The organism is Achromobacter kerstersii (genome assembly GCF_902859595.1).
In the GTDB taxonomy this organism is placed as follows: domain Bacteria; phylum Pseudomonadota; class Gammaproteobacteria; order Burkholderiales; family Burkholderiaceae_B; genus Achromobacter; species Achromobacter kerstersii.
Window position 1 is genome coordinate 449,200 of sequence record NZ_CADIJQ010000003.1, and the last position, 57,671, is coordinate 506,870.

The following is a 57,671-nucleotide window of genomic DNA, read 5'->3' on the forward strand; positions in this document are numbered from 1 at the left end:
AGCGTACAGGTTGGTCCGCTTGGACAGATCATACGTGTAGCCCAGGCTGTAGATGTCCATGGCGTACAGGTTCTTGTTCGGATCAGCACGCTGCCACGACGCGAAGACGTTGCTGGCGGCGCCGATGGGGGCGCTTACGCCGACCATGTATGAGTTGATGCGCAGGCCGTCCCACGTGAAGCGGCCATTCGTGAAGCCCTGGCCGTTGGCCGGGCCGCCTGCTTGCTGGCGGCCGCCCATCAACGAGAAATCCTGGCCGGCGAAAACGCCGTCTTCGGAACGGCCATAAGCCAGCGACAGCTTGACCACTTCGAAGTCGTAGGCGGCGCCGATAATGAACTGCTGCGGTTGCGGCTGGTTCGGCTTGCGGTATTGCACGTCATAGGACAAGGCCACCTTCAGCGGGCCGTTGTCGTAACGCACGCCGGCCGTCCAGGCGCGGTTGTTTTCCTTGGTCTTGAAGCCGGTCGGGCCTTCGACGTCATCGGTCGAGAACGAATAGCCCACGCCGCCTTGGAAGCCGCTCCAGACCGGGGTCTGGTACATGACCATGTTGTCGTAGCGAACCGTGTTGGCCGCGCTGAAAGCCATACCCATGTTGGCGTTCAGGTAGTCGAGCGAGAACGGATCAATGTCGCCGAAGTACTTGGACGCGATGTTGGTTTGGCGGCCCAGTTCCAGCAGACCGAACTGCTCGCTGTTCAGGCCGACGGTGGCTTGACGGCCGAACAGGCGGTCGCCTTGCGAACGGTTGCCATTATTGGCGGTGAAGCCGCTTTCCAACGTGAAGACAGCCGACAGGCCATCGCCCAGGTCTTCCGTTCCGCGCAGGCCAAAACGGGAACCGTTCTGGATGCCGTCGTTCATGCCGATCCGGGAGGAATAGTCGCCGCCGTTCACGCCACGGTTTGCGTCCGTGGTGCCAACCTTGCCACGTTGATAGGTCAGGCCCAGATCGACAATGCCGTACAGGGTGACAGACGTTTCAGCTTGGGCCGCACCGGCCATGCCAGCCAGAATCGCGCCTACGAGCAAAGTTTTCGTTAGTTTCATATCCACATCCGGTTCTAAGGCTTGTATTGCCTGCTTTCAGCATTGCGAAAGCAGCCCTGGTGTCCACAATAGGGAACACCGCCGGAATACATGAAACTGAAAACTACATAATGGTTCGGAATATACAAATTGGGGTCGTATTCCGATGGCTTACCCCTGACTCCTTCCTTAATGGCTAAGATTCAGTTACTTGAGACACATATGAAAACCTCCGATTTATTGCGAGATAACAACAGTTCTTTAGAGAAATGAACGGGAGTTAATCGCTAATGCAGGGAGAGTCACGATTTGAAGGGCGAATTTGAGCGGGGCCTCTTTCGTACAAATTGATAAATTGTGTCTATCATTTCGTTGCGATGAAGGCCCTGAAGGGTCGTTCCGCTGCCGTGTACGCGCGTTCGCGCAACTCGGGGGGCGCTGGAGATGCCGCTACGGCAGCCCGTAACTTTCAAGAACGTAACGGTGCCGTCGCCCCTATGGCGCGCTGCGCAAGGTATTACCGGCCAGGTCTTTCCAGCCCAAGATGACCGCGCAGCGTGCGATGTTCGTACTCAGTGCGGAACAGCCCGCGCCGTTGCAGCACGGGAATCACCTGTTCCACAAAGTCGTCGATGCCGCCGGGCAGAGACGGTGGCATCAGGTTGAAGCCGTCGGCGCCTTCGTTTCTGAACCAGTGTTCCATCTTGTCCGCGATCTGTTCTGGCGTGCCGACCATGGTGCAATGGCCGCCGCCCGCCGCCAGTCGGCCAAGTAACTGGCGCACGGTGGGTTGTTCGGTTTCGATGATCCGCAGAATGGTGCCGTACCTGCCTTTGGGCCCCTTGAAATCTTCAAGGGGCGGCAGTGGCGGCACGGGCGCATCCAGTTCCCACGCGCTGCAATCCTGCAGCACAAAGGTGCCCAGTTGGCGCAGCGACGCATCGCTGGGCAGCAGTACGTCCAGCTCGCGTTGCTTGGCGCGGGCCTCGGCCTCGGTGGACCCCACATACGTGACCAGCCCCGGCATGATCGGCACAAAGGCGCTGCGGCCGGCCGCAAGCACGCGTTGTTTGATGTCGCGGTAATAGGACTGCGCGGCGGGCAGGTCGTAGGCGACCGCATAGATCGCTTCCGCGCGCCGGGCGGCCAAGTCGCGGCCCTGGTCCGATGCGCCGGCCTGGAACAGCACCGGATGGCCCTGCGGCGGGCGTGGCACCGTCAGCGGGCCGTCGACCAGAAAATGCTCGCCATGGTGATGGATGGGTTGCACGCGTTCGGGCACGCCATAGACGCCGTTGCGGTCGATGGCCAGCGCATCGTCTTGCCAGGAATCGAACAGGCGCAACGCGACGTCGACGAATTCTTCAGCGCGCGCATAGCGCCATTCATGGCCGGGCATGGCTTCATAGCCATGGTTGCGGGCCTCGGCGTCGAACATCGAGGTGACCACGTTCCAGCCCATGCGGCCGCCCGAGATGTGGTCCAGCGACGCCACCATGCGCGCCGCGTGAAAGGGCGTGAAGAAGGTGCTGGACACGGTGCTGATCAGGCCGATGTGCGTGGTGGCGCGCGCGATGGCGGCCATGGTCGTCAGCGGTTCTAGATACCAGCGTGGGCCGTCGCCGATGTTGTCCATCGACTGCCCATCCGCAAAGAAAATGGCGTCCAGCTTGCCGCGTTCGGCCGTGCGCGCCAGCGACTCGTAGTAGCTGATGTCGCCCAGCCGTTCGGCCGCCGAATCGGGATGGCGCCACGCCGCGCGGTGGTGGCCGCAGCCAAAGATGAACAGGTTCAAATGCAGCATGGCGCTTAGTTCTTCACGAGGCCGCCGTCGACGACCAGGTTCTGGCCGGTGACGCTGCGCGACCAAGGGCTGGCAAAAAACAGCACGGCGTCGGCGAACTGTTCGGGCGTGGTGACGGTGCGCAGCGGCGTGCTGGCGGCAATCAAATCGAACACCGCTTCGGGCGTTGCAGCCGACGCGTCGGTGGTGCGCAGCAGGCCGCCCGACACCATGTTGACCGTGATGCCATGGGGCCCGAGGTCATGCGACAAGGTCCGCGTGAACGACAGCAGCGCAGCCTTGGCGGCGGTGTAATCGTGATACGGCACGACCGGGTTCTGGACCAGGTTTGTGCCGATGTTGATGATGCGTCCGACCCCGGCCTCACGCATGCCGGGCAGCGCCGCCTGAGTCGTGTTCAACGCGCCCCGCACGCTGCCTTCGATCTGCTGATTCAGGTTGTCCCACGTCAACGTGTCCGCATGCGGGCGGGCGTCGCCATTGAACTGGAACGCGGGCAGCGCGTTGTTGACGACGGTGGTGACCGGCATGCCGAAGTGGCTTTGCGCCTGCGCCACCAACGCCTGCACCGCCTGCGCATCGCGCACATCGGCCTGGATAGCCAGCGCGCGGCCCGGTGCGGTGGCGGCCAGCGCCTGCGCGGCGTCAGCGCTGTTCAGGTAGTTGATGACCACGCGCGCGCCTTCACGCAGAAACGCGCGCGCGATGTGCGCGCCCAGTCCACGGGCGCCGCCCGTGACAATCACCAGTTGTTCGTTCAGGGCAGGGGCGGGGTGTGCAAGGGACATGATCGGCTCGTCGGTTTCACCGGCACGCATGCAATCGGGTGCCGCAAGCGGGCGAACTTAGCACATTCCACGCGTTGACATTGACGCGCCGCTCTCCTACTCTTGCGGTCAATTCCTGGGGGAGCCCTGTTGGGCTGAGATTCCGCTTCATTGCGGTAACCCTTTGAACCTGATCCGGGTAATGCCGGCGAAGGGAAGGACATCGCACGGTTCGTGCGCCCTCCCTAGACTTTTATTCATCAGCGGCCCCTGTTACCGGACGGGCCGCTGCGCTGCGCGTCCGGCTGTCCGCCGGACCAGGGAGGACCGACTTCATGCTGACCCAATCCACCGCCTTGATGTGGCTGCTGCTGTTCTCGGGCGGCTTCGCCGTCGCCAGCGTCCTGTACACCCGGCGCAAGCGCGGCTCGCTGGAAGACTACATCGTGGCCCGCAACAGCCAGGGCGCGTTCGGCACCATCCTGACGTTGATGGCGTCAACGCTGGGGGCATGGATTCTGTTCTCGCCCGCGCAGGCCGCAACCTGGGGCGGACTGGCCGCAGTGATCGGCTACGCGCTGGGCTCGATGTCACCGCGTCTGGTCATGATTCCGCTGGGCCGGCGCATGCGTGAACTGATTCCGCATGGGCATACGCTGACTGAATTCCTGATGGCGCGCTACGGCCGGCCGATGTACGGGCTGGCGTTGTTCATCATGCTGTTCTACCTGTTCATCGCCTTGTCGGCCGAGGTGACGGCGATTGCAAAACTGGTCACCATGCTGGCGCCCGTGCCGCTGTGGGCCACCGCCGCCATCGTGATGGGCACGACGCTGCTCTACACCACCTACGGCGGGCTGCGCTCGTCGATCTTCACCGATCAGGTGCAGATGATGGTCATCGTGCCGTTGCTGGTGATCTTGTGCGTGGTCGGCTGGCAAGCTGCGGGTGGCGCGCTGCCCACTATCGAAGCCCTGCAAGCGCGCGCGCCACAATTGCTGGACCTGACCGACCCCGTGGGCGTGAAAGCCGGCCTGACTTTCTTCGTGGCCATCTTGCTGACCGGCATCTTTCACCAGGGCAACTGGCAGCGAATTTATGCCGCAAAAGATGCCCGGTCGATGCGCAATGGTTTTCTGCTGGGCGGCATCCTGGCCGCACCGTTCATCTTCCTGATGGGCCTGTTCGGCCTGGCGTTCGTGGGCCTGGCGCCGCAGGGTGACAGTTCCATCGCACTGTTCAGCGTCATCATGCCGCACGCGCCCGCGTGGTTCGTGATTGCGTTGATCCCGCTGGGCCTGTCGTTGGTGATGAGCACGGCCGACACGGCAATCAGCGCCGTATCGAGCATCGTCGCCGTCGACATGCGCCGGCTGATGCCCAACGCCAACGGCATGGACATGAAGCGGCTGGCTCGCTGGGCGGTCTTGCTGCTGGCGATTCCGGTGATGATCGTGGCCTCGCAAGGCTACAGCGTGCTGTACCTGTTCCTGCTGGCCGACCTGCTGTGCTCCGCCGCCGCGTTCCCCGTGTTCTATGGCCTGTTCAGCCGCAAGCACGATGGCGTGACGGCAACGACGGCGACCGTCGCGGGGCTGGCGGCAGGGCTGTTCTTCTTCCCGGCCCCGGGCGACAAACCCACGTTTCTGCTGGAATCGTTCCTGCTGGCGGCGTTTGTGCCGGTGCTGGTTACCGTGCTGATGCGCCTGACGCGGCGCGGTATTCGGGAGTTTGATTTTTCGACGCTGAGCGCGGCGGTGCGGCGGTTGGATAAGGACGCGGTGTAAATCCCCGCCGCGCAGTCCGCCCGGAAAACAAAAAAGCCTTGGAACACGTTGTGGTGTCCAAGGCTTTCTTGTCTGGAATTTGGTGGAGCGGAGGAGGATCGAACTCCCGACCTTCGCATTGCGAACGCGACGCTCTCCCAGCTGAGCTACCGCCCCATTGAAGCAAGAGCAAAACTATACCTGAACTTTAAAGCGCCGTGCAATACGGCGCCAGGCAAAAATTTTCAGACGAATTCCAAGGTCGCGACGACGGGCGCGTGGTCCGACGGCTGCTCGTTGCGGCGCGGTTCCTTGTCGATCACGCAGGCGACGCAGCGCTTGACCAAGGGGGCCGACAGCAGGACGTGGTCGATCCGCAGGCCGGCGTTGCGGCGGAAGGCGAATTGGCGGTAGTCCCACCAGGAAAACGACTTTTCGGGCTGCTCGAACAGACGAAAGGAATCGGTCAGGCCCAGGTCGATCAGGCCTTGCAAGGCGGCGCGTTCCGGTTCGGACACCAGCACCTGGCCTTCCCATTTTTCGGGGTTGTGCACGTCTTCGTCGGCGGGCGCCACGTTGTAGTCGCCCAGCACGGCCAGACGCGGGTACTGCTTGATCTCGTCGGCCAGCCAATTGCGCATGGCGTCGAACCACGCCAGCTTGTAGACGTACTTGTCGGAATCCAGCGACTGCCCGTTGGGGCAATACGCGCACACGACGCGCACATCGCCTTCGGGGCTGGGGAAAGTCAAGGCCAGCACACGCTGCTGCGGGTCTTCATAGCCGGGAATGTTGCGCACCATGGACGTGCCCGGCACGCGCGAAATGATGGCGACGCCGTTATACGTCTTCTGACCGGCCCAGACGGCGTGATAGCCGGCTTCCTTGAAAGCGTCTTCGGGGAAGTTTTCGTCGGTGAGCTTCAGTTCCTGGATGCACAGCACGTCGACAGGATTGGCGGCCAGCCAGTCCAGCACTTGCGGCAGGCGCACCTTCAGAGAGTTCACGTTCCAGGTGGCTAATTTCATGTTCTGCGTAGACCGTTTGTTGATGCGGTTCTCAAAGGCGCCGCCTTCCAAAAACCCGGTCTAGCTACGTATCTGGCTACGAATCTGGCTATTCATCCGGGGCGTGACCGGCGGGCGCCGGGATAAGGGCAGATGATACCTGCTCGTGCGGCGGCAAGGGCGCCGGGGCATGCGAAGGGAAGTGGGGGCGTGATTGCGTCCTATATTGCCTTCTTGATAGGCCGCAGTTCGATGAAACTGACTAGACTGCCTGAACGTTTCAAATGGAGGAGCCTATGAAGACTTGGCCTTTGCAGGACGTTCAAACGCAGTACGCAGAATTTGTTGACGACGATGTATCAGCAGGTCCGCAACGCCTGATCGCAGGCGGCTTCAAACCGTCGGCGGTGGGCGCGGCGCCTCCAAGACTGGCACTGATGGCGCCCCGACCAACGCTTAAGTCGCTCTTGCTGACCGACTTTGCGCGCACAGAACATTTGGTGCCCGCCTGATCACCCCTCCGACCCGCTATTCAACATCCGGCTCTTCGCCTTTTCAATATGCGCGCGCATGACGTTACGCGCGCCGTCGGCGTCTTGTTCCTGAATCAGCCGATAGATATCGCGGTGTTCGTCAATGGCGGCGCGGGTGCGTTTCCAGGGTTCGCTGTGGACCAGGTGGCGCATGACGTTGACGGCGTGGCTGACGTCGTATTCCAGCGATTTCAGCACTTGCACAAAGCGCTGGTTGCCGGTGGCGGCGGCGATGGCGCGGTGGAAGCCGTAATCGTGGTGGTGCGCGATGGCGCCTGACGCGTCGGCTTCTTCGTAGCCGGTCAGCATGCGGTCCATTTCGCGCAGGTCGTCGGCGCTGCGGCGCAGGGCGGCCAGGTAGGCGCATTCCGGTTCGATCACCATGCGCAGTTCCAGGCCTTCCAGAATGTGGCCGACGCGGCGTGCCGGGTCGATGGCGGGCATGCCGCCCATCAGGTCGGGCTTGGCGCGCACATAGGTGCCAGAGCCGCGAATGGAATCCACCAATTGGTCTTCGCGCAGCCGGTCCAGCGCTTGCCGAACCACGGGGCGCGATACCTCGAACAACGCGGCCAGTTCCAGTTCCGTGGGCAGCTTGTTGCCCGGTGCGATCTTGCCGGTGGCAATCGCGTAGAACAGGCTTTCATACACGCGCTCGGCAAAGCGTTCGGCGCGCACATAGCCCAGGCCCGACGCCACTTCGGCCAGCACGTCCAGTTCGGGGCGGGGGCGGGCGGCTGCCTCCAGCAGGGATTCCAGCTGCGGGTCACGCACATTGCTCATTGGGGCGCGCTCTTCTATTAGTGAGTTGAAGCCGGTCCATCAATAGGACCGGGCTTGTCAGTCTTCCGAACAATCCCTGCGTCGTCGTAAATGGCTGAAATATCAGGGATTACCCGTATTCATATCCAAATATCCCGAAGCTTAGGACAAAAGCTGTCAATTCAATTGACAAGTTATAGGGGGCTCCCGTAACTTGCCATCAAACCACATCAGCCGCGCCTTTGACGCGCGGACGGCGTAACCGGCCTGCCGGGTACGCCGGGAGACACCACACAAATCCCCACAGCAATCCCTCTTATGGGCACCCGCACACACTTCGCTTTCCGGCACCTTGCTTCGTGCCTGGGAGGCTGCGCGCGCGTCGGCGCCTTTTCCGCAACTGGCTATTCGGCCGCTACTTTACTCCGCACATCGTGACTCAGAAGAACTTTATCGCCAACCAATGGGTGGCCTCGGCCACCGGTGAAACCATTCCCGTCCTGAACCCGTCCGATGGCAAGCCCTTCGAGTCGATCGCCCGCTCGGGCGAGGCGGATGTCGACCGCGCCGTCACGGCTGCCCGCCAGGCGTTTGAAGGCGAATGGGGCCAGATGGCGCCGGCTGCGCGCAGCCGTTTGCTGATGCGTATCGCCTTCGCGTTGCTGGACCGCCAGGAGGAATTGGCGCAACTGGAATCGGCCGATACGGGCAAGCCCATCAAGCAGGCCCGTGCGGATGCCGCCGCCGTTGCGCGCTACTTCGAGTTCTACGCCGGCGCTGTCGACAAGCTGCACGGCGAGACCATTCCCTACACCCCGGGCTTCACCGTGCTGACCGTGCGCGAAGCGCATGGCGTGACCGGCCACATCGTGCCCTGGAACTACCCGTTGCAGATCTTCGGCCGCAGCGTCGGCGCGGCGCTGGCCGCGGGCAATGCCTGCGTGGTCAAGCCCGCCGAAGACGCCTGCTTGTCGCTGTTGAAGCTGGCCGAAATTGCCGCCGAAGTGGGCCTGCCCGCGGGCGCGTTGAACATCGTGACCGGTTATGGCCACGAAGCGGGCGCGGCGCTGTCGGCGCACCCGGGCATCGACCACATCTCGTTCACCGGTTCGCCGCAGACGGGCAAGATGGTGGCCCACGCGGCGGCCGAAAACCATGTGCCGGTGACGTTGGAACTGGGCGGCAAGTCGCCCCAGGTGGTGTTTGACGATGCCGACCTGGACGCCGCCATGCCGGTGCTGCTGGCCGCCATCATCCAGAACGCCGGCCAGACGTGCTCGGCTGGCAGCCGCGTGCTGATTCAGCGTGGCGTTTACGAAACGGTGATCAAGCGCTTGTCGGAAGCCTTCGCGGCCACCGTCACGGGCCCGGCCGCGCAAGACCTGGACGTCGGTCCGCTGATCAGCGGCCGTCAACACGACCGCGTGCGCGGGTTCCTGGCGGAAGCCGAAGCCGAAGGCCTGAAGGTTGCTGCGCGCGGCCAGCTGAAGGACGGCGCGCCGGAAGCGGGCTACTACCAGCCGCCCGTGCTGTTCCGCGACGTGCCGCCCAACAGCCGTCTGGCGCAGGAAGAAGTGTTCGGCCCGGTGCTGGCCGCCATGGTGTTCGACACCGAGGAAGAGGCGCTGGAAATCGCCAACGGCACGCTGTACGGCTTGGTCGCGGGGGTCTGGACGCGCGACGGCGCCCGTCAGATGCGGTTGGCTCGCAAGTTGCGCGCCGGCCAGGTGTTCATCAATAACTACGGGGCGGGCGGCGGCGTGGAGCTGCCGTTTGGCGGTTCGCGCCAGTCGGGCTACGGCCGCGAAAAAGGCTTTGAGGCGCTGTACGGCTTTACGACCTTGAAGACCATCGCCATCCGTCATTGATGGCACGCGGGGTGGCGCTCGCCACCCGCGTCCAGCGGGGCGGCTCCTGGCAAAATATCGGTTAACGTTGATGTTTTGCTTCAGGGGCCTGCCGCCCCGTTTTCAGGAACCGTATGTTCACCGGTATTGTTCAAGGCACCGCGACGATCGCGAAGATCGCGGATCGCGAAGGCCTGCGCACCTTCACGCTGGATTTTCCCCCTGGTTTTTGCGTTGATCTGGCCATCGGCGCCAGCGTGTCGACGGACGGCGTCTGCCTGACCGTGACCGAGCTGCTGTCGGACAACCAGGCGACGTTTGATGTCATGCTGCAAAGCCTGGCCATTACCACGCTGGGCAGCTATGCCGAAGGCGATCGCGCCAACGTCGAACGCGCCGCGAAAGATGGCGCCGAGATCGGCGGCCACCCCTTGTCCGGCCATGTGGACTTCACGTCTGAAGTGGTGATGGTGAAGTCGTCTGACACCAACCGACTGATGCGCTTCAGCATCCCCGAACCCTTCCGCAAGTACGTGTTCGCCAAGGGCTATATCGCCATCAACGGCGCGAGCCTGACCGTGTCGGAAGTGAACCGGGCGGAAGGCTGGTTTGAAGTCTGGCTGATTCCCGAAACCCGCCGCATGACGGTGTTCGAGGACAAGCAGGTTGGCGACTTCGTCAACATTGAAATCGAACGCAGCACGCAGGTGGTCGTGGACACCGTGCGCGAAACGGTGCAGGAAAGCTTAGGCAAGTTGCAGCCCTTGCTGGAAGCCATCCTGAAGGAAAAAGGCCTGACCCTGGAAGACTTCGTCAGCCCCCAGGGCAAGCTGAAGTAAGACGTGATCCGGGGCCACGGCCGGCCCCGGAGTCAAAGCCCAGGGCAGGTCGCAGAGGCTATGGCCATCCCTGACAGCGCTGGAATCCACGCTTACGCCAAACCCGTCAGCCCTCGAACGGCTGACCTTGCGGACGCACGCGAATGCCCGGCTGCAAGCGCGTCCACGGCAGATCCGCCGGGTCTGCCTGCATCGGCCCCGGCGCTTTGGCCACCAGCACCTCATGCGCGATGGGCTGGAAGTCGGCGCGGAAATGCACCGAGCTTTTCACAACCAGAATCCCCATTTCCTCGGGCTGCACGCCGCCCACGCGGAACAGGTTGCGGTCCAGCATCTGCGCCTTGCTGGAGCTGACCACGACGCGCACGCCGCCAATCCGCAGGCCAGCGACCGCGCCCAGGTCTACATCCATGCCGTGCATCATCGGGCCGTCAAAGCGCAGCTTGCCGGGCGATAGCGTTTCGACGACGAAGTCGCCAGTAAAGGCGGAGTCGCCCGGCACGCCCGATTGCCCGCCCAGTTGCAGCGTGACCGTGCTGCCGATGCCAGCCGCGGTGGCGGTGCGCACGGCCTCGGGGTCGTAGAACAAGCCCAACGCGGCGTTCTGCGCATTGGCTTCGACCAGCGCGCGCAGCATGCCTGTGGTGTTGGCGTCCCCACCCGCGCCGGGGTTGTCTTGCGTGTCCGCGATCACGACAGGGCGGGATGCGCCGGCCGCCAGCGCCTGCGCGCGCCGCACGGCTTCGGCGGGTTCAAGAAAGTCGGGCGACCACTGCGGTTCCAACTCCAGCACCTGGCGGTACAGCGTTTCGGTGACCTGTTCGACCGCCGCCGCGTCGGTGCCATACGCCCACACCACGGGACCACATTCCGGAAAATCCGCCGCCGGAAAACCCGGCGCAAATGAGATGGAGGCAACCCCTGGCGTTTGCTCCAGCTGCGCCAGCGTGTCGTACACGCCTTGCGACGGTTGCAGCATCGTGCACATGCCGTTGATCGGAATCAGGAAGGGCAGGCGGCGTTCGCTGCGCGCCCATTGCTTGCCCGCGGCGATGCGGGCCAGCAGCAGCCGGGCCGCGTGTTCGCCGGTATCGGCCATGTCCACGTGCGGATAGGTGCGGAAGGCGGCCAGCGCGTCGGCCTCTTGCAGCATCTGCGCAGTGACATTCGCGTGCAGGTCCAGGCTGGCCACAACCGGTACGTCCGGCCCCACGATTTGCCGCACGCGCGCCAGCAATTCGCCTTCGCCATCGTCCAGGTGTTCGGTGACCATCGCGCCGTGCAAGTCCAGGTAGACGGCGTCGTAGCGGCCCGCCCGAGCGGCGCCCAGGATTTCGCCCGCGATGCGCTCAAAGGCGTCGCGCGTGACATGCGCCGAGGGGCTGGCGCCCGCCCAGATCACCGTGTGCACGGTATGGCCTTGCGCCTGGATGGCGTTGATGAAACCGCCCGCTGGAATATTGACCGAGCGCAGCGCCAGCATGGCTTCGCCGCGCACCATGGCAGGGAAGCCCTCGCCGCGAACAAAGTTGCCATACCCCGCCTTGGACGGCGCAAAGGTATTGGTCTCGTGCTGGAAGCCAGCCACCAGGATGTGCATGTCGTTTCCTCTCGGTCTTGAGTCCGTGGATTCAGGGGTCCGGGAATTATTGGAGACGACGCCGGGATCAGCAATAGCGGCGCGCTGTTTTGTTTGATCAGCGGACGGCCGGTTTCAGCGACGTATGGCGTTACGCTTTTGAGACATTCTTTAGGTTTAGATCAAGCAATACCAATGCTTTCCAGCGTCTTCTGGTCTAAGACCCGCATAAACACTCAAGAAAATTCTGAATTTCCCATGTGACGGGCGTTTTGGGGCGGCTTCGAATACAATGACGCCACTTTCGGAGGTTTCTATGTCGGTCATATCCGATATCAAAATACGCCCCCTGGAGCGCGGCGACCTGCACTTTGTGCACAAGATCAACAACAACGACGTCATCATGCGTTATTGGTTCGAAGAGCCTTACGAGGCCTACGACGAACTGGTCGCCCTTTATGACCGCCACTTGCACGATCAGAACGAGCGGCGCTTCATCATCGAGCACGACACCGGCCAACCCGCCGGCCTGGTGGAACTGGTGGAAATCGACTACATCCACCGCCGTGCCGAATTCCAGATCATCATCGCGCCCAGCTATCAGGGCCGGGGCTACGCCAAGGCGGCAACCCGCATCGCGGTCGGTTACGCATTCCGCGTGCTGAACATGCACAAGGTCTATCTGGTCGTAGACAAAGACAACACCGCAGCCGTGCACGTGTACGAGCGCTGCGGCTTTCAGATCGAAGGGCTGATGAAGGAAGAATTCTTCTCGAACGGCGCCTATCGTGACGCTTACCGCATGGCGCTGCTGCAACACGAGCACCTGCGCGATGTCGGCCCCGGCGCACCGGATGCGCCCGTGCTGCGCGACTGGCCGCAGGAAGAACAAACGGGCTGACTAGGCCCGTCCGTCTCATTCCTGAAAGCTTGCGTCAGTCTGCCGCGCGCAGCAGACGCAGGCCGTTGGCCACCACCAGCAGGCTGGCGCCCACGTCGGCGAACACCGCCATCCACAGCGTGGCGTTGCCGGTCATGGCAAGCGCCAGGAACACCACCTTGATGCCCAGCGCCAGCACGATGTTCTGGATCAGCACGCGGTGCGTGGCGCGCGACAAGCGCAGGAAGGTGCCAATTTTCCGCAGGTCGTCATCCATCAAGGCCACGTCGGCGGTCTCGATCGCCGTGCCGGTGCCTGCCGCGCCCATCGCAAAGCCGATGTCGGCGCGCGCCAGCGCAGGCGCGTCGTTGATGCCGTCGCCCACCATGCCGACCTTGCCCGGGGTTTTGCCTTGGGGCGCCAACTTGCTTTCGATGGCGGCCAGCTTGTCTTCGGGCAGTTGATCGCCACGCGCTTCGTCAATACCTACCTGCTTGGCAATGGCTTGCGCCGTGGGCGTGTTGTCGCCCGTCAGCATCAGCGTGCGCACGCCCAGCGCATGCAGGTCGGCGATGGCGGTGGCGCTGGTGGGCTTGACGGTGTCGGCTACGGCGGCAAGCGTCAGCACGCGCGTGCCGTCGGTCAGCGCGATGGCGCTTTTGCCTTGGCGTTCCAGCTCGTCCAGGCGGGCTTCCAGTTTGTCGGTGGACACGCCAAGTTCACGCATCAGGCGGCGGTTGCCCAATTGATAGGTCACGCCATCCAGCGTTGCACTGACGCCGCGGCCGGGCAGGGCGGTGAAGGCGCCGACTTCCAGCAAGGTCTTGCCGGCCTCGCGCGCGGCGTTGGCCACGGCGAGCGACACGGGGTGGTCGGACCGGGCCGCCAAGCTTGCCGCGATCAACGCAGCCGGCTGGCGGGGGGTGTCGGACACGTCCCAATCTTGCAGATCGGTTTGCACCGGCTTGCCGTGCGTTAGCGTGCCGGTCTTGTCCAGCGCCAGCCATTTCAGGTTGCGGCCTTCTTCCAGATACACGCCGCCCTTGACCAGAATGCCGCGCCGCGACGCTGCGGTCAGGCCGCTGACGATGCTGACAGGGGTAGAGATCACCAGCGCGCACGGGCAGGCGATGATCAGCAGCGCCAAGGCGCGGTAGATCGCGTCAAACCAGGGCTGCGCCCAAAGCAGCGGCGGCACCACGGCCACCAGCACGGCCACGCCCACTACGGCGGGCGTGTAGATGCGCGAGAAGCGGTCGATGAAGCGCTGGGTGGGGGCGCGCGCGCCCTGTGCCTGTTCCACGGCGTGGATGATGCGGGCCAGCGTGGTGTTGCCGGCCGCAGCCGTAACGCGATATTCGAACGAGCCGGCGGCGTTCACCGTGGCGGCGAAGACGGGGTCGTCCTGCGCCTTTTCCACGGGCAGGCTTTCGCCGGTGATGGGCGATTGGTCTACGGTAGAGCTGCCGCTGACGATGATGCCGTCAGCCGCGATGCGTTCGCCGGGGCGCACGCGCACCACGTCGCCCACCTGCAATTGCGCGGCGGGTACGTCCCGCCACGTGCCATCCGCCTGGCGGACGGTGGCCGTTTCGGGCGCCAGGTCCAGCAAGCCACGGATGGCGTTGCGGGCGCGGTCCAGTGAACGCGCTTCGATCAGCTCCGCCACGTTGAACAGGAACATCACCATGGCGGCTTCGGGCCACTGGCCGATCAGCACCGCGCCGGTGACGGCGATGCTCATCAGCGCGTTGATGTTCAGGTTGCCGTTGCGCACGGCGATCCAGCCCTTGCGATAGGTGCTGACGCCGCACGCCAGAATCGCGGCGACAGCCAGCGCCGCCGTCACGGCCAGCGGCCAGCTTGCAAAGTGCGAGAGCTCGGACAGGGCGGCCAACAGGCCTGAACCGCCAATCAGCCACCAGTTCACCGGCTTGGCGCCGGGCGCGGGCGTGCCGGCCGCGCCATCGGCAAGCGGCTCGGGCGTCATGTCCAGCGACTTGATGGCGGCCACGATGCGGTCCAGCGCGCCTTCGGCGTGTACCACCGTCAGCACGCGCTGCATCAGGTTGAAGTCCAGCGCATGCACGCCGTCCAGCCCGTCGAGCTTTTTGCGGATCAGGGTTTCTTCAGTGGGGCAGTCCATCTGGCCGATGCGCAGGCGCGCCAGCACCTGGCCAGGGCCGGCGCTGAGGGTGGCCGTGCCAGAGGCGGATGCCGTGAAGCCCTGCCCGCCGTGGTCATGCCCGCAGCAGGCAGCCGCGGCATGTGACTGCGCGGGGGCGTGATTGTGATTGTGGCTGTGACCGTGGCTGTGGTCATGGCCGTGAGCCGCATGGTCGTGGCCCGCATGCCCGTGGTCCGCATGGGCGTGGCCGGCATGCCCGTGGCCGGCATGCCCGTGGCCCGAGTGGCCGTGGTCGGCCTGTTCGTGGCCCGCATGGTCATGACCTGCATGCTCATGCGCGGCGTCTTGCCCCGTTTCCTTCTTCTGCCCGTGTGCATGCCCATTTCCGCCGCAGCAGGCGTCGCCCTGCGTTGCAGGGGAGGGCTGTTGGGATTTGACCGGAGGAAAAGCCATCGTTCTTCGCCTTGTTGAATCGGATGCTGGCATTGCACACCTTGGAGTTACTATAGGGTCAAGCCCAAATTTCAATCGGATGAGATCCAGGAGGCACGATGCGTATCGGCGAATTGGCCACAGCGGCCGGCACGACGGTCGAGACCGTCAGGTACTACGAAAAGGAAGGGCTGTTGCCCGCGCCCGACCGGGGCCTGAACAATTACCGCAGTTACGGGCAACCCCATCTAGAGCGTCTGCGGCTGATCCGCAACTGCCGGGCGCTGGACATGACGCAGGACGAGATCCGCGCCATTCTGTCCCTGGCCGACAACCACCAGACGGGTTGCGGCCCCATTAACGAACTGTTCGACGAACACATCTCGCACGTGGATGAGCGCATCGCCGAATTGCTGCAATTGAAGGGCCAGCTGACCGAATTGCGCCAGCGCTGCCTGTCGGCGCGGCCCGACGCGGAAGACTGCGGCATCTTGCACGGCCTGTCTGAAATGCAGGTTGAAGAACGCCAGGAACGGCACACGCACCTAGGTTGACGCCTAGGCGGAATCCGGCCCCAAAGTGGGCCGGATGTCCATGCTCGAGGCCGGGAGATACCCGACCCGGCTGCCGCCATCGATTAATATGAGAATCTATCTCTTTCACATTTGCGCCAGAATCAATGACCGCCACTTCTACTGCGACCCCGCTGCACGCCCTCACCACGCGCCGTTCCGTCAAGTTTCTGCGCGGCCCGGCGCCCAAACCCGACGAACTGGAACAGATCCTGCAAGCCGCCATGTCGGCCCCCGACCACGGCGCGTTGCGTCCGTGGCGCTTTGTCGTGATCCAGGGCGAAGCCATCGGCAAGCTGGCCGATGTGGCGCTGGAAGCGGTCAAGCGTAGCGGCGACCCGCGCATGACGCCCGAGAAAGAAAAATCGGTGCGTGAATGGATGGCTGGCGTGCCGCTGTTCGTGGCCGTGGCGCAGAAGATCGCGCACGACAACACCAAGATCCCCGAGCACGAACAATTGCTGGCCACGGGTTGCGCCGTCATGAACATCCTGAACGCCACCCACATGCTGGGCTATGGCGCCTTCTGGAGCACGGGCGTGGGCACCTACGTTGAAGACGTGCAGAACGCGCTGGGCCTGGATTCGCTGGATTACCGCTTCCTGGGCTATCTGGCGATTGGCACCCCGGCTTGCGCCGTGCCGCCCGCCAAGCGCCCCGACTTCCGCGACTTCGTCACGGAATGGACCGGCCCCGTCTAAGCCCTGCCGTTTTGCCATGACCGCATCCACGCAGCCTCCGGAGCATTCCGCCGCCGAGCTGTATGACGCCCACCATTCCTGGTTGCAGGAGTGGCTGCGGCGCCGGTTGGGGTGCCGCCATGATGCGGCAGATTTGGCGCACGACACGTTCGTGCGCCTGCTTGCTGGCAGGCACACCGACCCCATTCGCGAACCGCGCGCATTCCTGACCACGTTGGCGCAACGCACGCTGTTCAGCTTCTGGCGGCGCCGGGAATTGGAACGCGCGTATCTCGACAGCCTGGCCGGCTTGCCGCAAGCCAGCGCACCCAGCGAAGAAAGCCGCGCGCTGGTGCTCGAGGCCTTGATGCACATCGACCGCGCCTTGCAGCGCTTGCCGCTGAAGGCGCGCCAAGCCTTCCTGTACAGCCAGCTGGATGAACTCAGCTACGCCGAAATCGCCCAGCGTATCGGCACGTCGGTGATCACGGTGCGTCGCTATATGAAACAGGCCATCACGCTTTGCGTGGCGGCGCGCTTGTCTTTGCCCGTATGACGGCCCCGGCGTTGCCTGCCGATCTGGAATCGGCCGTGGACTGGATGGTGCTGCTGTCGTCTGGCAGTGTGGCCGCCGCCGACCGAACCCGGTTTGAGCAGTGGCGGCAGGCCGACCCCCGTCACGCCGCAGCGTGGGACACCGTCAACACCGCCGTCAAAGCGTCGTTTTCCATGCTGGAAAGAGGCGAGCAGCGCCAGGCGGCCGGCGCCGCCTTGCTGACCCCGCCCGCCCGGCGAAGGATGTTGCGCAATGCGCTGGCCCTGGCGCTGACGGCAGGCGGCGTCGCCGCATTGGCCGACCGCCAAACGCCCTTGCGCACGCTAAGCGCCGACCTGCGCACGGGGACCGGCGAGCGTCGCGCCTACACCTTGGAAGATGGCAGCGAACTGACGCTGAATGCGCGTTCGGCCGTAGACGTGGACTTCAGCGCTGGCGTGCGCCGTGTTCGCCTGCGGGCAGGCGCGGTGTATGCACGCGTGGCTGCCGATGCCGCTCGGCCATTCATCGTGTCCACCGCCGACGGCGAAGTGCAGGCGTTGGGCACCGTCTTCAACGTGGCGCGCGCGGATGGCGCAAGCCTGGCCAGCGTAGTCGAGCACAGCGTTGAAGTGCGTGCGGGCGGCCAGCGCCGGGTGCTGCAAGCGGGTGAGGGCGTGCGGTTTGATGCGCATGGCCTGGGCCAGCCGGACGCCGCGCTGGCCGATGCCGCCGCCTGGCACGACGGCATGCTTGTCGTGCACGACGAACCGTTGGGCGTAGTGGTGGATGCGCTGCGGCCGTATCGGCGCGGCATTATCCGCATTACGCCAGAGGCCGCAAGGCTGCGCGTGTTGGGGGCGTTTCCGCTGGACGACATCCCGCGCACGCTGGAATCGTTGCGTCAGACGTTGCCGATCAGCATCAGCGCTGTGGGCGGATGGTTTGTCAGCATCGACCTGCGTGACCCCCGCGCTGAAAAATAAATGATCACTTTTGTGCGCGTCGTTGGACATCCCTCCTGAAACACCACACTGTTGCAGGAGCCTCCATGTTTCATCGCCACCCGCTGCGGCCGTTGACCGCCGCGCTGTTCATTGCCCTGGCCGCGCCCTACGCGCAGGCGCAATCTCAAAGCCAAAGCCAAACGCCGCCGCCCGCATCCGCCCGCGCCACCCTGCATTTTGATTTGCCCGCCGCGGCCTTGGGCGACACGCTGACGCGCATCGCACGCCAGAGCGGCCGCGCGGTGTCCGTTGACCCCGCCTTGGTCGCGGGCCGTACTGCGCCCGCCATCGCGGGCGATTACACCGCCGAAGACGCCGCGCGTCGTGCGCTTGCCGGTAGCGGTCTGGAACTGGCCGTCACCGCCAACGGCACGCTCAGCGCCCGGCGCGCACCCGACAGCACCACGATGCTTGAGCCCGTCCGCGTGACGGGTTCCATCGAATCGCCCACCGGGCATGTCGACGGCTACGTGGCGCAACGCGCGTTGTCCGGCACCAAGACCGACACGCCCTTGATCGAGACGCCGCAATCGGTGTCGGTCGTAACCAGCGATCAGATCCGCGTGATCAAGGCGGGGTCGGTGGCGGATGCGCTGGGCTATACGCCCGGCGTGTCGTCGCAATCCCCCGCCTTCAGCCGCATGGTCGATGACCTGATGCTGCGCGGCTTCAACGTAGCGGCCGGCAACTCCGGGCAATTGCGCGACGGCCTGAAACTGCAATCCAGCGTTTACGACGGCGGCCAGGAACCCTATGGCCTGGAACGCGTCGAGGTGCTGCGCGGCGCGTCCTCGGTGCTGTACGGGCAGCTTAGCCCCGGCGGCGTGGTCAACAGCGTCAGCAAGCGGCCATCGGCCGACACGCTGCGCGAACTGAATCTGGACGTGGGCAGCTATGGCCGCCGCCAGGTGTCGGGCGACTTTACCGGCGCGCTGTCCGAGGACGGCGCGTGGACGTACCGCTTGACGGGTCTTGCCCGCAACGCCGACAACTGGGTGGACCACGTGCCGGACGACCGGACCTATCTGGCGCCCGCGCTGACGTGGCAGCCGTCGGCCGCGACCTCACTGACCTTGTTGGCCAGCTATCAGCGCATCCGCACACGATTCGCTGCGCCCATGCCCGCCGCCAATACCTTGAACGGCCAGATCCCGCGCGACCTCTTCATCGGCGAACCGGATTTCGACCGCTACGACACCGACACCTACACCATCGGCTATGCCTTCGAGCACGCCTTCAACGACCGCGTGAAACTGCGCCAAAGCGCCCGCTACTTCACGGCCGATGGCAACTGGGATTACTTGAGCTTCGGCGCGTTGCAGGCCAACGGCCAGACCCTGCGGCGCGGCGTGGTCAGCCGCAACGAACATTCGTATGGCGTGGCCACCGATACCTCGCTGGAGCTGAAGCTGGACGGCGGCCCCTTGCAGCACACGGTGCTGGCGGGCTTGGACTATTACCGCAGCGGCTACGACTCGCATCGCCATTCAGGCACGGTGGCGGCGCTGGCCGACATCTACCACCCCGTCTATGGCGCGGTGCCCGTGCTGAACACCGCCGCCGACTACGGCATCAACACGCGTTCCGATTCGCTGGGCCTGTACCTGCAAGACCAGATCAAGATCCAGGACAAATGGGTGCTGGTGCTGGGTGGGCGCCAGGATTGGGCCGATACCGATCAGACCAACTACGCCAACGGCGCCAAGACCCGGCTGCGCGACACGGCCACGACAGGCCGCGTGGGCGTCGTCTACCTTGCCGACAATGGCCTGGCGCCGTATGTCAGCGCCAGCCAGTCGTTTGCGCCAACCATCGGTGTGGACCGCGCGGGCAATGCCTTCAAACCCACCAAAGGCACACAGTACGAACTGGGCCTGCGCTACGAGCCGCCGGGCGGAAACATGCTTTACAGCGCGGCCGTCTACGACCTGACGCAGACCAATGCGTTGACGAGCGACCCGGCCGACGCCACCTATTCCGTGCAGAGCGGCCGGGCGCGCTCGCGCGGGCTGGAGCTTGAAGCAAAGGCGCGGCTGGGCGCCATGAACCTGACGGCCAGCTATGCCTATACCGACGCGCGCACCACGCGCAGCACCGTGCCGTCGCTGGTGGATCAGCGCATCGCACTGGTGCCGCTGCACAGCGCCTCCGTCTGGGCCGACTACAACCTGACCGCCGCCGGCGTGGCCGGGCTGACCGTGGGCGCGGGCGTGCGTTACGCCAGCTCGACGAACCTGCCCGGTTACCCCGCCAATGTGCCGGGCCAATTCCTGGTCGACGCCATGGCCGCCTATGACTTCGGCGCGCTGGACCCGACGCTCTCGGGCCTGTCGTTGACGGTGAACGCGCGCAACCTGTTCAACCGCGGCTACCTGGCATGCGCGGGCGCGACGGGCTGCCGTTATGGCGACCCGCGCACGCTCTATGCCACCCTGAGCTACCGCTGGTAAACCAGGGAAAAACCCCTAGTGCGATGCGGGTCAGCAGCACGGCTGACCCGCCTCAACGAGCCTGTCCCCTGTGCTAATCTCGTCGACGGCCACGCATATTTATCCCTATGCGCGGGCCGACGATGGCAGCGCTTAGGGTCACACGCCTTTGGCAATGTCTTGGTAGGAAGAAAACGCGTGACACGATCAAGCGTGGAGACAAAATATGAGCCAATATGGGCCGTTGAAGTTGCACGTCCCCGAGCCTACAGGGCGTCCGGGTTGCAAGACTGACTTTTCCTATCTGCATCTTTCGCCGCCCGGCGAGGTGCCCAAACCCCCCATTGATGTTGCCGCGGTTGATACCGGCGCCTTGGCGTACAGCCTGGTCCGGGTGATCGACGACGACGGCCGCGCGGTCGGCCCCTGGGCGCCCGAGATCAGCAACGATATGATGCGCGCCGGCATGCGGGCCATGCTGAAAACGCGCATCTTCGACGGGCGCATGCTGACCGCCCAGCGCAAGAAGAAAATCTCGTTCTACATGCAGAGCCTGGGCGAAGAAGCCATTGGCTCCGCCCATGCGCTGGCGCTTGAGCAAGGCGACATGTGTTTCCCCACCTATCGCCAGCAAAGCCTGCTGCTGTCGCGCGATGTGTCGCTGGTGACGATGATGTGCCAGCTGATGTCCAACGAGCGTGACCCCCTCAAGGGCCGCCAGTTGCCGGTGATGTATTCCGATCGCCCTAACGGCTTCTTCACGATTTCGGGCAACCTGGCCACGCAGTTCATCCAGGCGGTGGGCTGGGCGATGGCCTCGGCCATCAAGGGCGACACGCGCATCGCATCGGCCTGGATTGGCGACGGCGCCACCGCCGAAGCCGACTTCCATACCGCGCTGACCTTTGCGCACGTCTACCGCGCGCCGGTCATCCTGAACGTGGTCAACAACCAGTGGGCCATCTCGACGTTCCAGGCGATTGCCGGCGGCGAAGGCGCCACCTTCGCCGGCCGCGGCGTGGGCTGCGGCATTGCGTCGCTGCGCGTGGATGGCAATGATTTCCTGGCGGTCTATTCCGCCTCGCGCTGGGCCGCCGAACGCGCCCGCCGCAACCTGGGCCCGACCCTGATCGAATGGGTGACGTACCGCGCCGGTCCGCACTCTACCTCCGACGACCCTTCCAAATACCGGCCCGGCGACGACTGGGCGCACTTCCCGCTGGGCGACCCGATCGAACGCTTCAAGAAGCACCTGATCGGATTGGGCATCTGGTCAGACGCCGAGCACGACGCCGTGCGCGCCGAACTCGACGCCGAGATCGTTGCCGCCCAAAAGGAAGCGGAAAGCTACGGCACCCTGGTGGACGGCCACGTTCCCAGCGCCGCCAGCATTTTTGAAGACGTCTACAAAGACATGCCGGAGCATCTGCGCCGGCAGCGCCAGCAGCTCGGAGTTTGATCATGGCCATTGATAACAACGCTGGTCCGGCCTCTGCGCCGATGACCATGATCCAGGCTTTGCGCTCGGCCATGGATGTGATGCTGGAGCGTGACAACAACGTGGTGGTGTTCGGCCAGGACGTCGGCTATTTCGGCGGCGTGTTCCGGTGCACGGAAGGCCTGCAAACCAAGTACGGCAGCTCGCGCGTGTTCGACACGCCCATCTCCGAAGGCGGCATTGTCGGCGTCGCGGTGGGCATGGGCGCCTACGGCCTGCGGCCTGTGTGCGAAATCCAGTTCGCTGATTATTTTTACCCGGCGTCCGATCAGATCGTGTCGGAAGCTGCGCGCCTGCGTTACCGCTCGGTGGGCGAATTCATTGCCCCGATGACGATCCGCATGCCTTGCGGCGGCGGCATCTACGGCGGGCAGACGCACAGCCAAAGCCCCGAAGCCATGTTCACGCAGGTGTGCGGGCTGCGCACGGTGATGCCGTCCAATCCGTATGACGCCAAGGGCTTGCTCATCGCGTCCATCGAGAACGATGACCCGGTGATCTTCCTGGAACCCAAGCGGCTGTATAACGGCCCGTTCGACGGCCACCATGACCGGCCCGTCACGCCATGGACCGGCCGGCCCGGCAGCGTGGTGCCCACGGGTTACTACACCGTGCCGCTGGATTCCGCCGCCATCGTGCGGCCGGGCAATGCGCTGACGGTGCTGACCTATGGCACGACCGTGTATGTGTCGCTGACAGCCGCCGAAGAAACCGGCATCGACGCCGAAGTCATCGACCTGCGCAGCCTTTGGCCGCTGGATCTTGAAACCATCGTGAACTCGGTGAAGAAGACGGGCCGTTGCGTGGTGGTGCACGAAGCCACGCGCACGTGCGGGTATGGCGCGGAATTGATTGCACTGGTTCAAGAGCATTGCTTCCATCACCTGGAGGCGCCTGTGGAGCGCGTGACCGGTTGGGACACTCCCTATCCGCATGCGCAGGAATGGGCGTACTTCCCCGGTCCGCGCCGGGTCGGCGAAGCGTTCAAACGCGCGATGGAGGTGTGAGATGGGGATTCATATCATCAAGATGCCCGACATCGGCGAAGGCATTGCCGAGGTCGAACTGGTGGGCTGGCACGTCAAGGTGGGCGACACCGTCGCCGAAGACCAGCCGCTGGCCGACGTGATGACGGACAAGGCCACGGTGGAAATTCCATCGCCGGTCGTGGGCAAGGTGATTGCGCTGGGCGGCGACGTGGGCCAGGTGATGGCCGTGGGCGGGGAGTTGATTCGCCTGGAAGTGGAAGGCGAGGGGAATGTGCGCGCCGGGGCGGGCGCACCGCCGAAGCCTGGCGCGCCGGGACAAGGCGCGGACCCGTCCGCAACGCAAACCGCTACCCAGGCTGCAACGCCAGGGGCAACGCAAACGCAGACGCAAACGCAAACGCCTGCCACGAAGTCCGCGGGCGGCATCGCCGGCCAGATTGCGGCGTCGATGGCGCCCGCCGCGGCGTCCGCCAAACCGCAAGCGGCGCGCTCGTCATTCGCTGCTTCGTCCGCCACGGGCGGCTCGCCGTCCGTTCCCCGTCAGCCCGGCGACAAACCGCTGGCCTCGCCCGCGGTACGCAAGCGCGCGTGGGATCTGGGGATTGAATTGCGTTTCGTCGCGGGCAGCGGTCCGGCCGGCCGCGTCATGCACGAAGACCTGGACGCCTATCTGCAATCGCAAGGGGCGGGCAACGCCGCGCGCGGCGGCACGGCGTATGTCGAACGCCACGACGAAGAGGCGGTGCCTGTCATCGGGCTACGCAGAAAGATTGCGCAGAAGATGGCCGAGTCCAAGCGCCGCATTCCGCACTTCAGCTACGTCGAGGAAATCGACGTGACGGAACTGGAAGACTTGCGCGTGCAGCTCAACCAGAAATGGGGCGAGTCGCGCGGCAAGCTGACCTTGCTGCCGTTGCTGGCGCGCGCCATGGTCGTAGCGCTGCGCGACTTTCCGCAGATCAATGCGCGCTATGACGATGAAGGTGGCGTGGTGACGCGTTACGGCGCTGTGCACATCGGCATCGCCACGCAAAGCGAAGGCGGTCTGATGGTGCCGGTGATGCGTCACGCCGAAGCGCGCGACCTTTGGTCGATGGCGGCCGAGATCGGCCGGCTGGCGCAAGCGGTGCGCAGTGGCACGGCCGGGCGCGACGAGCTGTCCGGGTCCACCATCACCATCACCAGCCTGGGCCCCTTGGGCGGCATCGTCACGACGCCGGTGATCAATCACCCCGAGGTCGGCATCGTGGGCGTGAACCGTATCGTTGAGCGGCCGGCCTTCCGCAATGGCGCCGTGGTGGCGCGCAAGCTGATGAACCTGTCGTCGTCGTTTGACCACCGCGTGGTGGACGGCATGGACGCGGCGCGCTTCATCCAGGCGGTGCGTGCGCTGCTGGAACAACCCGCGCTGCTTTTCGTGGAGTAAGCATGAGCCAGATCACAAAGACAACGACCTTGCTGGTGATCGGCGGCGGCCCCGGTGGGTACGTGGCCGCCATCCGCGCTGGCCAATTGGGCGTGCCGACCCTGCTCGTCGAAGGCGCGCAACTGGGCGGCACCTGCCTGAACATCGGCTGCATTCCGTCCAAGGCGCTGATCCACGCAGCCGAGGAATTCGACAAGGCGCGCCACTACGCGGGCAAGTCGGCGCTCGGCATTTCGGTGGCGACACCCGCCATCGACATCGCACAGACGGTGTCGTGGAAGGACGGCATCGTCGGCAAGCTGACGGGCGGCGTTGGCGCGCTGTTGAAGAAGAACGGCGTGGAAGTCGTGCAGGGCTGGGCCAGCCTGCTCGACGGCAAAACCGCCGAAGTCACGACCGCAGACGGCAGCACCTTGCGCATCCAATGCGAACACCTGTTGCTGGCGGCCGGGTCCGAACCCACGCCGCTGGTGTCGATGCCGTTTGGCGGCATCGTGGTGTCGTCCACCGAAGCCTTGTCACCCACGTCCATCCCCAAGCAGTTGGTGGTGGTGGGCGGGGGTTACATCGGCCTGGAGCTAGGCACCGTGTACCGCAAGCTGGGCGCAGAAGTCGCCGTAGTGGAAGCGCAGGACCGCATCCTGCCGACCTACGACGCCGAACTGACCAAGCCCGTTGCCGCCGCCCTGGTGAAGATGGGCATGGCGCTGCACGTCAGCCGCAAGGTGTTGGGCTTGAACGGCGCGGGCGATGCGGTGCGTATTCAAGACGCGTCTGGCGCCGAAACCCTGTTGCCGGCCGACCGCGTGCTGATCGCCGTGGGACGCCGTCCGCGCACGCAGGGCTGGGGGCTGGAAAGCCTGCAACTGGATCGCAAGGGCAACGCGCTGCGAATTGACGACCAATGCCGGACGTCGATGCGTGACGTCTGGGCCATTGGCGACATTGCCGGCGAGCCGATGCTGGCGCATCGCGCGATGGCGCAGGGCGAGATGGTGGCCGAATTGGTGGCGGGCAAACGCCGTCACTTCCACCCGGCCTCTATTCCCGCCGTGTGCTTTACCGACCCTGAAGTGGTGGTGGCGGGCCTGTCGCCGTCGGAAGCGGAAGGCGCAGGGCTGGACTGCCTGACGGCATCCTTCCCGTTTGCCGCCAATGGCCGCGCGATGACGCTGGAGTCCACCGACGGCTTTGTCCGCGTGGTGGCCCGGCGCGACAACCACTTGATCGTGGGCTGGCAAGCGGTGGGGCGCGGCGTGTCGGAATTGTCGACGGCGTTTGGCCAGTCGCTGGAAATGGGCGCCACGCTGGAAGATGTGGCGGGCACCATTCACGCGCATCCGACTTTGGGTGAAGCGGTGCAGGAAGCAGCGCTGAAAGCGCTGGGCCACGCGCTGCACATCTGATTCGGGTTGGGCTGATCGATGATCGGCCGGTAGCCGCAAGTGCTGCTACCGGCTGCCATCGACGTACGGCCGGGCCTGCAAGACGATGATGTTGTCGCCTTGCACGGCCCATTCGATATCCTGATCCACATTGCCCAAGCGCAGCTTGATCTGGTTGCCCACGGCCGCCAGCCTCGCAACGAGCGCATCATTCAGCACTTGTCTTGATCCTTGAATCGGCACCTCGCGCACGCCACCCGCGGCGTCGGCCACCAACTGCGTGTCCTCGGCCGATCGGCTCAGCACCTGCACCGCCTTGGACCAAGTGGAATACATCAGCTGTTCGGCCTGGCGCTTGCCTTCCACCACCTTGATGCCCAGCCCGCGCTTGGCGGAAATGTACGTGACGTAGCGGCGCGACGCATCAAAGGGGTCACGCGTGATCATCACGCCCGAGCTGTCTGATGCGGCCGCCTGCTGCACCAGCACCGCCATCACCACGCCATCCTGGCCGATACCGGCCGCGCGCCGCGCCTCATAGGCTTCGAAGTTATAGACCGACGCCCATACGGTTTGCACGGCTTTTGCCAACGCGTCGGCCTGCGTCACGTTGGGTACGGTGGTGTACAACCCTGCGCCGCTGAAGCCGGGCAGGTCTTCGGAATTGGACGAGCTGCGCACGAACACGCCGCGCCCGTGCAATTGCTTCGTCCAGCGTTCGCGCCACGCGGCGGCAAGCGCGGCGTCGGGCGGGGCCTGGATGATGTCTTGCCGCAATGCCGCCAATTCGACGCGGCGCACGTTGGCGTCCCGGGCGAAGTCGGGCCGTTGTTCCAGCGCGGCGATGCGTGCCGGAATGCCAAGTTGCTTGATGAATGCCGCGTACTGGGCGAATGGAATGCAGAAACCATCCGGCACGCTGGCCAGCGGCGGCAGCGCCGATTTCAGTGCGCCCAGGTTGGCTGCCTTGACCCCGCAGTACCGGCTGTCGCGCGTGGCCATGCCGGTCAGGGGTTTCAGCGCGCGCACCGATAGATCGGGTTTGGGCAGGGCGGCGGCTTTGGGCGGGTCGTTGGGTTTGCCGTCGGGTTTGGTCCCGGGCGTTGGGTCGGGTTTGGCCTGCGGCTTGGCGATGGGCTGCACCTGGTAGCCGTTGCTGTTGACGGTCAGCTCTACCCACTGGCCGTCATACTGGCGCAGCGCCGAGACGGCATCGCGCACGTAAGCGTTGGGAATGCGCCAGCCCTTGGCCAGCAGGTTCACATGCGACAACAAGGTGGACGGCCGCTGCGTGACCAGGCCCGCGACCGGCGAAATGGCGACAGGCACTTCGTCCAGCACCACGATATCGGTGGGCGCCAGATCCGGCGTGTCTTCGACCGACTTCACGATGCGAAGACGGCCCTGCGCACGGCCGGTGTTCAGCGGCAGAAACGTCTGTTCGCGCAACAGCGCCTCTTGCGTCACCAAGGCCAGCCCGGCGGTTTGCGCCGTCTGCTCTTGCGTCGTGGAGTTCGCCTTGAAGCGCACGGGGTCGTAGAACGTGGCGCGCAGCTTGTCTTCGGTCAGGCGCAACAGCGCGGGCGTGACGCGGTCGCCTTCCCAGAACTCGTAGGTGTAGCCGGGCAGATCGCGCTGCCAGCTCAGGGTGCCGAACAACAGACGCCGGTCGGGGTCTTTGTACTGGGCAATCAGCGTGGCCTTGTCCGCGTCCGGCAGCAACCGGCGTTCGCGCGCAAAGTTCTCGTGCAGCGTATAGCGCGGCGTGTCGATGTAATAGATGCGGTCGCCGTGACGCCGGTCAATCACGAACAGCACATGCGGAATCTCAAGCGGCGTGCCAGCGTTATAGACGCGCGCCAGCTGCTGGAATTCCGCCTGCGTGCGAATCTGGTTCAGATACGCCGGCCCGCCGTGCTTGGCATCTTCCGCTTGTTTGGCGGCCCGCTCGTCCGGGCGCAGCGGGCGGGCGTTCTCATAGGGAGAAGGCTTGCGTGCCGTCTGCGCCTGCGCGGCCGGGTGGATGCTGGCAGCCAGCAGGCCAAGGGCTGTCAGAACGATCAGGCTGGGGCGGCGCAACGGGCGTAGCGCGTGAAGGCGGCGGGTGGCGGGCGATAGGCGCATGAAGGGGGCGCAAAAAGGGAGCAAACAGGGGGCGCAAAAAGGGGGCGCAAAAAGGGGAGGCGAGATGGGGGCGCAAAAAAGGGGCAGGTCGCAAAGAGTTGCGATGATATCGGAGCCCCTGGCCCGGCCCGTAGTCGGATGTGACCGGATGTGCCCATTCCTGTACGAATCGCCTTTCGCGCCTTGACGCGCTCTACGCGCCTCAAGCGCCTCAAGCCCCTCAAGCGCCTTACAAAATACCCAGTTTCAGTGATACGCGGCCGCAAGCGATTCCCGTGTAATCCACCCCTGGCAATAAGCCGCGCCGGCGGCACGAGACCCAGCCCGTTTCTGCACGCGCGGACGGGCGCGGTGTCTCGTAGGGCCTTTCCGCAGGGGGAGCGAAAGCTGCCCCTGTTTTTTTTTGGGGCTTGAGGATTGCTGTGGGTGACCGCAGAAAGCGGTGACTTGGTCTGGTCCTCGGCTTTGCGACGTATTCGATGTCCGAACCAGGAAGCGTGACCGCTTCCTGGCCGGTCAAGCTATCAATACGTGCCGCGCAGGGTCAGCATGAAGTTGCGAGGCGCCCCGTACCAGTTGCCGCCGTTGGACGCGCCGACTCGTTCGTAATACACCTTGTCGAACAGGTTGTTGACGTTGACCGTCGCCGTCCATTGCGGCGCAAAGCGGTATTGGGCCATCAGGTTGACGGTGGCGTAGCCTGCCTGCTGGAACTTGTACGGCGTATACGAGCCGCTGTCGCGCGAGTAGGCCGTGCCTGTCACGTAGTTGGCGCTTTGCACCTGGGCGCTGCCGCCGATGCGCCAGCGCGACAAGTCGCCGGGCAGCGTGTAGGCCGTTGACACCTTCAGCAGATGGCGCGGCGTGATGCTGCTGTAGACGGCGTCGTTGGTCTTGTCGCGGGTGTTGTTGAAGGTGTAGCCCAGCGCCACTTCCCAGCCAGGCGAGACCTCGCCGCCAATTTCCATGTCCAGGCCGCGGCTGACCACTTTGCCTTGGGCCAGGTAGCAGCAGTTGCCGGCCCACGCGTCGTAGTCTTCCGGGTAGCGGCTGTCCAGCACGCCGGTGCCGGTGCGCTCGACGTTGAACAGGCTGAACGTGGCGTTCAGGCGGCCATCCAGCAATTCGCCCTTGACGCCCATTTCATAGCTCTTGCCTTTGATGGCGGGCAACGGGGAGCCGGGCAGAGGGCCAGCCTTCAGCAGCCCTTGCGGTTTATGGATGGTGGCGTAGCTGACATAGGCGGACCACGCGTCGTTCAGGTCATAGATGATGCCGCCGTAAGGCGTGGTGGCGGTCGGTTCGCGGTAGGACGTTTTCGAATAGGGCACCCAGCTGCCATTGATGGGTTCGGACACCGTCTGGTAGAACTTATAGGAGCTGAAGCGCGCGCCCGCGATCAGGTGCAGACGTTCGGTGGGGTTGATCCGCAACACGCCGTACATGCCTTTCTGCTCTTGGCCCCACGGGTCGTAGCGTTCGTTTTCCGGCAGACTCAGGTCGGGGTTCCACAGGTTGCGGTTAAAGACGTTGACCGGCACCTTCCATTCGTCCACGGGTTTAGAGACGGCCCACGTGCCTTCGCTGCGCTGCCAATCGGCGCCCAGCAACGCTTCGTGCGTGCCGCCTAACAGGTCGAAGCTGCCAGACAGATTCACATCCAGCAGGTTCTGCGTGTTGGTCATTGCGTACCGGCCGCCGCCCCAGGTGGCGCCCAGACCCGTTTCGCGATCCACGCCGCCGTTGGCGAAGGCGGTGAGCGATTTGCTGTCGGTTTCCTCGCGGGTGTAGTTGGCTTTGAAGCGCCAGGTGTCGCCCAGCCGTTGTTCCAACTGCGCAAAGATCTGCTTGGTGTCGGTATGGATGTAGGTCCAGGGCTGGCTCAGGTTGGTTGAGCGAGACAACCCGATGTCGCCGCCATCCGTGTACCGCGGCAGGCCGCTGCGGCTGCCTTGTTCGCGCATCCGGCTGTAGCTGCCGCCCACCGTCAGCAGCGTGCTGCGAGTCAGGTCGGCTTCCAGCACCCCGTAGATCTGCGGCGTTTCGGTCGTGCTGTGCGACATGAACGAGCCGGTGTCCCCGTAGACGGCGACGGCGCGGCCGCGCAGCCGGCCGTCGAAGCCCAAGGGGCCGGTGGCGTCGATCATGCTGCGGTAGTTGTCCCAGCTGCCGGCCGAAGCCTCCACCGTCAGCTGATATTCCCCCATCGGCTTCTTGCGCACCAGGTTGATGATGCCGCCCGGGTCGCCCATGCCACCCATCAGGCCCGAGGCGCCGCGCATGATCTCGACGCGGTCATAGAACGCCATGTCCTGGGTGGGGCCGTAGGTGTACGAGCCCAGCGCCAACGGGGCGCCACCGTCGATCTGCATGCTGGTGATCTGGAAGCCGCGTGAGTAATAGTCGGACGAATAGGAATTTACGCGGCGCACCGTGATGCCGGGCGCGCGGCTCATGGCGTCGGTGACGTTGACCAGATGCTGGTCGTCGATCAATTGCCGGGTCACGACCGACACCGACTGCGGCACTTCGCGAAACGCCAGATCGGTTTTGGACGCGGTGCTGGTGACCAGGCTGGTGTAAGACCCGGTGCCTTCGGTCGTGCCGTCGGCAGCGCGACGCGCAATGACGGTCACGGCCGCCATGGTGGTGGCGTCCAGGTCCTTGGGTTCGGGTTCGATGGTGACGGTGTTGCCACGAATGACCGCGATCAGGCCGCTGCCGGCCAGGATGCGGTCCAGTGCTTGTTGCGGCGTCAGGCGCCCCGAAACCGGCGGCGCCGTCTTGCCCGCCACCAGTTCCGGTGCGTACAGCACTTCCAACGACGCTTGGCGGCTCACTTCCACCAAGGCGTCATGCAAGGGTTGACGCGCGGTGTTGACCAGCACGGCGGCGCTCTGGCCCTGTGCTTCCTGGGCCTGCGCGTCGGGGGCTTGAGTCAGACCCAGCGCAATCAGCAAGGGCAGCGTGCGCAGGGCAAGACGCGGGCTGCGCAGTCGCAACGGCAGGGCGACGCCGTTGCGGGAAAGTCTACGGTTCACAAGAATAGTTCCAATAATGATTCTCAGCGGCAATGCCGCGCCACCCTTTGGCCAAAGGTCTCCTCGGGCCGCCGCATGCGCGGCCGCCCCTCTTAGCTAAAGAGTGCGATTGGCGCGAAAACCCTGAAGAAATCGCGAATCGATTGTGAAACTATATGTTTCACTGAAGAGGGGGCGGCCTTGTCGTCCGCCCCAAGCCGTCAGCGCGCCTTGACGACGTACCGCTTGTCGCCTTCCGCTTCGATGCGCACGGGCGCAATGCGAGGCAGCAATTCCAGGAAGCTGGCTGGCTGGTCGATGCTGATCGCGCCCGCAATGCGCACCTTGTCCCATCCGCCGTCCGCCAGCCGGATGGCATAGGGCGCATAGCGGTTCATTTCGGCCACGGCATCAACCAGCGGCGTGTTGTTGAACACGATGCGGCCCTGGTGCCAGGCGGTCAGCGTCGACGTGTCCACGGCATGCGGCGCGCCCAGGCTTGACCGTGACGCCGTCAGGCCTTGGCCGGGTGTCAACGCGGCACGTTGCCAAAATCGCATGCCCGCCGGCTTGACCTCGACCGCGCCAGACAGCACGGCGACGTCGGTGGCATCGCCGTGGCGGCGCACGTTAAAGCGCGTGCCGGTGACCCGGATCTGTGCATCGCCTGTCTTAACGATGAATGGGCGGCTGGCGTCGGCCTTGACCGAAAACGTGATCTCGCCCGCCGTCAGATCGACTTCGCGTCGGTCGGGATAGAAGCGCACGTTCGCCTGCGTATCCGTATTCAGTTCCAGGACGGAGTCGTCCGCCAGCGCAACCTGGCGGCGTTCGCCATGGGCGCTGGAAAGTGCGGACTCGTAGGTCGGTGCAGTGTTCTGCATCAGCGGCGCCATGGTCACGCCAATGGCCAGCGCCACGCCGCCCGCCAACGCGATGTTGGCCCACTGCGGCAGCCTGCGAGCCGGCGCGGCGGCGGCTTCGGGCTCGCGGGCCAGCGCACGCAGCCGGTCGGCCGGCACCGCCAATGTATCGCGCCACACCTCGTCCAGCAGCGCATATTCGCGCGCATGCGCAGGGGCTTCCCGCAACCAGCTGTCAAAGGCCTGCTGATCGGCATCGCTCATCCGGCCCGAGCGCGCGCGGGCGTACCAGAACGCCGCAGCGTCGCGCGGGTCATCGAATGTGGGACGGGGGCCGGAGTCGGTCATGGAGGCGGGTTCAGTCGGGCGCATAGCGGTGCAGAGCGTCGCGCAGATGGCGCATGGCGCGCATGATATAGCGCTCGACGGAATTCAGCGACACGCCCAGCCGCGCGGCAACTTCTTGCTGAGAATACCCCTCCAGCCGATGCCAGATATAGGCCTGGCGGCATTTGATGGGCAGTTGCAGCAGGGCCGCTTCAACGGCCTCGGCAAGTTGCGCGGTGCGCACGGCGGCGCTGCTGTCCACATCCTGGGGATGCTCGTCTTCGCTGATTTCATGCAAGGGCAGCGTGGGCAGCCGCGCTTCGCGGCGCGCATTGCCGGCCAGGCGGTTCATGCTGGAGCGGTACAGATAGGCCTGCGGCTCCAGGATGCTGCTGCTGTCTGCCTTCAACAGGCCGATGGCTGCGTCTTGCAGCGCATCTTCGGCCTCGTGGGTATTGCCGACCTTACGCACCCAGCCGCGCACCATCTCGGCATAGCAGCCGATCCAGCCTTTGTCTTGAGGTTTGCTGCGAGGCATGGACGAATGGGGCAGAGGCAACGGGGGAAAGGCGCGTAGTGTAAATCATTCTTATTAAAGCCGGCGCGGGCAGGGGCGGCTGGATAAGAAGGCGGGCTCCAGATGCAACAAGGCCCCCAATCGGGGGCCTTGCTTCAAGCCGCCAGCCGGAGCCAGCGCTTGCCGGAATCAGCCTTCGGCCGTTTCCGCCAGCACGCGTTTGGCTTCTTCGGCCACGCGTTCGGGGGCGGTGCCGCCGATGTGCTTGCGGGCGGCAACCGAGCCTTCCAGCGTCAGCACCTGGTGGACGTCGTCGCCGATCTGGGCGTGATAGGCCTTCAGTTCGTCGGTGGACAAGTCAGCCAGGTCGCAGCCGCGTTGTTCGCAATCGCGCACGGCGTGGGCGACCACTTCGTGCGCGTCGCGGAACGGCACGCCGCGCTTGACCAGGTAGTCGGCCAGGTCGGTAGCGGTGGCGAAGCCTTGCAGGGCGGCGGCGCGCATGTTGTCGGCCTTCACCTTGATGCCGGCAGCCATGTCCGCAAAGATGGTCAGCGTGTCGCGCACGGTGTCCACGGTGTCGAACAGGCCTTCCTTGTCTTCCTGGTTGTCCTTGTTGTAGGCCAGCGGCTGGCCTTTCATCAGGGTCAGCAGGGCGACCAGGTTGCCGTTGACGCGGCCGGTCTTGCCACGGGCAAGTTCTGGCACGTCGGGGTTTTTCTTTTGCGGCATGATCGAGCTGCCGGTGCAGAAGCGGTCGGCCAGGTCGATGAAGCCCACGCGCGGGCTCATCCAGAGCACGAGCTCTTCGGACAGGCGCGACACGTGCGTCATGATCAGCGCGCCGGCGGCGCAGAATTCGATGGCGAAGTCGCGGTCAGACACGGCGTCCAGCGAGTTGCGGCACACGCCATCAAAGCCCAGCGTCTTGGCGACGCGTTCGCGGTCGATGGGGAAAGACGTGCCGGCCAGTGCCGCCGCGCCCAGGGGCAGGCGGTTCACGCGGCGGCGGCAGTCGGCCAGGCGCTCGGCGTCGCGGCCGAACATTTCGGCGTAAGCCAGCAGGTGGTGGCCGAAGGTGACGGGCTGAGCGACTTGCAGATGGGTGAAGCCCGGCATGATGGTGCCGGCGTTGTCCAGCGCGACGGCGGCCAGCGCGTGACGCAGTTGACGCAGCAGGTCTTGCAGGTTGTCGATTTCATCACGCAGCCACAGGCGGATGTCGGTGGCGACCTGGTCGTTGCGCGAACGGCCGGTGTGCAGGCGCTTGCCCGCATCGCCCACCAGTTCCACGAGGCGCTTTTCGATGTTCAGGTGCACGTCTTCCAGATCCAGCAGCCATTGGAAGCTGCCGGCGTCGATTTCAGACAGGATCTGGGTCATGCCGCGCTGGATGTCAGCCAAGTCCTGGGCGCCGATGATGCCCTGGGCGGCCAGCATGTCTGCATGCGCGAGCGAGCCCTGGATGTCGTGGCGCGCCAGGCGCTTGTCGAAATCCACGGACGCCGTATAGCGTTTGACGAGTTCGGAAACCGGTTCCGAGAACCGGGCGGACCAGGCCTGCGCCTTGTTGGCGAACTGGTTTTGATCGGGGGAGGGAGTGTTTGCCATGATGGGCGGAATTATAGGGCCTGCCGAACCGGCGGCGCACGCAAGGGGGTAGCATGGCCCCAATATCGGCGGCTCGGAACCTCGGATGACGCTGACTTGTCGGATAATCCCCGGTTAGTTTCAAGACCTTAGAGCGAGTCAGAAGAATATGCCCCTGGAATGGGAAGAACTGGTCACCCAGCTAGATACGCACATGCCGCACGAGGCTTGGGCGCAAACGCTGGTCGGTATTGGCGCGCTGATCCTGACGGCGCTGTTCGTCCAGTGGGTGGTCGCGCGCGTCGTGCTGCTGCTGGCGCACCGGGTCCTGGTGCTGAGCGGCCGGGGCGATTGGGACAAGGCGCTGCAACGCCGCCGCGCCTATCAAAACCTTTGGTATGCCGTGCCGTTTGCGGTCGTGTCTATGGGCATCGACCTGGTCCCGCACGTGGAAAAAGCGGTGACGGTGGTGGGCCGGCTGGCGCATGCCGGCGCGTGGATCTGTGTGTTCGTGGCGTTCTCGGGTGTGCTGAGCGCCTGGCAAGACACGTATTCCGCCACGACGCGGGCGCAAACCCGGTCAATCAAGGGCTATATCCAGATCAGCAAGCTGGTGCTGATGGCGGTGTGCACCGTGCTGGTGCTGTCCATCCTGATCGACCGCTCGCCGCTGTGGATGATTTCCGGCCTGGGTGCGCTGTCGGCGGTGCTGCTGCTGGTGTTCAAGGACACGCTGCTGTCGCTGGTGGCCAGCACGCAGCTGACCAGCAACGACATGCTGCGCATTGGCGACTGGATCGAAATGCCGCAGTCCAACGCCGACGGCTTCGTCAAAGACATCGCCCTGCATACGGTCAAGGTGCAGAACTGGGACAACACCGTCACCACGGTGCCCACCTACAAATTGTTCTCGGAAAGCTATCGCAACTATCGCCACATGTTTGAATCGGGCGGGCGGCGCATCAAGCGCACGCTGCGTATCGATGCATCCAGTGTGCGGTTTCTGACCGACGAAGAAGCCCAGCGGCTGATGCGGTTCCGGCTGCTGCATGACTATCTGCAAGCCAAGACCCACGACATTGCGCAAGCCAATCAGACGATGGGCGAGCTGGCCAGCGTGCCGGCCAACCGCCGCCGGCTGACCAATATCGGCACGTTCCGCGCGTATGGGCTGGCGTTTCTGAAGCAGAACCCGGAAGTGCGGCAAGACATGGCGATGATGGTGCGCATGATGGAGCCCACCTCCGACGGCATTCCGGTCGAGGTCTATTGCTTTACCGCGGTGACCGCCTGGGTGGAATACGAGCGCATCCAGGGTGATATTTTTGACCACCTGCTGGCGATTCTGCCGGAGCTGGGCCTGCGTCTGTACCAGCAGCCGTCGGGTGCTGACATCGGCGCCATGGGCAGCCAGCTGCGTGAAAACGCCATCCAGACGGCGCTGGCCGCCGAGCGCGACCGGCAAGGGCTGGCGCTGACGGACGGGCAGGGCATGCCGCCTGAGCGCAGCCCGGCTGACGGGATGATGCCGCGCTAAGGCGTGGCGGCCCCGGGGCGCCATGAGATAATCCGCCGGTTGGAACTTACGTCTTCATTGACTCCAGGCGATCACCCCGATGTCGAACCCGTTCTTCAACCTGTATTCCCACGGCTTCGCCCGGGTGGCGGTCGGCGTACCCGAATGCCGGGTCGCCGATCCGGCCTTCAACGCCGCGCAGACCATTGAATTGGCCCAGCAGGCCGCCCAGGGCGGCGCCGTTCTGGTGGCGTTCCCCGAGCTGGGCCTGTCCGCCTACACCTGCGACGATCTCTTCCACCAGAAAGCGCTGCTGGATGAATGCGAAGCGGCGCTGGCCCAAGTGGTGGCTGCCACGGCCGAGCTGGACATCGCCGTCATCGTCGGCGCGCCGCTGCGCGTGTCGCACCAACTGTTCAATTGCGCGGTGGTCGCGGCAAGCGGCCGCATTCTGGGCGTGGTGCCCAAGAGCTACCTGCCCAATTACGGCGAGTTCTACGAAGCGCGCCAGTTCAGCGCCGCCGATTGCGCGGCCGCCACTGAAATCCGATTGCTGGACCAGACGGTGCCGTTCGGCCCCGAGCTGCTGTTCCAGATGGACAAGCTGCCGCTGTTCCAATTCCACGTTGAAATCTGCGAAGACGTCTGGGTGCCGATCCCGCCGTCCTCGTTCGCGGCCTTGGCCGGGGCGACCGTGCTGGTCAATCTGTCCGCCTCGAACATCGTCGTGGGCAAGTCGGAATACCGCCATCAACTGGTGGCGCAGCAATCGGCGCGCTGCCTGTCTGCGTATATGTATACGTCGGCGGGGCGGGGCGAATCGTCTACCGACCTGGCTTGGGACGGGCAGGCGCTGATCTACGAAAACGGCGAGCTGCTGGGCGAATCCGAACGCTTTCTGAACCATTCCCATCTGCTGTTCTCGGACGTGGACCTGGACCGCCTGTCGCGCGAGCGCATGCGGCAGACCACGTTCGGCCAGTCGGTGCGCCGCCATCAGGACGAAGTGCGCAAGTTCCGCACCGTGGCGGTGCCGGTGAGCCCGCCGCTGGATGACGCCGAGCTGCCGCTTGAGCGTCGCGTGGCGCGATTCCCCTATGTGCCGGCGGACCCGCAACGCCGCGACGCCCGCTGCAAAGAGGTCTACAGCATCCAGGTGCAGGCGCTGGTGCAGCGCTTGTCGGCCAGCAAGATGGCGAAGGTGGTCATCGGCATTTCTGGCGGGCTGGATTCCACGCACGCCTTGCTGGTGTGCGCGCAGGCCATGGATACGCTGGGCCTGCCGCGTTCGAACATCCTGGCCGTGACCATGCCGGGCTTCGCCACCAGCACCCGCACGCTGCAACAGGCGCGCCGGCTGATGGCGGTGGTGGGCTGCACGGCGTCGGAAATCGACATCCGCCCCAGCTGCCTGCAAATGCTGAAAGACCTGGGCCACCCCTATGCAGACGGCAAGCCGGTCTACGACATCACGTTCGAAAACGTCCAGGCGGGCGAGCGCACCAACCACCTGTTCCGGCTGGCGAATTTCAGCAACGCCATCGTCATCGGCACGGGCGACTTGAGCGAGCTTGCACTGGGTTGGTGCACGTATGGCGTGGGCGACCACATGTCGCACTACAGTGTGAACGCCAGCGTGCCCAAGACCTTGATCACGCATCTGGTGCGCTGGGTGGCCGAGTCTGGGCGTCTGGGCGACGAGGGCGCCGCCGTGTTGCTGGACGTGCTGGGCACGGACGTCAGCCCCGAATTGGTGCCGGGCGGCGCGGACGACAAGCCCGTTCAGAAAAGCGAAGACTCAATCGGCCCCTACGAATTGCAGGACTTCAACCTGTACTACACGCTGCGCTATGGCTTTGCGCCCACCAAGGTGGCGTTCCTGTCGCTGGCCGCCTGGCGTGACCGCGAGGCGGGCGCGTGGCCGGAAGCCGGGCATGTCGTGCGCAACCAGTACGACCTGGCCGCCATCAAGCGCAACCTGAAGATATTCCTGGACAAGTTTTTCCGTACCAGCCAGTTCAAGCGCACCTGCGTGCCGAACGCGCCGAAGGTCGGCTCGGGCGGTTCGTTGTCGCCGCGCGGCGATTGGCGCGCGCCCAGCGATTCGGAATCGGTGGTGTGGATGCGCGACGCCGAACGCATTCCGGACGCCGAACCGGACGCCTGATCGGGGTTCTCCCGCAATGACGCTGGCGGCCCGCTTGCACGGCGGGCCCCGGTGTTATTCTCTTATTCATCGCGCGCTGGCCGCCTTGCAAGCGGCGGCCCGGGCGCCGCAACAGATCAAACACCCAGGACGACCAACGTGAAACAAGTCACCGCCATCATCAAACCCTTCAAGCTCGACGAAGTCCGCGAGGCGCTGGCCGAAGTCGGCGTCAGCGGCTTGACCGTCACCGAGGTCAAGGGTTTCGGCCGTCAGAAAGGCCACACCGAACTCTATCGTGGCGCGGAATACGTGGTGGACTTCCTGCCCAAGATCCGTGTTGAAGTCGTACTGCCCGACGATCAGGTCGAAGCCGCCATCGAAGCCGTGGTCAAGGCCGCGCGCACCGGCAAGATCGGCGACGGCAAGATTTTCGTGTCGCCCGTGGAGCAAGCCATCCGCATCCGCACTGGCGAAAGCGACGAAGAAGCACTGTGACCCGCGCCGCCTGTTGACCGCCAGATCAGGCCGCCTGTTGACCGCCACTTCTGACCGCCACTTCTGACCGCCATTTCTGAACGCCAGATCAGGCCGCCGTATCTGAACGCCATATCGGCCACGTCATCTTCCAAGGCGCTCGCTCCGGCAACGGGGCGAGCGCCTTCGTACTTCTAGCGGATGAGCTGATTCATTTCCAGAATCGGCATCATCACCGCCAGCACAATCAGCAGCACAAATCCGCCCATCAGCAGGATCAGCGCGGGCTCCAGCAGCGCCGTCATCGCCATGGCGCGCCGTTCCAGATCGCGCGACAGGTTCTGCGCGCCGCGATCCAGCAGCTCGGGCAAGCGGCCAGTTTTTTCGCCGCTGGCGATCAAATGCACCAGCAGCGACGGGAACACTTTCTGCGCGCCCAATGACGCCGACAGCGCCGCGCCTTCGCGCACGCGTGCCGATGCTTCGTCCACCGCCAGGCGCAGCACATCGTTGCCCAAGGTGCGGCGCGCGGCTTCCAGCGCGGTCAACAATGCCACGCCGCTGCCGCACAAGATCGCCAACGTGGAGGCAAACCGCGCAGCGTTCACGCCCAGCACGAAGCGTCCGGCCAGCGGTAGCTTCAGCACGCGCGCATGCCAGGCGCGCCTTGCGGCAGGCGCGCGCAAGGTATAGCGCCACAGCACAATGGCCACCACCAGCGCCACGCCCGTCACCGCGCCCCATTCGCGCACATAGTCCGACAGCCCCAGCATCACGCGGGTCAGCAACGGCAGTTGCTGCTTGGCGTGGTTGAACGCCGACACCACTTGCGGCACCACATAGCCCAGCAGAAAAATCACGATGATGACCGACACGCTGGCCACCACCGCGGGGTAGATGAACGCCGTCATCACCTTGCTGCGCAAGGTGTTGCGTTCTTCGATGTAGTCGGCCAGCTTCTCCATCACTTGCGCCAGGTCGCCGGACTCTTCGCCCGCGCCGATCAGCGCGCGATAGATCTCGGGAAAGTCACGCGGCCGGGCGGCCAGCGCGGTAGACAGGCGATGGCCCGCGCGCACGTCGTCGCGCACGCTGCCCAGTGTTGCGGCGATATGTTTTTTTTCGGCTTGCTCAAGCGTGGCCGACAGCGCGGCATCCAAGGGCAAGCGCGCGGCCAGCAGGCTGGCCAGCTGACGCGTCAGCCACGCAAGATCCGCGTCCGACAAGCGGGTGCGCAGGCTGGCGCCAAGGCCTTCCGCGCGCGCCGCCAATGCCGTCGACAAGGGCAACAAGCCACGGCCGCGCAACTGGTTGCGGGCGCCGCGTTCGGTGTCGGCATCAATCGTGCCGCGCACGATTTTTCCTAACGCGTCAGTGGCTTCGTATCGAAAGGAAGGCATGGTGAAAGCAAGGGGCTGCGCGAACGCAAACACATCAGAAAAATGCAAATGCAAAACGCGCAAAAGCCCCGAATTTAAAGGGTTTCAAGCCGATATGTTGCATGTCAAATATGACCGTAGTGTTGCACTGTCACCCCGTATACTCCGACGCGCTTTCACGTTTTTTCACACGATTTCACGTCTCCAGGCACCTACCTCGTCATGCGTCACATCGCGCAATTCAGCCTTGCAGTCTTGCTTGCGGCAAGCCAAATCGGACCGGCAATCAGCACGGCCCATGCTCAACAGGCGGACAACCGCGTCAGCCTGAATTTCGTCGACACCGACATCCCCGCCGTGCTGCGCGCGTTGTCGCTGTTCACGCAGCGCAACTTTCTGGTGGACCCGCGCGTCAAGGGCAAGCTCACGCTGGTGTCGGACCGGCCCGTGGACAGCGGGCAGGCCTTGTCGATGCTGACGGGCGCGCTGCGCTTGCAGGGCTTCGCCATCGTTGATGTGGATGGCGTGACGCGCGTGGTGCCCGAAGCCGACGCCAAGCTGCAAGGCAGCGCGGTGGTGGGCAACACGCGGCCAGCGACGAGCGTGGGCGGTGCGCCCGCAGGAGGCGCTGCGCGTGGGCCGGTGCCGGTTTCGGCATTCGCCAAAGGCGGCGGCAACAGCGGCGAAATGCTGACGCGCGTGTTCCCCTTGAAGTACGAGAACGCGGCGAACCTGGTGCCCGTGCTGCGCCCGATGGTGCCGCCGAACAACCCCATCAACGCGTATCCCGGCAACAACACGCTGGTGGTGACGGACTACGCCGATAACCTGGAACGCATCGCGCAGGTCATCGCGCGCATCGACGTGCCCAGTTCGATCGACACGGACGTGGTGCCGGTGCAATCCGGCATCGCCACCGACATCGCAATTCTGGCGTCGCAGTTGCTGGACACGCAAAGCAGCGACCCCACGCAACGTATTGCGGTCGTGGCCGACCCGCGCAGCAACAGCGTGCTGGTGCGTTCGGGCAGCCCGGCGCGCACGCGTTTGGCGCGCGACCTGATCCTGAAGCTGGACGCGCAGCAGAACCGCGCGGGCAATCTGCACGTGGTGTACATGCGCAACGCGCAGGCCACGCGCATCGCCGAAGTGCTGGGCGGCTTGCTGACGGGGCAGGCGAACTCGGCGCCGGGCGCGACGGGCGGGGCAAGCGGCGGCACGGGTGGCGCCCAAGGCGGCGCGCGCACGCAGAACACGCCGGCCAGCGGCATGCAGTCGGGGCAGGGCATGTCCGGCATGTCCGGCAGTACGGGCTCGTCCAAGGGCGGCTTGTCGGGCGAGCAAGAGCGCATTGCGCGTGAAGACAACAGCACGCAGGCCGTGTCGTATTCGGCGGGCGGGGCCACCATTCAGGCCGACCCGTCCACCAATTCGCTGATCATCTCGGCGCCGGAACCGCTGTACCGCAGCTTGCGTGAAGTGATCGACCAGCTGGACCAGCGCCGCGCGCAGGTGCTGGTGGAAAGCCTGATCGTGGAAGTCAGCGAAGAAAAGGCCGCGGAATTCGGCATCCAGTGGATGACCGGCGCGGGCAACATCAACAGCAACGGCACCAGCTTCATCGGCGGCACCAACCTGGGCGGCAGCGGCATCACGGGCAATGGCCCGACGTCGATCGACGCCCTCGGCGGCGGCTTGAGCCTGGGCGTGGTCAAGGGCACGGTTGATGTGCTGGGCAACAAGGTGATCAACCTGGGCGTGCTGGCGCGCGCCATGCAGAACACGGGCGAAGCCAACATCCTGTCGACGCCGAACCTGCTGACGCTGGACAACCAGTCGGCCAGCATCCTGGTGGGCAAGACGGTGCCGTTCGTGACGGGCCAGTACGTGACGTCGGGCAGCAATGGCAGTTCGAATCCGTTCCAGACGATCGAACGCGAAGACGTGGGCCTGAAGCTGAACATTCGTCCGCAGATTTCGGAAGGCGGCGCGGTGAAGCTGGACATCTACCAGGAAGTCAGCAGCATCGATGAAAGCCGTTCCAATTCCACCTCTGGCATCGTGACCAACAAGCGCGCCATCGACACCAGCGTGTTGATTGATGACGGCCAGATCATCGTGCTGGGTGGCCTGCTGGAAGAAAACGTGACGTTGACGTCCAACAGTGTGCCGGGCTTGGGTTCGCTGCCGGTGATTGGTTCGCTGTTCCGCTACGACACGCGCAAGCGCACGAAGACCAACCTGATGGTGTTCCTGCGCCCCTACGTGGTGCGCGACGCGAACCGCAGCGCCAGCGTCACGATGGACCGCTACGACTACATGCGCCGTGCTCAAGCCGCAGTGCAGCCGGGCGAACACTGGGCGCTGCCCGACATGCAGGCGCCGATGCTGCCCACGCCGGGTTCCGCGCCGACGATATCGAACAACGCCTATGACCTGCGCCCCGAGCAGCAGGCGGCCACGCTGCGCCGTCCGCCGCCCGCCACCGTGGAATCGTTTGCGGTGCGGCAGTATCCGGGCATGACGCCGCAGCGTTCTGCGTCGGCGCCCATCCGCGTGTCGCAATCGCTTATGCATAGCGTGGCCGTGGACCCCGAGTCGCTGCTATGAGCGCGCATCCCTTGCCCTATGCCTGGGCCCGCGCCCAGCGCGCCGTGCTGTCGCTGCGCGCGGGGCAGGCGCAGTTGACGGTCAGCCCGCGCACGCCGGAATGGGCGGTGCGCGAGATTCGCCGCTGCCATGGCGACATCGCGCTGGCGCAGGTGGATGACGAGGCGCTGGAAACCTTGCTGACCGCCGCGTACAGCCATTCCGAAGACGCCGCATCGGTGATGGGCGTGGCGGAAAACGAGATCGACCTGGATCGCTTGTTGCAGGACATGCCCGAAGTGGCCGACTTGCTGGAAGCGCAGGACGACGCGCCCGTCATTCGCATGATCAACGCGCTGTTCGCCCAGGCCGCGCGCGATGGCGCAAGCGATATCCATATCGAGCCGTTTGAGACGCACTCGGTGGTGCGTTACCGCGTGGATGGCACCTTGCGCGATGTGGTGTCGCCGCGCAAGGCGCTGCACGCCGCGCTGATTTCGCGCATCAAGATCATGGCGCATCTGGACATCGCCGAAAAGCGTTTACCGCAGGACGGGCGCATTGCGCTGCGCGTGGGCGGCCGGCCAATTGATGTGCGCGTGTCGACGTTACCCACCGGCCACGGCGAACGCGCGGTGCTGCGTTTGCTGGATAAAGAAGCGGGGCGCTTGCAGCTGGAACGCCTGGGCATGTGCCCCACGGTGCTGACGCAGCTGGACCGCCTGATCCGCCAGCCGCACGGCATCGTACTGGTCACGGGGCCGACCGGCAGCGGCAAGACCACCACGCTGTATGCGGCGTTAAGCCGTCTGGATTCGGCGACAAGCAACATCCTGACGGTGGAAGACCCCATCGAATACGACTTGTCGGGCATCAGCCAGACGCAGGTCAACGCCAAGATCGACATGAGCTTTGCGCTGGCCCTGCGCGCCATCTTGCGGCAAGACCCGGACGTGATCATGATCGGCGAAATCCGCGATCTTGAAACCGCACAGATTGCAGTGCAGGCGTCGTTGACGGGCCACCTGGTGCTGGCCACGCTGCACACCAACGACGCCGTGTCCGCCGTGACGCGCTTGACGGACATGGGCGTTGAACCCTTCCTGTTGGCCTCGTCCTTGCTGGGCGTGCTGGCGCAGCGGCTGGTGCGCAAGCTGTGTCCGGAATGCAAGAAGCCGTCGATGCAGGACGGCATGCGTGTGTTTCATCCGGTGGGCTGCCCCACATGCAACCACACGGGCTACAGCGGGCGTTCGGGCATCCATGAGCTATTCACGGTGGATGATGAGGCCCGCAGGCTGATCCATGAAGGGCGCGACGAACGTGAACTGCGCCTTGCCGCCACGGCAGCCGGCATGCGCACCATGCGGCAGGACGGCCAGCGCTGGGTGGAAGGCGGGCAGACCTCGCCCGAGGAAATCGTGCGCGTCACGCGCGACGCATAGCGCTGGGTCGGGGGGGCGCTGTCGTGCCATCGGCAGGGACAGCGGCAGGGACAGCGGCAGGGGCAGCGGCAAAGGCAGCGGCAGTAACGTTTGGCGCCGCCTTACTTCCCGGTGCCGAACGTCACGGTGTCGCCCGAACGGCGGCCTAGCGTAGACATCAATCCATCCAGCGCCGCCCGTTGCGCGTCGTTGGCCGACGCCGCGTAGGTTGCTTTGCCTTCGAAGCTGACGCCGCGCGCACCGGCATTACCTTGTCCCGTGACGGTCAGCAAGCCGCTTTCGGTCGTGAGCGCCAGCGTCGCACCCGCCTTGCCCGCACCTTGCACGCGCAGCAGATACGTGCCAACGGGCGTGACAGAGGTCAGCGCGGTGCCGGCATTACGCCAGCGCAGGTCGGCAATGGGGCCGGCCGGCAAGTCACCGCCCAGCCGCAACGCCTGCCAGTTGATTTCCAACATACCTTCGGGCGCCAGCGTGTTCCACGGCGCGCCAAGCGCAGGCAGCACGGACGCAGGCACGCGCAACGACTGCGCCGGCACCGACAGGCCATTCCAGCTGACCCGCGCACGCAGCGGCCCTTGCAGCCAGGGGTGCGTGAATTCCAGCGCCATCGTGTCCCAACGCCATTGCCACTGCACGGCTTGCGGCAGCACGCGCTGCGCGCCTTGGGGGCCGAGCGCAATCCAGGCGCTGCCGCGCCATAGGGTGCCGCTGGCATCGGCCAGCGCAACGACGGACGCGTCCGATTGCAACGCCAGCAGCCAACGCGCGGGCAGCACGCTGACGCCAGCCGCCACGGCGCATGCCGCGCCGGCCAGCCAGAGCGCGGTGGTGCGTCTGTTCAAGCGGGGTATCGGCATCAGCGGGCTCCTGCCTTGTCGGGCAGCGCCAACGTCACGCGGCCGTTGACCAAGCCGGGCAGCGGCCTGCCGTTCGGATTGGCGGCGCGCGTCAGCGCCACGTTCTGCGTGGCCAAGCCCCAATCGCGGCCCGCGCCATCCAGCCAGCGCAGCAGCGCGGAAGACGGCGCCTGGTTCAACGTCAGTTGCACGCCGGTTCCGGTTTCCGCTTGCGCCAGCGTCCACATGCCCGCGGGCAGCCCCGCGCGCTCCAGGCTCGCGCCGAGTTCGGCGGGGGACGGCATTGACGCCGACGGCGCCGCCGAGCGCTGGCGCAACGTGCGCGCTTGGGTGGTCAGGTCGGCCACGGTGGCGGCCTGGCCGCGCAACACGGGCAGTTCGGCCTGTAGCTTGCGCATGGTGTTCAAGGGCGGCTCGATCAGCGTCACGAACACCACCGCAGCGCCCAGCAGCGCGGCGGCGCCCGTCACCAGACGCCGTTCGCGCGGCGCCAGGGCCAGATACCGCTGCCGCGCGCGGGCAAGCGCCGGGTCGATGGGTTTGCGCAGGGATTGCCAGGCGGCTTGCAGGCGCAGAATCGATGAATGAATGCGTGGCGAAGTCATGGTTGCTTGCGCAGGATGCGCCAGGTGTTGTCGGTGTCACCCCGTTCCAGCTTCAGGCCGAGCGCGGCGGCTTGCTGGATCAGCGCGGGGGTTTCGGCGACGCGTTGGGCTTTGTCGTCGGCGTCCGCCAGTTGCAGCGTCAGCGCCTGATCGGCGTAGGTCAGCTTTGCGACCTTGTCGGCTGCGAACGGCAGCGTTTGCGCAGCGGCGCGCGCCAGCGGCAGGAAGTCCGCCGCGCTGGCGGCCCCCCGATTGGCTTGCAGCGCGTCCAAGCCTTGCTGCGCCTGGCGCGGCGGGTCCAGCACCACGGGCAAGTCAGGAAAGGCGGCCAGCACCTGCTGGCGCATGCCGGCTTTCAACGCGTCGGCTTCGGCGTTCAACTGAGAGGCATGGATGTTCAGGCCTGCGATCCAGACCACCGCCGCCGCCGCGCCCCAGCGCCACACCGGCCGCCAGCGCGACACGCGGGCGGGCGCCAGCTGCGGCATGGCAAGCGACCACGACGGCGACGGCGCTTGCCAGCGCGGGTCGGCCGGGTCGCGTAGCGGAAGCGATGACGGGGGCGCCAGCGTTTGCGGCGCGATCAACGCGTAAGCGCGCAGGCTATGCGCGTTAAGCAGGCTCCAGGCGCGGCGCACGGGTTCGCGTGGCGACCAGGCCAGCGCGACGCTGCCATCGGCGGCACGTGGGCCAAACCCGATCGCCAACGCATCCAGGTCGCTCAACACCAGCGGTTCCAGCGCACTGTGAACCGCCGCGGCGTAGCGGGCGCGCGCCACGGCGGGAATCTGCACCGTCGTGGCGATGACATCGGCGGGATGCAATACCGCTTCGCACGTGGCGTTGGGATAGGCGTTGCCCAGCGCGCGCAAGGTCAGCTCGCCTTGCTGCGCGCAACGTCCGCGCCGGTCGAACCAGGCAAAGGGCAGGGGCGAGTCGGCGGTGAACTCGTCCAAGGCCGGAAGCGCAATGCGCAGGGAATTTTTCAAGGGTTCTCTCTTGTCCAGATCGTGTCGGGCGCGGCGGGCGGGGCGCTGCGCACCAGGGCTTGCATCGACACCCGGGCGCGTTCATAGACCACGGTGCCGCTTGCCATGAACCAGCCGCTGGCGGTGGTGACGGTGGGCGCAGCGCCTTCGATACCCGTGCCAGCCAGGCGGTTGGCGAAGTCGCCGGCGTTGTTGAACCAGTTGCCGCGGTCGCGCTCGCCGGTCATGGCGCGCGCCTGGGCAAGCGACAGGCCAGGCACCAGCGCCGCGATGACTTCGGCGGGCGCGGTGTTGACGTTGACGCTGGTGGCGGTGGGCAGCACGGTCATCGTGCGGCGCATTTCGTTGCGCTCGGGCGTGTCCAGACCCAGCTGCGCGGCAATTTCATCTACGCCGCGCGGCAGCGGCGCGCGCGCATCGGGCGTGGCCGTGGGTTGGCCGTTGGTGGATGACGGCGCGTCGGCCGCCAGCGCGGGGGGCTGGGCGGCGGCGATGATGTCGATCAGGTGGGCGGCCAGCGTGTCGGGCAGTTGCTGCACATTCAGCAAGCGGCGCAGCACTTTTTCCTGCTCGGGCTGCGGCACGCCATTGCGCGCCAGATTGCTCAGGTTGTACTTGCCCTGTTCGTCTTGCACGCGGCCCGAGAACACGGCCACGCGGTCGTCGCCCGGCCGTTCGATACGGGTGTCGAGCACAGGCGTCGCCCAGATCTGATCGCCGCGCGTCGTGGATTCACGCTTGCCGTGATCGCGGATGACCAGGCGCGCCCAGTCGATGCCGCCCGCCAGCATCACGCGCGCCTGCACACGCGACAGCTCGTTTTCCATGCGGCGGGTGCTGGCGGTCTGGCGCTGGAACAGGCTGGTCGTCAGCGCGGCCACGATGGCCACGATGATCAGCGCGCTGATGACCGCGGCGCCACGCTCGCGGGGCGAGGTGAGGCGCGATGGTTGGCGTGATGTCGGCTGCGCCGGTGAGGGCGATGATAGCCGCGAAGGCGGACGCAACGCCGTGCGCGATGATTGGCTCGTCATGGCAGCTCCAGGATGCGCGTGTAGCGTTGCGGCGCCGCGGCCGCGCCGCGCTCAAGCGTAATTTCGATGCCGGTGGGCGCGGTGCCAAAGCTGGCGTTGACGTCGACCCAGCCGGTGCCGGGCACCCAGGCGCGCACGCTCAGCACCCGCACCCCCGGCAACAGCAGCACGCCATTCACGGCAGCCGGAAGCGGGCTGCGCGGGGCGGCCGGCCCGCTGGCGCGCCACAATCCATCTGCCCGCACTTGCCACTGCACGCGCTGCCACAGGCCGTTGCCATCGGCATCGGGACGCAGCAGTTCCAAGGTCTGGCCGCCGCTGGTTCGCCGCAGCAGGCGCAGGCCGCTGGTCAAGGCCAGGGCGTCTTTGCTCGGCGAATCAAAACTTGGGCCGGTGTAAGACAGCTCTACATCGCGCCCCATCTGGCCCAGCGTGCGCACGATGGCGTCGGTGTCTTCGGCCTGCTGTTCGATCCAGTCGCGTGCGTTTGACACACTGGCCAGGCCGCGCCAGGCCATCAGGCTCACCAGCGCCATCAGCGCCAGCGCCACCAGCACTTCAATCAGCGTAAAGCCGCCCTGCGCACGGCGGGCGGGAGTTGGGAACGCGCGGCGCATTGTCATCGCAGGCTGGACAGCAGCCCGTCCAGTTGCAGCAGCACGGCGTCGGGCCGCGGCGAGGCCGTGTCATGCACGTTGACCGACACCTGACGGAAGCTGCGGTTCATGGAATTGGTAAAGACCAGTTCGCATTGCAGCGCGCGCCCGCCTTGCGGGCAGGGCACCGTCTGCGAACCCGCGCGCGGCAGGCTTTGCTCCAGCCGCAGTTGCGTGAGCGCGTTCTGCGCGGCCAGCAAGGCCAGCGTCTTGTCCTGCAAGGCGCGATTGTTGGCCGACATCACGCCCGTCGCCCGCAGCGCGGCCGCCATCGCAACGGCAATGATGGCCAGCGCCACCAGCACTTCAATCAGGGTGAAGCCACGCTGGCGATCAGTGGGGCGGGGCGGTTCAGCGAATGTCATAGCGGCCGGAGGCGTCGCGTTGCAAGGTGACCGTGGCTTCCCCCGCGCGCAGGGTCAGCGTGATCGGGTCGGCAACCCATTCGGTGTTGAAGACAAGCGGGCGGTCAGGGGTCAGGCGCAGTTGCACCACGCCCGCCTGCCAGGATTGCGGGCGCAGCATCTCGTCGTGCTCCAGGCGGTCAACCGGCACAGGCACGTCTTCCTGTGCGCTGGGGCCGGGCAAGCGGCCCGCGCGTTCAAACGACCAGCCCTGGTCATTCGCCAGCCACCGGATGGCGCGGCCATCGCTGCGGGCTTCGCTTTGCGCCACGGTGAACGCGTCCGCCAGGCGCTGCGCGTCGGCCCGCAGGCCGTTGTCGCGCTTGCCGATGGACAGGCTCACCATGCTGGCGGCAATGGCCACGATCACCAGCACCACCAGCACTTCAACCAGCGTGAAGCCGCGCTCAGAGTTCCCAGGAACCGATGTCGGCATCGCCGTTTTCGCCCCCGGGCTTGTTGTCGGCGCCGAACGAGAACACATCGATATCGCCCTTCACGCCGGGGCTCAGGTACTGATAAGGATGACCCCAGGGGTCATTGGGCAGCTTGTCCAGATAGCCGCGCCAGTTGTTGGCGCCATCCGGCTTTTCCGCCAGGGCGCGCAGGCCCTGAGCGGTTGTGGGGTAGCGCCCGTTATCCAGCCGGTACAGCTTGAGCGCCTGCATGATGCCCCCGATATCCTGGCGCGCGGCCACCTGCCGAGCCTGATCGGGGCGATCCAGCACGCGCGGCACAATCAGGGCCGCCAGAATCCCCATGATCACAATCACCACCATGATCTCGATCAGGGTGAAACCTTGCTGGCGGGCAAGCCCGCGCGGTAACTGACGCACTTTACAACTCCGGTCTTTCGGTAGAAGCCCGGAATTGTGGACATGAAATATGACAGTAATGCGGTGCGAATCGGCCGGCCTGCTACCATGGCCTTTCTACAAGGAGCGGTAATGGCTACAAAAGAGAAGTCTTCGACTGGTTTGGCGGCGTTGGTTGAAAAGGCGCTTCAACAGAAGAAGCTGGCTGCCGCCACGCAGAAGCCGACGGGATCATCCCTGTCGAACATGGCGGGACGCAAGCAAATGGGCCGGCCCGCTGGCCGCAAACGCTGATTGGCAGATTGGTTTGCGGATTGAAGGGCGCTTGAAAGGACGCGCCGCCTGATCCGCATAGACGTGGCTTTGAAGAACGCATCGTTCGACGACGCATCGTTCAACTAAGCATCGTTCGACGACGCATCGTTCAACTAAGCATCGTTCGACGACACAAGTTCAACTAAGCATCGTTCTACGACGCAACGTTCATCCACGCAGCATTTAATTCACCTGCGCAATTCCCGCCGGCGCTACCAACGCGGCGGGGGTGGCCAGGCGATTCATTCTTCCCCCCTGTTCTACCGTCACGGCGTCCACGGCGATATCGCGCAACACGATACCCGGGGCGACTTCATCGCCTGTGCGCCACGCCAATGGCGGGCCGCCATCCACGCTTAGCACGGCCGCGCCATCGGGTCCGGCTGCGATCAAGCCCAGTACGCTGATCTGCGTGCGCATCACTTCGTCTTTGCCGAACCATAACGCTACCGGCGTGTTGTCGGCTGCGCGCGGCGCGCTCGCGGATACTGCGGGCGGCAGCGGGCCGGGGCGTGGGGCCAGCAGAATGGACGCCCACACGCCCACGCCTGCGGCGAAAGCCAGCACGGCAAGGACGCGCAGCGCGGCGGGTGCGGAGGGCAGGGCGGGGCGGAAAGACAGCGGCATGGGGCAGCGACGGCGCAAAAGAGGAAGCGAAAGAGGAAACGAAAGCAAGGCGAAAAGCGACGCGCCCGACTATAGCGGTTGTTCATGACAAGCCCGCGATGGTCTTTTGTTCCGGGATTCAGGTTCTGTACAGCTTTCTGTCATTGGCCTTACACGGCGCTTATCCAGAATGCGGTCACGCTTGGGCTTAACAGCCGGGCATTCATTCGATCCAACTGGGAACCCGCATGCAAGACACGAATCAAGCCAATCGCCGCCGACTCCTGAAGATGCTGGGAGGCGCGCCGATGCTGCCGATTGGCGGCGTCAGCATGGCTGCGCTGCTGGCCGGCTGTAATTCGAGCGATGACGATGATGACTCGTCCACCCCGCAGCCCAACCCTGATCCCAATGCGCCCGTGACGCCCGGTACGCCGGTGACGTTCACGTCGGCCTCGTTCACGCCGATGGCCGCGCCCACGCTAGCCAACCCGGAACTGATGGCGCGCACGACGGTGAGCTCGGCCCTGTCGCTGACGTTCAGCGATGGGTCCAAGCGCACGGTTGAGCTGGGCTACGAGCCGTTCTTCATGACGGGCGATACCGTGCCGGACGGCAAGGGCGGCACGATGGTCGCGGGCGGCTACTTCAACCTGGCCGGCGCGCCCATCATGGACAACTCGGTGCCGGCCAAGGCGCGCCAGTTCTTCTCGAACTGTCCGGATGGCACGTCGCTTCTGGCTTTGTCGGCGCCCACGACGGTGCCCGGCGTTGCTGGCAACGCTGTCTACGCCGTGGTGCAGTTCGAATACCAATCGATGGACCAGGCTGGCAATGACATGTATGGCCTCTTGCCGTCGCCGATTGCCGTGCTGACGCTGTCGCAAGACCCGAACACGGGCAAGCTCAGCCTGGTGAAGTACAGCAACGTGGATACGTCGTCAGTGCATGGCCTGTGGATCACCTGCGGCGCCAGCCTGTCGCCGTGGGGCACGCATTTGTCCAGCGAAGAGTACGAGCCGGACGCCACCACCGCCCGCACCACGCCGTCGTTCCAGACCTATAGCTTGAACGTCTACGGCGATGCCACCAAGGCCAATCCGTACCACTACGGCCACATGCCCGAAGTGACGGTGCTGCCGGACGGCACCGGCACGATCAAGAAGCACTACTGCATGGGCCGCATCTCGCACGAGCTGGTGCAGATGATGCCTGATCAGCGCACCGCGCTGATGGGCGACGACGCCACCAACGGCGGTCTCTTCATGTTCGTGGCCGATCGCAAGGCGGACCTGTCGGCCGGCACGCTGTACGTGGCGCAATGGACGCAGACCTCGGGCACGGGCCCGGGCGCCGGCACGCTGAAGTGGATCAAGCTGGGCCACGCCACCAGCGCCGAAGTCAAGGAACTGGCTGACCAGCTGACGGCCGCCGACATCATGGACGTGCGCACCGTTGACCCGGCTGACGGCTCGTTCACGAAGATCCGCTACAGCGGCAAGGACAACTGGGTGAAGCTGCAACCCGGCCGCCGCCAAGCCGCGGCCTTCCTGGAAACGCACCGCTATGCGGCGATGGTGGGCGGCACGCTGGCCTTCACCAAGATGGAAGGCACCACCGTCAACGCCAAGGACAAGATTGCCTACAGCGCGATGTCGCGTATTGAATCGTCGATGATCGACGGCAAGGTTGCGGGCCTGAAGGTCGAAGCGAACTCCGCTGGCGCGGTGTACCAGCTGCACATGAAGGCGGGCCAGGTGGATACCGACGGCAGCGCGATCGACAGCGAATGGGTGCCGGTGGACATGGGCGCCGTGACCGAGCTGATCGGCAAGCCCCTGGCCACGCCGGATGCGCTGGGCAACACGCACAACGCCGATTTCATCTCGAACCCCGACAACCTGAAGTTCTCGGAAAAGCTGCGCACGCTGTTCGTGGGCGAAGACAGCGGCGGCCACGTGAACAACTTCATGTGGGCGTACAACGTGGACACCAAGGCGCTGTCGCGCTTGCTGTCCTGCCCGGTGGCGGCAGAATCCACCGGCTTGCAAGCGGTGGACGAGATCAACGGCTGGACCTACATCACCAGCAATTTCCAGCACGCGGCCGACTGGGGCAGCGTGCATGCGGTGGTGCGTCCCACGCTGGAACCGCTGGTCAAGGCCAACTACAAGGACGGCTTCGGCGCAGCGGTGGGGTATCTGACAGGCGTGAAGATCGGCGCATAGGATCGCGCATAAGACCGCGCAAAGGATCTCGCACAGGACCGCGCAAAACACCGCGCACAGGACCGCGCATAAGACCGGCACTCCGGCAGCGCACAGCGGCCTTGGCCCTTACGGGTTGACGCCGTGATATCAGGGGACCGGCTTGCCGGTCCCCTGATGCATTTTTAGCCCCGGCGTTGGCAGATCGGATGCCGGCAGGGACTCATTACATGCGTGTAACGGCGCACGCGGCCCCGAGGGCTGCCTCCTACACTCGGCGTCGAAGGCCGCGCCTCCGGCGCTCGGCCTCGCAGTTGCCCCACGTGTTGTCTCAGTTTTTTCACTGTTGGTTCGTTACCGCAAGGAGCGTACACATGAAAGATCCAAGCCATCCCGGTCGCCGCCGAGTCCTCAAGCTGCTGGGTGCTGCGCCGATGTTGCCAGTGGGCAGTACGGGCATCGCGGGCATCGCCGCGTTGCTGTCAGGCAGCCAGTCCGGCGCGTCCACCGACCATCAACCCGCCACCTTCCTTTCCGCCGAATTCATCTCGATGCCCGCGCCCACGCTGGCCGACCCGCAACAGCTGGCCCGCACGACGGTCGAGTCGGCGATGGACCTGGTGTTCAGCGACGGCTCGCGCCGCCGCGTGCAACTGGGCTACGAGGCGTTCTTCATGACAGGCGATGCCGTACCTGATGGCCGCGGCGGCACGGTTCTCGCGGGCGGCATCTACGACATCCACGGCGCGCCCATCCTGGACCGCTCGGTGCGCGGCCGCACGCGCCCGTTTTTCTCGGACTGTCCCGATGGCATGTCCTTGCTGACGCTGGACCGGTCCGAAGGCGAAGCCGACGGCGCGACCGGGCCGCCCGCGCGCACCGTGTACGCGGTGGTGCAGTTTGAATACGTCACGCGCAACCAAGCGGGCGCCGACATGTGGGTGCGGCTGCCGTCGCCGATGGCGGTGCTGACCTTGTCGCAAGAGCTGTCCACCGGCAAGCTCAGCCTGGTGAAGTACAGCAATGTGGACACCGCGCCGGTACACGGCTTGTGGAACACCTGCGGCGCGAGCCTGTCGCCCTGGAACACCCACTTGTCCAGCGAAGAGTACGAACCCGACGCCACCACGGCGCACGCGTCCGAATCGTTTCGCGACTTCAGCCGCCATGTGTTCGGCGATGCCAAAAAAGCCAACCCCTATCACTACGGTCATCTGCCAGAGGTAACCGTGCATGCCGACGGTACGGGCACGGTCAAGAAACACTATTGCCTGGGGCGTATCTCGCACGAGCTGGTGCAGGTCATGCCCGACCAGCGCACCGCACTGATGGGCGACGACGCCACCAACGGCGGCCTCTTCATGTTCGTGGCCGACCGCAAGGCGGACTTGTCGTCCGGCACCTTGTACGTAGCGCGCTGGACGCAAACCTCCGGCGTCGGCCCCGGGGCGGCCACGCTCAGCTGGATTCGATTGGGCCACGCCACCAGTGATGAGATCGAAGACATGGCCGGCCAGCTTACCGCCGCCGACATCATGGACGTGCGCACGCAAGACCCTGCAAACGCCGCCTACACGCGTATTCGTTTTGACGGCAAAGACAACTGGGTCCGGCTGCATCCCGGACGCCGGCAGGCCGCTGCCTTTCTGGAAACGCATCGCTACGCGGCGCTTGCCGGCGGCACGCTGGCGTTCTCGAAGATGGAAGGCACGACGGTGAACGCGCGGGACAAGATCGCGTACACCGCCATGTCGCACATTGAATCTTCCATGACCGACGGCACCTCGCCGCACCTGCATGTGCAAGGCCCGGAAGCGGGCGCGGTGTATCAGATGCGCATGATGGCCGGGCAGGCGGACACCGAGGGGCGGGCGATTGCCAGCGATTGGGTGCCCGTGGACATGGCCGCTGTGCCAGAGCTGGTGGGTGAAATGCTGCCGCAACCCGATGCATTGGGCAACCGCCATCAGACGGACCGGGTGTCAAACCCCGACAACCTGAAGTTCTCGGAAACGCTGCGCACGCTGTTCGTGGGCGAAGACAGCATGGGGCGCATCAACAGTTTCCTGTGGGCGTTCAACGTGGACACCCGCGTGTTGTCGCGCGTGCTGGCTTGCCCCGTGGCCGCGGAATCTACCGGCCTGCATGCGGTGGATGAGATCAACGGCTGGACATACATCACCAGCAGTTTTCAGCACACGGCTGACTGGCACCCCGTGCATGCCACGGTACGGCCGGTGCTGGAACCGCTGGTGAACGCCCGCTACCGCGACGGCTTTGGTGCGTCGGTAGGCTATCTGACCGGGGTGAAAATCACCCCTTGATTCACACGCGCAAGACAGCTTGAAGGGTTGCGCAAAAGAATCCTGATTCGACGATCAATCTTTCTGCCCTTTGTTTCATGGGTCTTTCACGTTGGGCCGCCACTATGTGCCCAGCGAAAAACCCTGTTCATGAAACGAGAAGAGAAGATGCAAGCATCGAATTGGAGAAGATGGTGCGCCATGTTGCTGGCCACCAGCGCATTGGCGGGCTGTGGGGGCAGCGATGACGACGGCGAGGACGCGACTCCCGCTCCGCCGACGCAGCCGCCCGTTACCGAGCCGGGGCAGGCCAAGGTCGACAAAGTGTTGTTCATCGGTGTCGACGGCCTGACCTATGACGCCATGCGTCGCGGCGTGGCGGACAAGACGCTGCCGAACATTGGCCAGTTGACCGCCACGCGCGCCTGGACGGGCGGCGTCACGGGCAGTGTGACGCAGCAGGCCACGCTGGCCGCGCCCGGCTGGGCGACGCTGTTGTCGGGCCAGTGGGCCGACGTGCATGGCGTGCGGTCGAATGCCGCGGGCCAGGCGTTGAAGGCGGCCAGCCTGTTCCAGCGTGTGAAGACGGCGCATCCTGAGGCGCGCACCGCCGGCGCGTTCAACTCGCCCTTGCTGGCCGGCCTGGTGGGCAGCGACCGCGATGCCGGTTACCTGCAAGCCTTGACCGATTGCGCAGGCGTGGACGATTGCGTCGCCACCCAGGCGCGCGACCGCATCACGGAAGGCTATGACCTGGTGGTGGCGCAGTTTGGCGCGCCGGAACGCGCGGCGTCCGATAACGGCTTTGGCGCCAACTACGACGCAGTCATCCGCCAGACGGACGCGGCCGTGGGCGTGCTGGCCAAGCAGATCGCCGACCGCCGTGCCGAACACCCGAACGAAAACTGGCTGATGGTGGTGGCCTCCAGCCATGGCCTGGGCAAGACGGGCGTGGGCGACGGCCTGCCGCTGTCGGCCAACAAGACCATCGTGCTGGCCTCGAACCAGCCGGCGATGTTGGGCGGCACCGCGGACGACGCCTCGTTTGATGGCGTCTGGGACAACAATTGGTACGCGCTGCCCAGCGCCGCGGATGTGGCGCCCACGGTGCTGGCGCACTTGAGCGCGCTGCCCGCCGCGGGCCAGTACGACATGGCCGGCACGTCGCTGTCTGAAACCTTGGCGGTGCGCCGCGTTCAAGCGCGCACGTCCATGGACAACAAGACCGTGACCTTGTCGTGGGTGCGCGTGGGCGAGCCTGATGGCGACATCGTGGTCAGCCGCGATGGCGTTGAAGTGGCCCGCCTGCCCGGCACCGCCACGGACTATGCCGATACCGGCTTCACCTTCGACACCGAAGGCGTGCACACGCTGAACTACAGCGTGTCGGCCGGCCGCGCCGTCAGCGCCACGCGCGCTTCGGTGCTCTACGCCAAGCCCGTGCCGCTGCTGGCTTCCTTGCGCACGGGCCTGACGATGTTGTTCCCGTTCGAAGGCAATGTGACCGACCTGGCGGCAGGCGGCGGCGTCATCACGCCGTACGACGGTGCGCAGGCCCCGGCGTTTGCGGATGCCGGCGTGTTCGGCAAGATGTTCCAGAACGAGCGCGGCTCGGCCGCCTTGGGCGCCTTCAAGCTGGATTACCCGGCCGGCATGCTGGACAGCGTGCAGGCGTTCACCATCGGCTTCTGGTATCAGTCGGACGGTACGGCGAACGACCGTTCCATTCTGGGCAACAAGGACTACAACTCCGGCGGCAACCCTGGCATCACCATCGCCCAGTGGGCCGGCCCCGAGCTGCGCTTCAACCTGGCGGGCGGCACGCGCGTTGATATCAACGGGGTGAAGTTCACGCCGAACAAGCCGGTCTACATCGCCATGGCCATCGACAAGACGGCCAAGACCATGACCGCCTACGTGTACGACAGCGAAATCGGCTTCTCGCGCCGCGTCACCGGCACGGCCGCGGTGAACCTGGCGCAGATCGCTGGCGTGTTCGGCCCGCACATCGGCCTGAACGAAGACGGCCGCGGCACCTACGGCATCTGCTGCGCCGGCACCAAAGGCCCGTACACGATGTATTTCGACGACCTGGCCTTCTGGTCCCGCGCGCTGACCGAAGACGAAGTGAAGTCGCTGGCCATGTCCGGCAAGTCCGTTTCCGAACTGTTTCCCTGATGTTTCCTGGATAGAAAAAACATGAGTCATTCCATGATCTTGCGCAACCTTCTGCGCGCTGGCGCGGTGCTGATGCTGACCGCCACGCTGGCCGCCTGCGGCGGTGATGACGGCGACGACAGCACGCCGCCCGACAACGGCGGCGGCACCGAAACGCCCACGCCCACGCCCGTACCGCCCACGCCGGCCAAGCCCGAACTGCGTTGCGCGCCTTGAGCCGCGCCTCTTACCGAGTCATAGGAAAAGCATCCGTGAAGTCCGAAAAAGACCCGATCCACGCCGGCAAGCGCCGCTTCCTGCGTAACGCCGCCGCTTCCACCGCCGGCCTGACCGCGCTGTCGATGTTCCCGCCCGCCATCCGCCGCGCGCTGGCCATTCCGGCCAACAACCGCACGGGCACCATCAACGACGTTGAACACGTGGTGATCCTGATGCAGGAAAACCGCTCGTTCGATATGTACTTCGGCACGTTCAAGGGCGTGCGCGGTTTTGGCGACCGCATCACGATTCCGCTGCCGCAGAACCGTTCGGTGTGGGAGCAGACCAATGGCACCCGCGTGGTGATGCCGTATCACCTGGACAGCACGCAGGGCAACGCCCAGCGCGTGTCCGGCACGCCGCATGATTACGTGGACGCGCAGATGGCGTGGGACGGCGGCCGCATGGACCAGTGGCCGCGCTACAAGCAGAACCAGTCGATGGGCTACTACCGCCAGAAAGAGGTGGCGTTCCAGTTCTCGCTGGCCGAAGCCTTCACGCTGTGCGACGCCTATCACTGTTCGTCGCACGGCGGCACCAACACGAACCGC

Annotated in this window: 47 protein-coding genes, 1 tRNA gene and 1 riboswitch (2 of these 49 only partly in view); of the genes, 25 read left to right on the top strand and 23 right to left on the bottom strand. The window is 65.2% G+C overall.

Annotated features, from left to right (window positions below):
- The 3 genes from HV765_RS13495 to HV765_RS13505 form a co-directional block, all read right to left on the bottom strand.
- Positions 1–1,053: the 5' portion of a porin gene (locus HV765_RS13495; RefSeq protein ID WP_054426155.1), read on the bottom strand. Its footprint begins 84 nt before the window's first position; 1,053 of the gene's 1,137 nt are visible here — the first part of the coding sequence; its start codon is at positions 1,051–1,053; its stop codon lies off the left edge, out of view.
- A 496-nt stretch (positions 1,054–1,549) separates the two neighbouring features.
- Entirely contained in the window at positions 1,550–2,836 is a 1,287-nt protein-coding gene (locus HV765_RS13500; protein ID WP_175169974.1) for an LLM class flavin-dependent oxidoreductase, read from the bottom strand.
- 5 nt (positions 2,837–2,841) lie between these two features.
- Positions 2,842–3,624, bottom strand: a complete 783-nt coding sequence (locus tag HV765_RS13505; RefSeq protein WP_054426378.1) for a 3-oxoacyl-ACP reductase — start codon at positions 3,622–3,624, stop codon at positions 2,842–2,844.
- Positions 3,625–3,731: 107 nt separating this feature from the next.
- A riboswitch (TPP riboswitch) is annotated at positions 3,732–3,837 on the top strand.
- A gap of 101 nt (positions 3,838–3,938) precedes the next feature.
- Here HV765_RS13505 and HV765_RS13510 point away from each other — a divergent pair.
- Entirely contained in the window at positions 3,939–5,390 is a 1,452-nt protein-coding gene (locus HV765_RS13510) for a sodium:solute symporter family protein (protein WP_175169975.1), read from the top strand.
- An 80-nt stretch (positions 5,391–5,470) separates the two neighbouring features.
- On the opposite strand, the gene HV765_RS13515 is transcribed toward HV765_RS13510, so the two are convergent.
- Together HV765_RS13515 and xth are read right to left on the bottom strand one after the other, a co-directional pair.
- Positions 5,471–5,546, bottom strand: a tRNA-Ala gene (locus HV765_RS13515).
- A gap of 68 nt (positions 5,547–5,614) precedes the next feature.
- Positions 5,615–6,397, bottom strand: coding sequence for an exodeoxyribonuclease III (gene xth / locus HV765_RS13520; RefSeq protein WP_054426376.1), 783 nt, complete (start codon positions 6,395–6,397; stop codon positions 5,615–5,617).
- Between the two features lie 275 nt (positions 6,398–6,672).
- Here xth and HV765_RS13525 point away from each other — a divergent pair, with 275 nt between their 5' ends.
- Positions 6,673–6,888, top strand: coding sequence for a hypothetical protein (locus tag HV765_RS13525; protein WP_054426150.1), 216 nt, complete (start codon positions 6,673–6,675; stop codon positions 6,886–6,888).
- Here HV765_RS13525 and HV765_RS13530 read toward each other — a convergent pair whose 3' ends face one another.
- Positions 6,889–7,692 carry a FadR/GntR family transcriptional regulator gene (locus HV765_RS13530; RefSeq protein ID WP_175169976.1) on the bottom strand — a complete coding sequence of 268 codons (804 nt, stop codon included), beginning with the start codon at positions 7,690–7,692 and terminating at the stop codon, positions 6,889–6,891.
- Between the two features lie 410 nt (positions 7,693–8,102).
- On the opposite strand from HV765_RS13530, the gene HV765_RS13535 reads away from it, so the two are divergent.
- Complete coding sequence (locus HV765_RS13535) at positions 8,103–9,539, top strand: aldehyde dehydrogenase family protein (RefSeq protein WP_175170028.1); 1,437 nt, start codon at positions 8,103–8,105, stop codon at positions 9,537–9,539.
- 113 nt (positions 9,540–9,652) lie between these two features.
- Positions 9,653–10,357, top strand: a complete 705-nt coding sequence (locus HV765_RS13540) for a riboflavin synthase (RefSeq protein WP_054426143.1) — start codon at positions 9,653–9,655, stop codon at positions 10,355–10,357.
- A gap of 106 nt (positions 10,358–10,463) precedes the next feature.
- Here the strand turns inward: HV765_RS13540 and HV765_RS13545 are convergent, their stop codons facing one another.
- Positions 10,464–11,957: a M81 family metallopeptidase gene (locus HV765_RS13545; RefSeq protein WP_175169977.1), complete on the bottom strand. Its 1,494-nt coding sequence runs from the start codon at positions 11,955–11,957 to the stop codon at positions 10,464–10,466.
- A gap of 295 nt (positions 11,958–12,252) precedes the next feature.
- Here HV765_RS13545 and speG point away from each other — a divergent pair, with 295 nt between their 5' ends.
- A complete protein-coding gene (gene speG, locus HV765_RS13550) occupies positions 12,253–12,837 on the top strand; it encodes a spermidine N1-acetyltransferase (RefSeq protein WP_006218930.1) in 585 nt (194 codons plus the stop codon).
- A 34-nt stretch (positions 12,838–12,871) separates the two neighbouring features.
- Here the strand turns inward: speG and HV765_RS13555 are convergent, their stop codons facing one another.
- On the bottom strand, positions 12,872–15,397 hold the full coding sequence (locus HV765_RS13555) for a heavy metal translocating P-type ATPase (protein WP_338077801.1): 2,526 nt from the start codon (positions 15,395–15,397) through the stop codon (positions 12,872–12,874).
- Positions 15,398–15,495: 98 nt separating this feature from the next.
- Here HV765_RS13555 and cadR point away from each other — a divergent pair, with 98 nt between their 5' ends.
- The 9 genes from cadR (at position 15,496) to lpdA (ending at position 25,918) form a co-directional block, all read left to right on the top strand.
- Entirely contained in the window at positions 15,496–15,930 is a 435-nt protein-coding gene (gene cadR / locus HV765_RS13560; RefSeq protein WP_054426138.1) for a Cd(II)/Pb(II)-responsive transcriptional regulator, read from the top strand.
- 125 nt (positions 15,931–16,055) lie between these two features.
- Positions 16,056–16,649, top strand: coding sequence for a nitroreductase family protein (locus tag HV765_RS13565; RefSeq protein WP_054426136.1), 594 nt, complete (start codon positions 16,056–16,058; stop codon positions 16,647–16,649).
- A gap of 16 nt (positions 16,650–16,665) precedes the next feature.
- Positions 16,666–17,184, top strand: a complete 519-nt coding sequence (locus HV765_RS13570; RefSeq protein ID WP_175169978.1) for a sigma-70 family RNA polymerase sigma factor — start codon at positions 16,666–16,668, stop codon at positions 17,182–17,184.
- Positions 17,181–18,149, top strand: coding sequence for a FecR family protein (locus tag HV765_RS13575; protein ID WP_175169979.1), 969 nt, complete (start codon positions 17,181–17,183; stop codon positions 18,147–18,149). Before HV765_RS13570 ends, HV765_RS13575 begins: the two co-directional genes overlap by 4 nt.
- A gap of 65 nt (positions 18,150–18,214) precedes the next feature.
- Positions 18,215–20,620: a TonB-dependent siderophore receptor gene (locus tag HV765_RS13580; RefSeq protein ID WP_175169980.1), complete on the top strand. Its 2,406-nt coding sequence runs from the start codon at positions 18,215–18,217 to the stop codon at positions 20,618–20,620.
- A gap of 205 nt (positions 20,621–20,825) precedes the next feature.
- Positions 20,826–22,058, top strand: coding sequence for a 3-methyl-2-oxobutanoate dehydrogenase (2-methylpropanoyl-transferring) subunit alpha (locus tag HV765_RS13585; RefSeq protein ID WP_054426129.1), 1,233 nt, complete (start codon positions 20,826–20,828; stop codon positions 22,056–22,058).
- 2 nt (positions 22,059–22,060) lie between these two features.
- A complete protein-coding gene (locus HV765_RS13590) occupies positions 22,061–23,104 on the top strand; it encodes an alpha-ketoacid dehydrogenase subunit beta (RefSeq protein WP_054426127.1) in 1,044 nt (347 codons plus the stop codon).
- Between the two features lies 1 nt (position 23,105).
- A complete protein-coding gene (locus HV765_RS13595) occupies positions 23,106–24,512 on the top strand; it encodes a dihydrolipoamide acetyltransferase family protein (protein ID WP_175169981.1) in 1,407 nt (468 codons plus the stop codon).
- A 2-nt stretch (positions 24,513–24,514) separates the two neighbouring features.
- Positions 24,515–25,918, top strand: coding sequence for a dihydrolipoyl dehydrogenase (gene lpdA / locus HV765_RS13600; RefSeq protein ID WP_175169982.1), 1,404 nt, complete (start codon positions 24,515–24,517; stop codon positions 25,916–25,918).
- A gap of 45 nt (positions 25,919–25,963) precedes the next feature.
- Here the strand turns inward: lpdA and HV765_RS13605 are convergent, their stop codons facing one another.
- From HV765_RS13605 to argH, 5 genes are all read right to left on the bottom strand, one after another.
- Positions 25,964–28,021, bottom strand: coding sequence for a PEP/pyruvate-binding domain-containing protein (locus HV765_RS13605; protein ID WP_175169983.1), 2,058 nt, complete (start codon positions 28,019–28,021; stop codon positions 25,964–25,966).
- 524 nt (positions 28,022–28,545) lie between these two features.
- The gene (locus HV765_RS13610) at positions 28,546–31,062 is read right to left on the bottom strand and encodes a TonB-dependent siderophore receptor (RefSeq protein ID WP_245636411.1); all 2,517 of its coding nucleotides are present in this window, start codon (positions 31,060–31,062) and stop codon (positions 28,546–28,548) included.
- A 200-nt stretch (positions 31,063–31,262) separates the two neighbouring features.
- Positions 31,263–32,252: a FecR family protein gene (locus HV765_RS13615; protein ID WP_054426119.1), complete on the bottom strand. Its 990-nt coding sequence runs from the start codon at positions 32,250–32,252 to the stop codon at positions 31,263–31,265.
- Positions 32,253–32,262: 10 nt separating this feature from the next.
- A complete protein-coding gene (locus tag HV765_RS13620) occupies positions 32,263–32,769 on the bottom strand; it encodes an RNA polymerase sigma factor (RefSeq protein WP_156336826.1) in 507 nt (168 codons plus the stop codon).
- 168 nt (positions 32,770–32,937) lie between these two features.
- A complete protein-coding gene (gene argH, locus HV765_RS13625) occupies positions 32,938–34,359 on the bottom strand; it encodes an argininosuccinate lyase (RefSeq protein ID WP_175169984.1) in 1,422 nt (473 codons plus the stop codon).
- Between the two features lie 148 nt (positions 34,360–34,507).
- Between argH and HV765_RS13630 the strand changes: the two genes are divergently transcribed.
- From HV765_RS13630 to HV765_RS13640, 3 genes are all read left to right on the top strand, one after another.
- Entirely contained in the window at positions 34,508–35,875 is a 1,368-nt protein-coding gene (locus HV765_RS13630; protein WP_054426114.1) for a mechanosensitive ion channel family protein, read from the top strand.
- 79 nt (positions 35,876–35,954) lie between these two features.
- On the top strand, positions 35,955–38,021 hold the full coding sequence (locus tag HV765_RS13635) for an NAD(+) synthase (protein ID WP_175169985.1): 2,067 nt from the start codon (positions 35,955–35,957) through the stop codon (positions 38,019–38,021).
- 138 nt (positions 38,022–38,159) lie between these two features.
- Positions 38,160–38,498 (top strand): P-II family nitrogen regulator, encoded by a 339-nt coding sequence (locus tag HV765_RS13640; protein WP_006218942.1) that lies wholly within the window; start codon positions 38,160–38,162, stop codon positions 38,496–38,498.
- Positions 38,499–38,671: 173 nt separating this feature from the next.
- Here HV765_RS13640 and gspF read toward each other — a convergent pair whose 3' ends face one another.
- Positions 38,672–39,877: a type II secretion system inner membrane protein GspF gene (gene gspF, locus HV765_RS13645; protein ID WP_175169986.1), complete on the bottom strand. Its 1,206-nt coding sequence runs from the start codon at positions 39,875–39,877 to the stop codon at positions 38,672–38,674.
- A gap of 201 nt (positions 39,878–40,078) precedes the next feature.
- On the opposite strand from gspF, the gene gspD reads away from it, so the two are divergent.
- Complete coding sequence (gene gspD, locus HV765_RS13650) at positions 40,079–42,466, top strand: type II secretion system secretin GspD (RefSeq protein WP_175169987.1); 2,388 nt, start codon at positions 40,079–40,081, stop codon at positions 42,464–42,466.
- Complete coding sequence (gspE, locus tag HV765_RS13655) at positions 42,463–43,890, top strand: type II secretion system ATPase GspE (protein ID WP_054426109.1); 1,428 nt, start codon at positions 42,463–42,465, stop codon at positions 43,888–43,890. The genes gspD and gspE overlap by 4 nt, the downstream gene beginning before the upstream one ends.
- 101 nt (positions 43,891–43,991) lie before the next feature.
- Here gspE and HV765_RS13660 read toward each other — a convergent pair whose 3' ends face one another.
- The 8 genes from HV765_RS13660 to gspG are packed head-to-tail and all read right to left on the bottom strand — an operon-like array spanning position 43,992 to position 49,274.
- Positions 43,992–44,750: a type II secretion system protein N gene (locus tag HV765_RS13660; RefSeq protein ID WP_175169988.1), complete on the bottom strand. Its 759-nt coding sequence runs from the start codon at positions 44,748–44,750 to the stop codon at positions 43,992–43,994.
- Positions 44,750–45,355: a type II secretion system protein GspM gene (gene gspM / locus HV765_RS13665; protein WP_054426104.1), complete on the bottom strand. Its 606-nt coding sequence runs from the start codon at positions 45,353–45,355 to the stop codon at positions 44,750–44,752. Before gspM ends, HV765_RS13660 begins: the two co-directional genes overlap by 1 nt.
- Entirely contained in the window at positions 45,352–46,344 is a 993-nt protein-coding gene (gene gspL / locus HV765_RS13670) for a type II secretion system protein GspL (protein ID WP_175169989.1), read from the bottom strand. The genes gspM and gspL overlap by 4 nt, the downstream gene beginning before the upstream one ends.
- Positions 46,341–47,378 carry a type II secretion system minor pseudopilin GspK gene (gene gspK, locus HV765_RS13675; protein ID WP_254600559.1) on the bottom strand — a complete coding sequence of 346 codons (1,038 nt, stop codon included), beginning with the start codon at positions 47,376–47,378 and terminating at the stop codon, positions 46,341–46,343. The genes gspL and gspK overlap by 4 nt, the downstream gene beginning before the upstream one ends.
- On the bottom strand, positions 47,375–48,001 hold the full coding sequence (locus tag HV765_RS13680) for a PulJ/GspJ family protein (protein WP_175169990.1): 627 nt from the start codon (positions 47,999–48,001) through the stop codon (positions 47,375–47,377). The genes gspK and HV765_RS13680 overlap by 4 nt, the downstream gene beginning before the upstream one ends.
- Entirely contained in the window at positions 47,998–48,399 is a 402-nt protein-coding gene (gene gspI, locus HV765_RS13685; protein WP_175169991.1) for a type II secretion system minor pseudopilin GspI, read from the bottom strand. Before gspI ends, HV765_RS13680 begins: the two co-directional genes overlap by 4 nt.
- The gene (gene gspH / locus HV765_RS13690) at positions 48,386–48,874 is read right to left on the bottom strand and encodes a type II secretion system minor pseudopilin GspH (protein ID WP_175169992.1); all 489 of its coding nucleotides are present in this window, start codon (positions 48,872–48,874) and stop codon (positions 48,386–48,388) included. The genes gspI and gspH overlap by 14 nt, the downstream gene beginning before the upstream one ends.
- Positions 48,846–49,274, bottom strand: coding sequence for a type II secretion system major pseudopilin GspG (gene gspG / locus HV765_RS13695; protein WP_054426097.1), 429 nt, complete (start codon positions 49,272–49,274; stop codon positions 48,846–48,848). The genes gspH and gspG overlap by 29 nt, the downstream gene beginning before the upstream one ends.
- A 42-nt stretch (positions 49,275–49,316) precedes the next feature.
- Here gspG and HV765_RS13700 point away from each other — a divergent pair, with 42 nt between their 5' ends.
- Positions 49,317–49,547, top strand: a complete 231-nt coding sequence (locus tag HV765_RS13700; protein WP_175169993.1) for a hypothetical protein — start codon at positions 49,317–49,319, stop codon at positions 49,545–49,547.
- A gap of 204 nt (positions 49,548–49,751) precedes the next feature.
- Here HV765_RS13700 and HV765_RS13705 read toward each other — a convergent pair whose 3' ends face one another.
- Complete coding sequence (locus HV765_RS13705; protein WP_054426095.1) at positions 49,752–50,195, bottom strand: general secretion pathway protein GspC; 444 nt, start codon at positions 50,193–50,195, stop codon at positions 49,752–49,754.
- Positions 50,196–50,422: 227 nt separating this feature from the next.
- Between HV765_RS13705 and HV765_RS13710 the strand changes: the two genes are divergently transcribed.
- The 5 genes from HV765_RS13710 to HV765_RS13730 form a co-directional block, all read left to right on the top strand.
- Positions 50,423–52,402, top strand: a complete 1,980-nt coding sequence (locus HV765_RS13710) for a PhoX family protein (RefSeq protein ID WP_175169994.1) — start codon at positions 50,423–50,425, stop codon at positions 52,400–52,402.
- A 353-nt stretch (positions 52,403–52,755) separates the two neighbouring features.
- Positions 52,756–54,705 carry a PhoX family protein gene (locus tag HV765_RS13715; RefSeq protein WP_175169995.1) on the top strand — a complete coding sequence of 650 codons (1,950 nt, stop codon included), beginning with the start codon at positions 52,756–52,758 and terminating at the stop codon, positions 54,703–54,705.
- Positions 54,706–54,852: 147 nt separating this feature from the next.
- A complete protein-coding gene (locus HV765_RS13720; RefSeq protein WP_254600560.1) occupies positions 54,853–56,862 on the top strand; it encodes a LamG-like jellyroll fold domain-containing protein in 2,010 nt (669 codons plus the stop codon).
- Positions 56,863–56,883: 21 nt separating this feature from the next.
- Positions 56,884–57,078, top strand: a complete 195-nt coding sequence (locus HV765_RS13725) for a hypothetical protein (protein WP_054426089.1) — start codon at positions 56,884–56,886, stop codon at positions 57,076–57,078.
- A gap of 35 nt (positions 57,079–57,113) precedes the next feature.
- Positions 57,114–57,671, top strand: partial view of a phosphocholine-specific phospholipase C gene (locus HV765_RS13730; protein WP_175169996.1) — the 5' end (the start) only. It continues 1,614 nt past the right edge of the window; 558 of the gene's 2,172 nt are visible here — the first part of the coding sequence; it begins with the start codon at positions 57,114–57,116; its stop codon lies beyond the right edge, outside the window.

Coding starts and splice junctions, on each gene's coding strand:
- HV765_RS13570 (WP_175169978.1), top strand. CDS start 16,666: ATGACCGCATCCACGCAGCCTCCGGAGCATTCCGCCGCCGAGCTGTAT.
- HV765_RS13505 (WP_054426378.1), bottom strand. CDS start 3,624: ATGTCCCTTGCACACCCCGCCCCTGCCCTGAACGAACAACTGGTGATT.
- xth (WP_054426376.1), bottom strand. CDS start 6,397: ATGAAATTAGCCACCTGGAACGTGAACTCTCTGAAGGTGCGCCTGCCG.
- HV765_RS13555 (WP_338077801.1), bottom strand. CDS start 15,397: ATGGCTTTTCCTCCGGTCAAATCCCAACAGCCCTCCCCTGCAACGCAG.
- gspF (WP_175169986.1), bottom strand. CDS start 39,877: ATGCCTTCCTTTCGATACGAAGCCACTGACGCGTTAGGAAAAATCGTG.
- HV765_RS13605 (WP_175169983.1), bottom strand. CDS start 28,021: ATGCGCCTATCGCCCGCCACCCGCCGCCTTCACGCGCTACGCCCGTTG.
- argH (WP_175169984.1), bottom strand. CDS start 34,359: ATGGCAAACACTCCCTCCCCCGATCAAAACCAGTTCGCCAACAAGGCG.
- HV765_RS13590 (WP_054426127.1), top strand. CDS start 22,061: ATGGCCATTGATAACAACGCTGGTCCGGCCTCTGCGCCGATGACCATG.
- gspD (WP_175169987.1), top strand. CDS start 40,079: ATGCGTCACATCGCGCAATTCAGCCTTGCAGTCTTGCTTGCGGCAAGC.
- HV765_RS13680 (WP_175169990.1), bottom strand. CDS start 48,001: ATGACAATGCGCCGCGCGTTCCCAACTCCCGCCCGCCGTGCGCAGGGC.
- gspM (WP_054426104.1), bottom strand. CDS start 45,355: ATGACTTCGCCACGCATTCATTCATCGATTCTGCGCCTGCAAGCCGCC.
- HV765_RS13700 (WP_175169993.1), top strand. CDS start 49,317: ATGAAATATGACAGTAATGCGGTGCGAATCGGCCGGCCTGCTACCATG.
- HV765_RS13525 (WP_054426150.1), top strand. CDS start 6,673: ATGAAGACTTGGCCTTTGCAGGACGTTCAAACGCAGTACGCAGAATTT.
- HV765_RS13575 (WP_175169979.1), top strand. CDS start 17,181: ATGACGGCCCCGGCGTTGCCTGCCGATCTGGAATCGGCCGTGGACTGG.
- HV765_RS13500 (WP_175169974.1), bottom strand. CDS start 2,836: ATGCTGCATTTGAACCTGTTCATCTTTGGCTGCGGCCACCACCGCGCG.
- HV765_RS13705 (WP_054426095.1), bottom strand. CDS start 50,195: ATGCCGCTGTCTTTCCGCCCCGCCCTGCCCTCCGCACCCGCCGCGCTG.
- HV765_RS13630 (WP_054426114.1), top strand. CDS start 34,508: ATGCCCCTGGAATGGGAAGAACTGGTCACCCAGCTAGATACGCACATG.
- gspK (WP_254600559.1), bottom strand. CDS start 47,378: ATGACGAGCCAATCATCGCGCACGGCGTTGCGTCCGCCTTCGCGGCTA.
- HV765_RS13585 (WP_054426129.1), top strand. CDS start 20,826: ATGAGCCAATATGGGCCGTTGAAGTTGCACGTCCCCGAGCCTACAGGG.
- HV765_RS13710 (WP_175169994.1), top strand. CDS start 50,423: ATGCAAGACACGAATCAAGCCAATCGCCGCCGACTCCTGAAGATGCTG.
- HV765_RS13540 (WP_054426143.1), top strand. CDS start 9,653: ATGTTCACCGGTATTGTTCAAGGCACCGCGACGATCGCGAAGATCGCG.
- HV765_RS13615 (WP_054426119.1), bottom strand. CDS start 32,252: ATGACCGACTCCGGCCCCCGTCCCACATTCGATGACCCGCGCGACGCT.
- HV765_RS13530 (WP_175169976.1), bottom strand. CDS start 7,692: ATGAGCAATGTGCGTGACCCGCAGCTGGAATCCCTGCTGGAGGCAGCC.
- HV765_RS13720 (WP_254600560.1), top strand. CDS start 54,853: ATGCAAGCATCGAATTGGAGAAGATGGTGCGCCATGTTGCTGGCCACC.
- HV765_RS13580 (WP_175169980.1), top strand. CDS start 18,215: ATGTTTCATCGCCACCCGCTGCGGCCGTTGACCGCCGCGCTGTTCATT.
- HV765_RS13715 (WP_175169995.1), top strand. CDS start 52,756: ATGAAAGATCCAAGCCATCCCGGTCGCCGCCGAGTCCTCAAGCTGCTG.
- lpdA (WP_175169982.1), top strand. CDS start 24,515: ATGAGCCAGATCACAAAGACAACGACCTTGCTGGTGATCGGCGGCGGC.
- HV765_RS13620 (WP_156336826.1), bottom strand. CDS start 32,769: ATGCCTCGCAGCAAACCTCAAGACAAAGGCTGGATCGGCTGCTATGCC.
- speG (WP_006218930.1), top strand. CDS start 12,253: ATGTCGGTCATATCCGATATCAAAATACGCCCCCTGGAGCGCGGCGAC.
- gspI (WP_175169991.1), bottom strand. CDS start 48,399: ATGACATTCGCTGAACCGCCCCGCCCCACTGATCGCCAGCGTGGCTTC.
- HV765_RS13510 (WP_175169975.1), top strand. CDS start 3,939: ATGCTGACCCAATCCACCGCCTTGATGTGGCTGCTGCTGTTCTCGGGC.
- cadR (WP_054426138.1), top strand. CDS start 15,496: ATGCGTATCGGCGAATTGGCCACAGCGGCCGGCACGACGGTCGAGACC.
- gspH (WP_175169992.1), bottom strand. CDS start 48,874: ATGCCGACATCGGTTCCTGGGAACTCTGAGCGCGGCTTCACGCTGGTT.
- HV765_RS13565 (WP_054426136.1), top strand. CDS start 16,056: ATGACCGCCACTTCTACTGCGACCCCGCTGCACGCCCTCACCACGCGC.
- HV765_RS13660 (WP_175169988.1), bottom strand. CDS start 44,750: ATGCCGATACCCCGCTTGAACAGACGCACCACCGCGCTCTGGCTGGCC.
- HV765_RS13635 (WP_175169985.1), top strand. CDS start 35,955: ATGTCGAACCCGTTCTTCAACCTGTATTCCCACGGCTTCGCCCGGGTG.
- HV765_RS13545 (WP_175169977.1), bottom strand. CDS start 11,957: ATGCACATCCTGGTGGCTGGCTTCCAGCACGAGACCAATACCTTTGCG.
- HV765_RS13595 (WP_175169981.1), top strand. CDS start 23,106: ATGGGGATTCATATCATCAAGATGCCCGACATCGGCGAAGGCATTGCC.
- HV765_RS13725 (WP_054426089.1), top strand. CDS start 56,884: ATGAGTCATTCCATGATCTTGCGCAACCTTCTGCGCGCTGGCGCGGTG.
- gspE (WP_054426109.1), top strand. CDS start 42,463: ATGAGCGCGCATCCCTTGCCCTATGCCTGGGCCCGCGCCCAGCGCGCC.